This window comes from Tardiphaga sp. GW822-FHT04G09, assembly GCF_058800725.1.
On the sequence record NZ_JBXAMO010000013.1, the window covers coordinates 57,672 to 113,126 of the forward strand.

Sequence of the window (55,455 nt, forward strand, 5' to 3'; positions counted from 1 at the left end):
TTTCCTGATTTCTCGCATGGCGAGGTCACCGACTCCGATCCGTTCTTCGAGACCTTCCATCCATGGCTGAAGGTCAGGGCGACTTCTTCCGATACGGAGGCGTTCGCCGATCATTTGAATGGGTTTCTGACGGCCGCACGCGAAAAATTCATTGCGAGCGACGTTAATAAGGCGCGGGAAGCTCTCGACAAGCCTGCACTGAATGTTCTGACCACCAAGTGGTCCGGGACGAGGCGGCGTATACCGACATTCGAACAGCGTTGCGGAGTGGCTGGAGCGGCCGTAACGGATTCAAGGATGTATCGCGGGCTGGCACGTATCCTTGATATGCAAGCAGAACACCAAGCCCCGATGAAGGATCACGCTCAGGATATGCTCAAGCGTGTTGAGATTGCGAGACGCTTGATCGCGAGGGGCGCGCGTTTCGTCCACGTTCATACCAAGGCGACGGATGAGGCGGGCCATGCCCGTCGGCCTCACGAGAAGAGGAAGGTCATCGAGGCGCTCGATGATGGTCTGAAAGGGCTTGATGCGCTCGCCGACCGCGCGATCGTTGCCGTCACGGGAGACCATGCAACGCCGTCATCGGGCGGCGTGCTGCACACAGCCGACGCAACGCCATTTTTGCTGGTGGGGCCGACCGTTCGAGCCGATGAGGTCGCGCATCTCGGGGAGCGTGAATGTCGTTCCGGCTGGTATGGCAGGATCAGCGCTTCAGAAGTGTTGCCTTTGATGTTCAGTCACGCCAATCGACCGGTGTTTCTCGGACACCGGTCGTCACCTCTTGTTACCCACGCGCTCCCAGACAAACCGCTTCCAATGCCCATCTGATGATCAACGCGAAGCTCATAGCTTCGCGTTGATCACGCCTTCGACCTCGACGATCGCCGTCGGATCCTCGATTGTCGCGGGAACGGCGTATTCTTCGCCGTCGAGTACGCGCTTGATGGTCGAACGCAGGATTTTGCCTGATCGGGTCTTGGGAAGTCGATCCACGATCAGAACCCGCTTCAGAGCTGCAACGGCTCCAATCTGCGACCGAACAAGACCGACGATTTCCCCGCGTATCGCATCGTGATCTGCGCGAACGTCGTTCTTGAGGACGACGAAAACGCAGGGCAGTTCCCCTTTGAGATCGTCCTTGGCACCGACGACGGCGCATTCTGCGACTGCCTGGTGTGACGCGACGACCTCCTCCATTGCTCCGGTCGAGAGGCGGTGCCCCGCAACATTGATGACATCGTCGGTCCGGCCGAGAATCCAGATATAGCCATCCGCGTCGAGATAGCCCGCATCCGCGGTGTCGTAGAAACCGGGAAATGAGGATAGATAGCTGGCTTCAAATCTCTCGTTAGCATTCCAAAGCGTCACTGCAGCGCCAGGCGGAAGGGGCAGACGAAGCGCGATTGAACCCATCTCATCCTGACCGACGGCCTTACCGTCCTCTCCGAGAACCTCAACATCATAACCGGGCATCGGAAGGCTAGATGAACCGTGCTTTGTAGGGAGCAACCCAAGTCCGAGAGGATTTGCGGCAATCGACCATCCAGTCTCGGTCTGCCACCAATGGTCAATGACCGGGACTTCAAGAACTTGTTCAGCCCAACGAACGGTGTCTGTATCGGCACGCTCTCCGGCCAGGAACAGTGCGCGGAAATGCGAGAGATCGTAGTCTTTAAGCAGTTTGGCCTCGGCGTCCTCTTTACGAATTGCGCGTACCGCGGTCGGTGCGGTGAACAAAACCTGCACCTTGTGTTCTGCAATGACGCGCCAGAAGGCACCAGCATCCGGTGTGCCTACTGGTTTTCCTTCGTAAAGGATTGTCGTGCAACCCGTGATCAGCGGCGCATAGGTGATGTAGCTGTGTCCGACGACCCAGCCCACGTCAGACGCCGCCCAAAAGACGTCGCCTGCTTTCATGCCGTAGATAGCCGACATGGTCCATCGCATGGCCACCATGTGTCCGCCGTTGTCGCGCACGACGCCCTTGGGTTTCCCCGTCGTTCCGGAAGTGTAGAGAATGTACAATGGGTCGGTTGCAGCCAATCGAGCACATTCGGCGGGCCGCCCGTTTTTGATGTCGATTCCCGCGCGCAACGCGCTGGTTTCCCAATCGTGGTCACGTTCGGGGAGCATTTCGGCATGTGCCTGCTTCCGTTGAAGAATGACACATGCCGACGGCTTGTGGGAGGCGAGGTTGATTGCTTCGTCGAGGAGCGGCTTGTAGGCGATAACACGGTTGGTTTCGATGCCGCAGGACGCCGATAGGATGACGCTCGGCTTGGCATCATCTATTCGCGTAGCCAGTTCACGCGGAGCAAAACCTCCGAATACGACCGAATGGATTGCGCCAATACGGGCGCAGGCGAGCATCCCGAAGAGTGCCTCCGGCACCATCGGCATGTAGATCAGCACACGGTCGCCACGCCTGACTCTCAGCTTTTCCAACATTACGGCGCATGCCTGGACCTCTCGCAGGAGTTCCGAATAGGAAATGGTCCGCTTGGTTCCTGAAACCGGGCTGTCGTAGATAATTGCGGCCTGATTGCCGCGCCCTGCGGCGACGTGACGGTCTACCGCGTTGAAACAGGTGTTGCAGACGCCATCGCTGAACCAGCGACCGTAGGGCTTAATGGACGAAAAAAACGGAGACGTAGGCGGGGAGAACCATTCGACGTCCCGCGCGGCGGCCATCCAAAATCCCATAGGATCGGCCTTCCAGGCGCTGTAAGTATCAGCGTAGTCGCTCATCGTCCTCACCACTGGCTTTTTTGCTGCCTCAGAGGGCATGTTCGTTTCGGAGAAAAATCCGATCGTGGGGCTGAAAATCGCCAAGCGATCGAAACCCTTCGCTATGTTCAAATGATCGAACTATGTTAGATTAGCCACGAGTGGCAAAGTTATGTCAAGGTTGGACTGGGCCGAATGGCAGAGCAGCGAGAAAATCGAAAGAAGTCGGTAAGCGTTCACAAGCGACTGCTGATCCTCGACGCGGCGAGGGCGGTCTTTGCGGAAGAGGGACTTGAGGGCGCGAGCGTTCGCGCCATCGCCAACAGGGCCGGTTACACGCCTGCGGCGTTGTATTTTCATTTTGATTCCAAGGAATCGATCTACGCAGAGGTACTCCAAGCATCTCTTGAGTCACTTGGCCAAGCGGTCGATGTGGCGGTGGCGGCGACACGAGCTCCTAAGCAACGGCTTTTTGCCGCCGCTATGGCGTTCTTCACGTTCTACGCAGAGAACCCGAGAGATCTTGATCTCGGATTTTACCTCTTCCGGGGCGGTATGAAGCCTGCTGGCCTTGGGCCGGACCGTGACGCAGCGCTGAACTCTTCCTTGGAGACTGCTCTTCTCCCCATCGCACAGTCGGCGGAGCAACTCGGGTCGTCGAAGCACAAGGCGAACCTGCTGATGGTGGACTGTTTCGCCCATGCCACGGGCTTGTTGCTGCTTCTGCATACCGGGCGAATTCGGATGTTCAATGCGTCCGCGTCGGAGTTGATGGAACGCTTCGTCAAGGACAAGATCGCGCTTCTGACCGAAGGATGAATGCACATGCTTACGCTCGACGTGGCGAATTCAACCCTCATCATTGTTGATTTCCAAAGCCGCCTGATGCCCGCTATCCATCAGGGCGAAACCGCCGTTAAGAATGCTGGGCGCCTCCTGGACGCGGCGCAGCTTCTGGGCGTTCCGGCGATCTTTACCGAGCAGAATGCAAAAGGGCTGGGTGCTACGGTGCCGGAACTCGATACAGGACGAGGACGCCTGTTCCACAAGCAGTATTTTGATGCTGCCCGCGAGGCGGGTTTTCTCGACCTCGTTCCTCAAGACCGCACAGTGGTGGTTGCTGGCTGTGAGGCTCATGTCTGCGTCCAACAGACCGTCCTCGGCATGATTGACCACGGACGAAGCGTCTCGGTCGTCCGCGACGCTCTCGGCGCTAGGCAATCCGAAAGCAAAGAGACGGCCATCCTGCGTATGGCTTCCAAAGGCGCGGATATAGTGACGACCGAGATGGTTGTCTTTGAATGGCTCCAGACGGCGGAGCACCCTCGTTTTCGCGAGGCGGTTGCACTGATCAAGTGACCGCAGATGACGTGACTACACCGGGACACTGGAGGTTTGTGACATGGCCGAATTTTCACTTTCCGCAGCATTTGACGAACTTATCGCGAGTCCTCAGTTCTGCGCGGATTGCGCCGGGATAAAGCCTGTTAGCCTCTCGGAAAAATCGGCCGCATTACTGGTTTCGTCGCGGGTTGATCTCAGTGACAGGCGTAAGAGCAGGCCGATATTGATGTCGCTTGTGGACCTTGCGATGCGCGCCGCGCTTCTTGCACAAGATCGCTTTCACGAGAGAGCGTTGGCGAGCAGTATCAGGATGGACTTCTTCGACGAGTTGCCGGACGCTCCCGCACTCGTCACATGCTCGGTTGTCGAATGCCATGATCGATATGTTGGACGAATTTCGATCTCTCCGGAAGCGATGCAACAACACGTTTCGTGCGTGGCCACCTGTACATTCATGCGATGAGGCCTGCCGTGATGGAACGGTTTCAGTCTGGCACGTCAAGGATAGAGTTCTGGTTCGATTTTGCGAGCAACTATAGTTATCTTAGCGCCGCTCGTATCGGCGATCTTGCAAGAGCCCAGAGCGTCGTGATCGACTGGAAGCCGTTTCTCCTCGGCCCAATATTCCGATCTCTGGGAATGGAGACGTCACCGTTCGTCTTGCAAAAGGAAAAGGGAGCCTATGTCTGGAAAGGTATGGCTCGCCGCTGCAGTAAATACGGTCTCGCGCCGTGGTCGCAACCGAGCGCATTTCCCAGATCGAGTGTCTTGGCCGCGCGTATAGCGGTTCTGGCGCTCGGGGCTGATTGGATGGAACGGTTTTGCAGGCGGGTGTTTGAGCTCAACTTCGTCGATGATCGTGACATCAGCGATCTCGACGAGATGACCAGGTTACTTGGGTCACTCGGATTGCCCGCAGGCCTCATCGAAGACGCTCAATCCGAACCGGTGAAGCAAAAGCTTCGTTCTCAAACCGACGAGGCGCAGCGGTGCGGCATCTTCGGCGCGCCAATGTTCTTTGTCGGCGGCGAGATGTTTTGGGGGGACGATCGGCTTGAGGATGCCCTTTGCCATGCCGCCAATGGCGGAGCAGGGCGAGTAGAGTGATGCTTCCTGGCAAAACTTACCCGTGGCATCGGGCAATACTAGGTTTCGACGAAAGACACGGACGACGATGAAGAAATACTCCAACGCAGTCGATGCGATCGGCAATACTCACCTCATTCGGCTCAAGCGAGCATCAGAACTGACCGGTTGCTCCATTTTCGGTAAAGCCGAGTTCATGAATCCGGGGCAATCGGTCAAGGACCGTGCTGGCAAGTGGATCATACTTGAGGCGGAGAAGCGCGGAGACTTGAAGCCAGGCCGGCTCGTCGTTGAAGCAACCGCCGGAAATACGGGAATTGGGCTGGCCGTTGTCGCAAGCGCGAGGAGGTATAGAACCATCATCGTGATTCCGGAGACGCAAAGCCGGGAGAAGAAAGACATGCTCCGTCTGTTCGGGGCGCGTCTGGTCGAAGTCCCTGCTGTGCCGTTCTCAGATCCTAACAATTACCAGCACGTCGCGAGACGACTTGTCGAAAACCTTCGGAAAACTGAGCCAAACGGTGTCGTCTACGCTGATCAATGGAATAACTTGGACAATCCGAAAGCCCATTACGAATCGACCGGTCCGGAAATCTGGCAGCAGACTGAGGGAAACTTGGACGGCTTTATCTGCGCTGTTGGCAGCGGAGGTACGTTGACCGGGATCAGTTCATATCTCAAGACATGCAACCCGCGGATCGTCGTCGGATGCGCCGATCCTATTGGCGCGGGCATGTTTGAGTTTTTCACGAATGGCGAGGCCAAGCGTACGCATCCGACGGGGGCCGTCTTGCGTGTTCGTCGTCAGATAATTTGAGACCGCTCAGGCATTTCGAGAAGTGAGGATCTGGCTCATCTAGGGTTAAAGTTTAAGCGGCTTGTAATCGATGCTGCAAGCGGCGGTTTGCAATGGTTTCACGTTTGATGCGCGCACGCTCAGTCAGGATGGTTTCGGCTCGGCCGAAGTAAACATCCGCAGGCGTGAGGTTGTCGATGCTCTCATGATAGCGGTGATGGTTGTAGTGTTCGACGAAGCCGCTGACCTGACGTTCGAGGTCCCTCGGTAAATAGTAATTCTCGAGCAGGATGCGGTTCTTCAAGGTCTGATGCCAGCGCTCGATCTTGCCTTGGGTCTGGGGATGATACGGCGCACCGCGCACATGCTGCATGTCCTTGCCCTGAGCCAGGTGGCCAGATCTTCCGCGACGTAACTTGATCCGTTGTCGCTCAGAAGCCGTGGCCGCTGCTTTATATTGACGTGGTCCAAGCCTGAGGCGGCAAGCGCCTGATCGAGCGTGGCCGTGACGTCGGAGACGCACATGGTTGGGCCCAGCCTCCAGGCCACAATGTAACGAGAGAAGTCGTCGAGCACCGTCGATAGATAATACCAGCCCCAGCCAGTGATCTTGAGGTAGGTGAAGTCGGTCTGCCAGAGCTGGTTGATCGCCGTGGTCTTGTCCTTGAACTCATTAGCCGCCTTGATCACCACATAGGCGGGACTGGTGATCAGGTCGTGCGCCTTCAGCAGCCGATAGACCGAAGCCTCGGAGACAAAGTATTTTCTCTCGTCGGTGAAGCGCACCGCCAGCTCTCGCGGCGACAACTCGGGGTGTTCCAGTGCCAGATCGACGATCTGACCGCGGACATCGTCCGGGATGCGATTCCAGACCCGGTCCGGCTTGGAGCGGTGATCGGCCAACGCCTCGATGCCACCCTCGCGATAGCGATCGTACCATCTATAAAAGGTGGCTCGCGAGACGCCGAGCTTTTCCAACGTGCGCCTGGCAGGCAAGTGCGATTGCTCGACCAGCGCGATTATTTCGGATTTCTCGGATGCTGGATACCTCATGCCTCGTCCTCCCCAGCCCCGTTCATGCTTTTTTTGAGCAGGCGGTTCTCCAGGGTCAGGTCGGCCACCACCTCCTTCAATTCGGAGGCTTCGCGGCGAAGGTCTTTCACCTCACCGGACGTGGCGGAGCGGGCCGTGTCACCCGCCAGGCGGCGTTTGCCGGCCTCCAGAAACTTCTTCGACCAACCGTAATACATCGAGGCGGCAATGCCTTCACGGCGGCACAGCTCGGAGATGTTCTCCTCGCCGCGCAGTCCTTCCAGCACGATACGGATCTTCTCTTCCGCCGAATACTGCCGACGCGTCTGCCGCCGGATATCTTTTAGCACTTGTTCTGCGGGCGCTTTGCCCAGTCCGGATTTCTGCTTCATCTTCGCTCCTGACGGCTACGATGAACCAGAAATCCTCCTTTCGTGAAGTCCCTCATTTGGTCTCAGGGGCGATGACGCCGAACACAATCCGCGATTTCCGTTTCGTGATGTCCGGCACAGCAAGCGCGGCGCTGGAAAGCGGAACGTCGATGATTGCGAGCACATTGTCGACGTCGATCCACCGATTTGCAACGGCCGATGCGACGTCCGACTTCGCCTGGTGGTCCGCGCTGATGATCTCGATCGGGCGGCCAAGCACCGAACCACCGAAATCGGAGGCCGCCACCGGGCAGCCGTCACGGACCCCGAGCCCGAAAAAGATGCGTACGGGCCGCTCATGTCGGTCAGAACACCGATCTTTATGGGCGCCTGCGCTAGGGCACTCGATGTCATGAAAAAGAAAGCTGCGATCAGCCGTTTCACTGCGTCCTCCCTAGAGTTGTTTTTTGAGGCGAGGTGCACTTGTCCCCCGTCCTACGCACAGCCGAAACGACGGACGATGTGATGACCGACCGTTCACGTTGACGACGTTGCGCAGGCGGAGATTTGCGTTCTGAAAACGATCGTCTTGAACGATCTTGCAGCGCGGCCAATGCTAACGTTCTTTGGCGTGGCAATCGCGCTTAGCAGTCGATCGAGGAGACATGCGAAGGCGAAGACCGTTTATTCTGTCAGGATCTTCCCGGGATTCATGAGGCCGAGCGGGTCGAGCGCAGACTTTATCGCAGCCATGACGGCGACCGCCTCACTGCTGTGCTCCTTCACAAGATACTTCGCCTTTCCGATTCCGCTGTAGTGTTCTCCGCTGCAGGTGCCTTCCATGTCGAGCGCACGACCTATCAGCCGATGGCTCAGGTCTTCCGCCAACTGCCGCTCCCGCGCGTCATCAGGATCGAGCATCATCACAAAGTGGAAATTGCCGTCGCCCACGTGACCGAAAAGCGCGATCGGAATATTCAATTCCGCCGCATCGAGAGCGGTGACTTGCACACATTCGGCGAGCGGGATATCGGGACACACACGTCCGTCACGAACGGCCTGCCTAGTACACCGCTCGGCACTTGCCACATCGTCAACAGATGCGACTGCGGCAACGAGCGGACTTGCCGCTCGCTCAATTTGAGGTACCGGACCATGACGGGCTTGTGCTTCGATTCCGCAAATATGACGGCGCTCCAGATCCAGCAGACGATGGTAAGCTGCACTCGCGCCATCGGACCTACGCCGCGCTGATGCTGGCAGCGCCCCCCCTCCAACTGATCGACCGGCGATTCGCACATCACCCCACTTAAACAACGGCAACGATGCCGGCCTTGCCGGATGGCCAATCGCCGCGGGACCGATGGCGACCGACGACCGTTAGTCGCGGTTTTTGCGGCACCTTTACATATGAACGATGGCTCTCTGTTCACACGGACGGATTTTGCGGCTTTTGTCGTTCACGTCCGTCAGCAAACAGGATAAACTGTTCATTATTGCAGTCGCATGGCGAGGTGCTTTGGCATAGCGCATGATTAAACAATGAGGACAGATCTTGGCAGTTGCGCAGGCGAAGCCCAAAAGACTCACAAGAACGGAAAAGAGCGAGGAAATCCGCCGCGCTCTAGTGGAAGCAGCTGCCAAAGTCGTAGGAAAGTATGGTTATGAAGGCGCTTCGATTACCCGGATCGCCGCGCGAGCTAAGGTCGCCAACGGGACCTTCTACAATTACTTCAAGACTAGGCAGGATCTGTTCGATCGGCTTCTCCCCGAGATGGGTGAGCAGATGCTCGAGTATCTTCGCACTCACATGGACCCCAATTCGAGCGGTTGGGCCCGCGAAGAAGAGCGCCTTCGCGCCTATTTTGAGTTTCTGGTCGCCAATCCTTGGTTTCATCGCCTGGTAAACGAGTCTGAAACTATGGCGCCCAAGGCCCACAAGGTCTATTTCGCAACGATTTCTGCCGGGTACGTGCGCGCCTTGCGCCGTGCGATAAAGGACCGCGAGATCACTTCGTTCAAAGAAGAGGATCTTGAGCCGCTTACCTACATGCTGATGTCGATCAGAACGTATCTTGCACAACGCTACGCTTATTCGAACGGTGTAGTCCGTGCACCCGATGAGCAGATCATTCACACATATGTCAAGTTCGTTCGTAGCGGCTTGTACGGCAAGGCATGATGCAATCGCGCCGCACGCTTAGAGTGCAAGCGACTGCCAGACGGAGTTCACCCCGTCCGGCCGCAGTATCGGGTGCAAATCCGATTTTTCTCGGATTCTCGATCTGATTATCTATGACTTGCAATTTCCTTCGGATTCAGGACGCCACGCGCTGGCGCCCGGAATGGTGCTGAGGATCTTGTAGTCGTCGAATTGATACTTCGACTCCGCCGGCGATTTCACTTGGGCCAGATACATCGTGTGCATGGCTCTGCCGTCGCGACGGAGCAGCACGTCCTTGTTGTAGAAATCGTTTATGGGCAACTCACGCATCTTCAGCGAGACGGCCTTGGCCTCGTCGGTGCCAGCGGCCTGCACCGCCTTCAGATAATGATAGACGCTGGAATAGAGGCCCGCCTGCAGCATGTTGGGAGGCCGTTTGCCGCCTGTACGGCCGAGGAACCGTTTTGTCCACGCACGGGTCGCGTCGTTCAGATCCCAATAAAACGATGTGGTGAGCACGAGCCCTTGCGCCACCTGCAGGCCGAGCGATTCCACATCGTTGATATAGATCAGGAGACCGCCGAGACGCTGTCCACCCTGCTGGATGCCGAACTCCGCGGCCTGTTTCACCGCTGTGATCGTGTCGCCACCCGCCGTGGCCAGCCCGATGATCTTGGCCTTCGATGACTGTGCCTGGAGCAGGAAGGAGGAATAGTCGGTCGTGCCGAGCGGCGCGCGCACGGCACCAAGCACCTTACCCCCCGCCTGCTTGACGAATTCGGAGGTATCGCGCTCCAGCGCATGACCGAAAGCATAGTCCGCCGTGATGAAAAACCAGCTGTCTCCGCCCTGCTTGAGGGTCTCGACCGCGGTGCCCTTGGCGAGCGCGTAGGTGTCGTAGCTGAATTGCACGGTGGTGGGAGAACAGGCTTTGCCGGTCAGATCCGACGTTGCCGCGCTTGCCGCGAGCATCACTCGATTGCGGTCGCGCAGCAGTTCGTTGACTGCCAACGCGATGCCAGAGCCGGTGACGTCCGCAATGGCATCAACCTGCTCGGTGTCGATCCATTTGCGAGCGATCCCCGTTGCCACGTCGCTCTTGTTCTGGTGATTGGCGAAAACGATCTCGATGCGCTTGCCGAGCACCGTACCGCCGAAGTCCTCGGCCGCCATCCGAGCCGCCTCCACCGCCTTCATACCGGTGATGTCCTCGTAGATGCCGGACTGATCGTTCATCACGCCGATCTTCACCACATCGTCCGACACCTGCGCGCTGGCCGCGGTGCAGCCGAGCGCGAGTGCGGATAGAATGACTGTATAACACCTCATTGTCCTCTCCTCCCTTTCACAATCCGTTCTTCAATTCGCGCGCGATCAGGATCTTCTGCACCTCGTTGGTGCCGTCATAGATCTGGAACACCCGCTGATCCCGGTAATACTTCTCGACCGGAAAGTCCGTCAGGTAGCCGTAGCCGCCATGGACCTGGATCGCCGACGACGTGACGAACTCGGCGGCCTCGGCGGCAAACAGCTTGGCCATCGAGGCCTCCTTGATGCATGGACGCCCGGCAACCTTCAGCTCGGCTGCGTGAATGTAGAGCTGGCGGGCCGCTTCTGTCCGCGTCGCCATGTCCGCAAGCAGAAAGCCGATCGCTTGGTGATCGATGATCTTCTTGCCGAATGTCCTGCGCTGGCGCGCATAGAGAATGGCGGCATCCAGTGCGGCCCGCGCGACACCGACCGCCTGGGCGGCAACGCCGATGCGTCCGGTATCAAGTGCCGAGAGCGCGATCTTCAGCCCCTCTCCTGGACGTCCCATCAGGTCTGCCGCTGGCACGCGCAGGCCGTCGAGCGCGACCATGCACGTGTCGTTGCTGCGATGGCCGAGCTTGCGCTCGCGGCGCTCCACCACATAACCGGGCGTCGCGGTGCGAACGAGGAAGCAGGAAACCCCCGCCTTGCCGGCAGCCGGGTCCGTCACCGCGAAGATCATCGCGATGTCGGCGCTGCCACCTGACGTGATGAAGCATTTGGAGCCGCGAATGACATAGTCGTCGCCGTCGCGGAACGCGCGCGCACGGATGGCTGCGGCGTCGGACCCCGCATCGGGTTCGGTCAAAAGGAAGGCCGCGAGCGCATGATGAGCAACGACCGGGCGTAGGAAGCGCTGCTTCTGATCATCGTCGCCGAATTGCAGGATGGCTGCAGCCACGGGCGAGTTGTTCGCCGCCATCACATTGGCGAGGCCTGCGTCGCCATAGGCGATCTCTTCCATGGCGAGGACGTAGGAGACGAAATCGGCGCCAGCACCACCCCATTCGCCGGGGATGCACACGCCCATGAAGCCGAGGTCGAACATCTGCGTCAAAACCGATCGCGGGATCGCATGATTGCGATCCCATTCGGCCGCGCGGGGCACTATCTCGCGCCGCGCGAAATCGCGCGCCATGTCCCGGATACCGGTCTGCTGGGCGGTCAGGGGCATCGCGCCACCATGATCAGATGCCGCCCATGCAGAGGTACTTGATCTCCAGATAGTCTTCGATGCCGTATTTCGATCCCTCGCGCCCGGTACCGCTCTCCTTCACGCCGCCGAATGGCGCGACTTCGGTGGAAATCAGGCCCTCGTTAATGCCGACCATGCCGTATTCGAGCGCTTCGGCGACCCGCCAGACGCGACCGATGTCGCGACCATAGAAATAGGCGGCGAGTCCGAACTCGGTATCGTTGGCAAGCTGGATGGCCTCCTGCTCCGTTGAAAATGTGAAGATCGGCGCCACGGGCCCGAATGTCTCCTCCTTGAAGATCAACATGTCGGTCGTCGCATCCGTGAGGATCGTGGGCTCGAAGAAGGTACGCCCCAGTTCGTGCCGCTTGCCCCCCAGAGCGACGCGGGCACCCTTCTCCACCGCATCGGCGATATGCTCTTCAACCTTGTCGACAGCCGCTGCATTGATTAGCGGCCCGATGGTCGTACCCGCCGCAAAACCGTCGCCGACTTTTAGGTCTGCAACCGCCGCCGACAGCCGCTGCACAAAGGCATCGCGCACCGTATCCTGCACGAGGATACGGTTCACGCAGACACAGGTCTGGCCTGCATTCCGGTATTTCGATGCGATGGCCCCGCGTACTGCAGCATCGAGGTCGGCATCATCGAACACGATGAAGGGCGCGTTGCCGCCGAGCTCCATCGAGGTCTTCTTCACTGTTGCGGCGCTTTGCGCGATCAGTTGCTTGCCGATCTCGGTCGATCCGGTGAAGGTGAGTTTGCGCACCACGGGATTGGCGGTCATCTCGCCGCCGATCTCCGAAGCCGATCCCGTGACACAGGACAACACGCCCGGCGGAACGCCGGCCTGCTCGGCGAGATGCACAAGAGCAAGGGCCGAGAGCGGCGTCTGACTGGCCGGCTTCACCACCATGGTGCATCCGGCCGCGAGCGCCGGAGCCGCCTTGCGAGTGATCATGGCTGCAGGGAAATTCCACGGTGTGATCGCGGCACAGACGCCAATCGGCTGCTTCAAAACGACGATGCGCTTGTCGACCGTGAAGGGCGGGATGGTGTCGCCATAAACCCGTTTGGCTTCCTCGCCAAACCATTCGATGAAGCTGGCCGCATAGGCGATCTCGCCGCGGCTCTCCGCCAGAGGTTTGCCCTGTTCGGCCGTCATGATCGCCGCAAGGTCGTCCTGATGGGCCATCATCAGCTCGAACCAGCGCCGCATGATCGCCGCGCGTTCCTTCGCAGTGCGCGCCCGCCACGCCACGCCGGCCTTTTCTGCAAAGGAAATCGCGCGCCGCGTCTCGCTGGCGCCCATCTTCGGCACCGCGCCGACTGTCTCGCCGTTGGAGGGATTCGTCACCGAGATGGTGTCGCCACCGTCTGCGGCGATCCACGCGCCGGCAACGGGGCAGCGATCGCGCAGTAATTCTTTGTTCTTGAGTACAGGAGGCTTCAGCATGTCGCTATCCGGTGTTTCGAAAATGAAGGCGGCTTACTCATAAGCCGTCGCGCCCTTGCGGAGCGTGCTCCACTGAAAGGGATCATGGCCGCAGATCACGGTGGTCCCGTCGTCGCGCATCTGCCGGATCTCGGCAAAAGACTTCAGGTAGAGATCGGTATTCCAAGTATTCTTGGGGGCGGTGTTCTCATCGAGATTCTGCAACAGGCTCACGGCATCGGAGGCCAGTAGGATGGAGCCGCTCTGCTGCAGCTCGATGCGCAATCCCATCATGCCCGGAGTGTGCCCGGGCAGCGGCACCAGTACGGCGCGGCCGTCGCCGAACAGATCATGCTGGCCTTCGACCGCGGTGGTGGGCAAACCGTGATCCCATTCCTGCGGGAGATACCCGGCCGCAACGGCACCATCGGCCCGCGCCGCCTCGATCTCGCGCGCATGAACGAAGAACTGCGCCTTGCGGAAGAACTGGTTGCAGCCGCAATGATCGGGGTGCAGATGCGAGCACACGACCACGTCGATGTCATCGGGCTCGACCTCTATGGCCTTGAGGCTGGCCAGCACGTTGACGCCGGACGGCATGACCGGCGTCATGACCTTGGCAAGCCCGCCCCATCGCGCTTCCGCATTGTCGGACACGGACGGATGACATCCGGTATCGAACAGGATGTTCCCCTTCTCGTGTCGGATCAACGCGCAAGAGACCGGGAGATCGAGCATCTCTGACTTTTCCGCAGGCAGATAGATGCTTTTCCTCATGCGAATGGTGCCGGCTTCGAGCATGTGCAGTTTCATGGCGGACGGTCCTTGTCTAATGCGTCTCATCGGCCGCGGAACACCGGAGGCCGCTTGTCGCGAAACGCGGCGGTCGCCTCCCTGAAGTCATCGCTGTCTGCGGCACCGTCGATGGCGAGTTTGGCCTGCGTCTCGATCTCCGGAGAGCCGACGGTCAGGCCGTTCAGGATTAGCTTGGCGCCGGCAATGGACAACGGCGCATTGCGCGACAAGCCGGCCGCGAACGCGCCGGCCGCCTGCATTGGATCGTCCGCGACTTCGTCAGCGAAGCCGATCTCCAGCGCACGGCGGCCGTCGAACTGCTCGGCGGTAAATAGTATCCGCTTCGCGTGGGTCAGTCCGACCAAGTTGCGCAGCCGATCGGTACTGCGCACGCCGTAGATGATGGACAGGCGCGCAGCGGGAATGCCAATCCGCGCATCCGGCGCGGCGAAGCGGAAATCACAGGCCATTGCAAGATGGCAGGCACCACCCAGGCAATAGCCTGAAATCGCGGCGATCACCGGCTTGCCGCAACGCGCGATCGATTCCGAAGCCGCATCCACCGCGGTTTCATAGATCACGCTCTGCTCAGCGGTGGACCGCACACGCGCGAATTCGCTGACATCCGCGCCCACGCTAAAGTCCGGCGCCTCGCCCGTCAGGATCACGGCGCGCACGCCATCATCGGCAGCGAGTTCCTCGAAGATGGTCCGCGTCGCTTCCCACATGGCCAGCGTGATCGCGTTGCGAACGCGGGATCGCTGGAGTCGCACAGTGGCGATACCATCGTGCTTCGAGATCGCGATGTTCGCGCCGTCCGTCACCTGCTGTCTCCCTTGCCTCTTCGTTCGTGCCCCGCCGGCAACCACGCCTTCGAGATGCCCGGCAGCGCCGCGCCTAGAGCTCGCGCCCGATCACCAGCTTCTGGACCTCGCTTGTGCCTTCGTAGAGCCGGAACACCCGCGCGTCGCGGTAGAGCTTCTCCACCGGAAAATCATTGAGGAAGCCGTAGCCACCGTGGATCTGGATGGCGTCGGAACAGACGCGCTCGGCGACCTCCGAGGCCTGGAGTTTGGCCATGGAGGCCTCCTTCAGGCAGGGCAGCCCGGCATCCTTCATCCGCGCCGCATGCAGCGTAAGCTGATGCGCGGCCTCAACCTGCGTTGCCATCTCGGCGAGCTTGAAGCCAACCGCCTGATGGTCGATGATTGCCTTGCCAAATGTCTTTCGTTCGCGCGCGTAGCGTATCGCATGGTCCAGCGCGGCACGCGCGACACCGACTGCTTGAGCGGCAACACCGATGCGGCCCGTGTTGAGATTCGACAGTGCGATCTTGTAGCCCGCACCCGGCTGCCCCAGCATGTCGCTGGCGGGTACTTTCATGTCCTCGAGGGCGATCTGGCAGGTGTCGCAATTGCGATGGCCGAGCTTGTCTTCCTCGCGCACCACTACATAACCGGGATTGTCGGTCGGCGTGATAAAGCAGGAGATTCCCTTGCGTCCGGCCTCGGGATCGGTGACCGCAAGGATCATCGCGATGTCTGCAGTCCGCCCCGACGTGATGAACTGCTTCGCGCCTTTGATGACATAATGGTCTCCGACGCGGACGGCCCTGGTCTTGAGCGCACCCGCGTCGGATCCCGCCTCGGGTTCGGTTAGCAGGAAGGCGCCAAAGATTTCACCGCGAGCCAGCGGACGAAGATAAAGCTCCTTCTGCTCGGACGTCCCGTATTCACACAGCGCCGCACAGACAGGCGAGTTATGAACATTGATCATGTTGCAGATGCCGGAGTCGGCGCCCGCCAGCTCCTCGGTTGCGAGCACGTAGGACACATAATCCGCGCCCGCACCGTCCCAATCGGTGGGCACACAAACGCCCATGAGACCCAGCGCTCCGACTTCCGCCAGCAACGCACGGCGATCCAGTCCTTCTTCTTCCCAACGCCCCGCGAAAGGGGCGATCCGCGCAGCGGCGAAATCGCGCGCGGTATCTCTGATCAGTTCTTGTTCGGGCGTGAGAGGCATATGCGACTTTCCGTTGGCGACGTGGCCACCCTGCCGAAGAAGACGCGCCACGTCAACAAAAATGAACGGTGAACCAGAAATCACATCTGTGTTTTTTCGAGCCGAGTAAGCGCCGCGCGTAGGGGCGCAGGGATCTCCACGGGTCGCCGCGTGGCGCGATCGACCATCACGTGGGTAAAATGCCCGTCCGCTGCCGCATGTTGGCTGCCGGTAGAGAATAGGCCGATGCGATAGGTGACGCTGGATATGCCGAGCCGAGCGACGCGCAGGCCAACTTCAACGATTTCGGGAAAAGCGAGCGGCGCATGATACCGGCAACCGCTCTCTACGACGAGGCCGATGACCGGCGCCGCATGAAGGTCGAACGCTCCGTGCGCAATCGCATGAGCATTAACGATCGTATCGAAATAGCTGTAGTAGACTACGTTGTTCACATGGCCATAGATGTCATTGTCGTGCCACCGCGTCGCGATCGGCATCCAGAACGCAAAGTCATCTCGGCTTGTGGGCGGCACTCTTTCGGTCGTCGAGTTCATAGGATCAGCACCTGGCGGATAGCGTCGCCGTCATGCAGACGGTCAAATGCCTCGTTGAGCCCGTCCAACGTCACGCGTTCGCTCAACAGGCGATCGATAGGCAAGCGGCCAGCGCGATACATCGCGATGTAGTTCGGAATGTCGCGCACGGGAACGCAGCTGCCGACGTAACTGCCTTTCAATGTACGTTCTTCCGCAACCAGACTGACCTGCTGCAATTTGATCTCATGGGTCGGATTGGCGAGGCCAGCTGTGACTGTCACGCCACCCCGACCGGTGATTTTGTAGGCGAGTTCGAGCGCGCGGGCACTGCCCGCCGTTTCCACCGCAATGTCGATCCGCGGGTGCGCGACCTTGATACGCTCCATCACATCCGGATCAGCCGCATTGTAGACCGCGGTCGCTCCCAACTGCGTCGCGGTAGCGAGCTTCTTGTCGAGCAGGTCGATCGCGATCGTCTCGCGCGCGCCGCCGGCGATGGCGGCCAGCAGCGCACTGAAACCGACGCCGCCCATGCCAATGATGGCGACGGAATCCCCTGCCTTAAGCTGCGCCGTGTTCACCACCGCACCCATGCCGGTGAGAACCGCGCAGCCGAACAGCGCCGCTTCGTCAAAGGGCAGCGTGGGATCGATCTTGACGACCGAGTTTTCCGATACCACTGCCGCCTCGGCGAAGGCCGAAATGCCCAGATGATGGTTGACGAAGGCAGCGTCGCTGCGCATGCGGCGGGCTCCGCCCAGGAGAGTGCCTGCGCCATTGGCCGCATTGCCGGGCTCGCAGAGGGCCGGACGGCCGGTGGCGCACGGTGCGCAGTGCCCGCAACTCGGCACAAACACCATCGCGACATGATCTCCCGGCGCAACGCGCATGACGCCCGCGCCGACCGCCTCGACTACGCCCGCCGCCTCATGGCCCAGCGCCATCGGCATCGAACGTGGCCGGTCGCCATTGATCACCGAAAGATCGGAATGGCAGAGGCCCGCCGCTTTGATACGCACCAGCACCTCGCCGGCGCCCGGCGGGTCGAGCTCCACTTCCCTGATCTCAAGGGGCCGGCTCTCGCTATACGGCCGCGTGGCCCCCATGGCGCCGAGAATTGCCGCACGTATCCGCATTGCTCGCTCCTCCCCTGTCTGACTGGAAACCCGTATCAAGACCGACAGGTACGCGTCAACGTAAAATGATTTATGAACCACCAATCATTTTTCTTGACCGTCAACGACGCTTATGGAAATTGTGCGGCAAGAACATAGTGAAGGGATGAAGTGATGTTGCCACTATCCGGCGTGAAGGTCCTGGATTTCTCCACGCTCCTTCCCGGCCCGCTGGCGACGCTGCTGTTGGCGGAGGCCGGCGCTGACGTCGTGAAGATAGAACGTCCGGGAACCGGCGACGACATGCGCCGTTATCAGCCCTTCATCGAAAGCGACAATCCGAACTTCGCGCTGCTCAATCGCGGCAAGTCGTCGCTCGCGGTCGATCTGCGCGATCTGAAGCAGCGTGAAGCGGTGCTAGGCATGATCGCCACCACCGACGTCATCGTCGAGCAATTCAGACCCGGCGTGATGAAGCGACTGGGGCTCGATTTCGACAGCGTCAAGGCGATCAACCCGCGCATCATCTATTGCTCGATCACAGGATATGGCCAGACGGGATCGCGCGCCAATGTAGCCGCACACGACCTCAACTATGTCGCGGAAGCTGGTTTGCTGGCGCTGGGCGCCGATCGCGACGGCAGCCCCATCGTTCCCTCGGCCCAGGTCGCCGACATCGGCGGCGGCACTCTTCCCGCGGTCATCAATATCCTTCTTGCGTTGCGCCAAGTAGAGCGAACCGGCGAGGGCGTCTGGATCGACGTGTCCATGACCGACAATGTGATGTGCTGGCAGTCTTGGGCACTCGGTCAGGGCGAAGGCGGCGGCATGTGGCCGCGCTCGGGCAAGGAGCCTGTCTCAGGAGGCTCGCCGCGTTACCAGATCTACCGGACATCGGACGACCGCTTCCTGGCAGCCGCTCCGCTCGAGGATCGGTTCTGGGCCAATTTCTGCGAAGCGATCGATCTGCCGCTGCAGTGGCGGGACGACCTGAAGGATCTCGACGGCGCAATCGAAGCGGTCGCGCGGATCATCGCCGCGCAACCGGCGGCGCATTGGGAGTCGGTTTTTGCGGGCAAGGACGTCTGCTGCTCCATCGTCCTGAGCCTCCGGGAGGCGCGGTATTCGCCCTTCTTTGCAGAGCGTGAGCTGTTTTCGCGCAACGTCACCTTCGCGGACGACACCATTGCCGCCCTTCCGATGCCGCTCGCTCCCCAGTTCGTGCGACCCGAAAAGACCCTTCCCTATCCCCAGCAAGCCACACCCATCGCGGTGCCAGGCGAAGAGGACGCGGCATGAGAGCAGCCCTGATTGATCAACCGACAGGCATTGACACCATAAGAATTGCCGACGTGGCGGTCGCCGCGCCAGCCCCCGGCGAGATACAGATCGAGGTGCGGGCGTCCAGCGTGAATTTTCCGGATATCCTGATGTCCGAGGGCGCATACCAGATCAAGCCGGCCCTGCCCTTCACCCCCGGCATGGAGGGGGCTGGTACCGTCGCTGCCGTCGGCGAGGGCGTGACGAAGTTCAAGCCGGGCGACCGAGTACTGGCCAGCGTCGAATTCGGTACCTTCGCCGAACGACTGAACGTGCCGGAGGCACGCTGCTTCCCGGTACCTCCAGCGATCTCCTTCGAGGATGCGGCCGCCGTGGGCCTCGCCTATCAAACCGCCTATTTTGCGCTGCGCGAGCGGGGCCAGATGACAGCCAATGACGTGGTGCTCGTCAATGGCGCCACCGGCGGCGTGGGGCTCGCCGCGATCCGGCTGGCCAAGGCGTTCGGCGCCCGGACCGTACTCGGCAGCGTTGCCTCTCCGGCCAAGCGATCCATCGTGTTGGATGCTGGCGCGGATGGCATTGTCGATGTGGATACTCCGGAGCACATTACTGCGCTGAAGGACCAGGTCGCCGCTGCGACCGGCGGCCGTCTCGCCGATCTCGTCGTGGAGAGCGTCGGCGGCGACATTTTCGATGCCAGCCTGCGCGCTCTCGCCTTTCGCGGCCGGCTGGTGGTGGTCGGCTTTGCCGGCGGCACGATCCCGGCCGTGAAGGCCAATTACATCCTGCTCAAGAACATCTCGCTGACTGGCCTGCAATGGGCTCTCTATCCGGCGAAAATGACCAGCGAGGTGCTGGCTGCTCAGGCGGAGATCTTTACGCTGCTGGCGGACGGTAAGCTGTCGCCAAATATCGGCGCGACCTACGACCTCGCCGATGTCAAGACCGCGCTCGGCGACATGAAGAACCGCCGGGTGAAGGGCAAAATTCTCGTGCGGATCTAAGCAATGAATGTCAGCCAAATCCTCCATTCCGCCGCCAGCGCCTATGCCGACCGGCCCGTCATGCATTTCAACGGACGGGATATCGGCCACAGCGAATTCGCCGATCTCGTCGGCCGGCTGGCCGGCGCTTTCGTTGCGCGGGGCGTGACACCCGGCGATCGGGTCCTGATCCTCGCCAAAAACTGCCCCGAATGGATTGCCTGTTATTTCGCCGCCCTGTCATGCGGCGGCGTTGCCGTGCCCGTCAATCCCGCCCTTACTTCCAGCGAGGTCGGCTACATCGTCGAACACGCCACGCCTTCACTGGTGGTGACTGATTCCGACTCCATCTCCAGCCTGCGTGACGACATTCCGCATGTCATCACTCTAGGCGCAGGTGGCTCCTGCGCCGACATCGTTGCGTCGACGCAGCCATTGAGCGAAATCGTCGCGCGGGGGCCGGACGATCTCGCGGTGATCTTCTACACGTCCGGCACCACCGGGCGTCCAAAGGGCGTGATGTTGAGCCACGCCGCCGTGATCGCCAACGCCAATATCGTCCATGAGCTTTACACGCTCGGCGCGGGCGACCGCACCCTGGTGACCGGCTCCCTGTCCTTCATCTATTCGATCATGACGAATTGCACCTCGGCTATCCGCTCCGGTGCGACGATCGATCTGCTTGATCGGTTTCACCCCGAACATGTGCTGCGGGCCATCGAAAGCCGCCGCATCACTGTCTTCATGGGAGTTCCGACCATGTATGTGATGATGCTCGGCTGGTCGAAGGACAAGTCCATCGATACGTCGTCCATCCGGCTCACGGTCTGTTCGGGTGCCAGCCTTCCGTGGAATTTGCTGCTCGCAGTGCAGGAGCGGTTCGGCTGGACTCTGTTGGACCTCTGGGGAATGACCGAGGGAACACCGATCACAAGCTATGCGCCGGCCGAACATCCCCGCCAGGATTCCTGCGGCCATGCGCTGGCCGGCTGCGCGGTGCGCGTCGAAACCGAAGCCGGTGAGCAAGCGGCCACCGACGGGGTGGGAGAGGTGCTGCTCAGCGGCCCGCCAGTGATGCTCGGTTACTACAACAATCCGCAGGCCACCGCCGACACGTTGAAGGATGGCTGGGTTCGCACCGGTGATCTCGGCCGGATGGATGCGGACGGCTTTCTTTATATCGTCGGTCGCAAGAAGGACCTGATCATCCGGGGTGGCGCGAATATCTATCCGACCGAGGTCGAGGATGCCATTTACGGTCATCCTGCCGTCGCGGAATGCGCAGTGGTCGGACGTGCCGACGATGTCTATGGCGAAATCGTCGAGGCAGTCGTTGTGCTCAAGGATGGCGGCGCGGCCACCGCAGCGGCGCTTCGAGCTTATTGCTCGACCCGCCTCGCCGACTACAAGGTGCCGGCCATTATCGACTTCGTCGATGTGCTGCCGAAAGGGCCGACTGGGAAGATCCTCAAGCGCGAACTGCGCGAACGCCGCACAGCCGGATAACGGCGAATGCGGCGTAAGGAGCTTGCACGATCGCGGGCTCCGGTTCGCCTTGCCACTGGTATGGAGACAGATTGCGATGCCAGCGGCTTCCGCCCGCGAGACAAAGACGACTATCACCCGCTTTCCGCAATGGACGACGGAAGAGGATCGTTTGCTGCGGTCCATGGCCGAGGCCGGTAAGAGCCTGACACTGATGACAGCCAGACTCAAACGCCCGATCCGCGTCATCAAGTGCCGCGCCCAGGATCTCGGCATTCCGCTCGGCAAATGCCTGCGCGAACGCCCCTGAGCCGTGGCCACGTCCGTGGCTCCTTTGCCTCGCGCGGGGATGATTGCCGCCCCGCCTGAACCTATCGTTAGGCCCGCAACTCGCGTTTCAGGATTTTCCCGGTCGGCCCTTTAGGTAGCACCGGCACGAACGCCACGTGTCCGGGAACCTTGTAACCAGCGAGCCGCTCGCGGCAGTGCGCGATCAAGTCCTGCTCCGATACCATTGCGTTCTCGCCCAGCACCACAACCGCCTTTACCGTCTCGCCGTAGACCGGATCCGCAACGCCTATCACGGCACACTCGGTCACCGCTGGGTGGGCATAGATCGCTTCCTCGACTTCGGCGGGATAGATATTCGCGCCACCGCGGATGATCATGTCTCGCTTGCGGCCGACAATGTACAGGCAGCCGTCGCCATCGAGCTTGCCCAAATCGCCGGTATGTACCCAACCGTCGCGCAGCGTCTCCGCCGTGGCCGTCGGATTGCGATCGTAACCGATAAAAATGTTCGGACCGGTGAGCAGGACCTCGCCGATCACGTCGTGAGCGACGTCATTGCCGCTATCGTCGATGATCCGCACCGCACACCCCGGCAAGGCTCGGCCACAGGATTCCGGGCGCCCCTCTGCTTCCGAGGCAGGGTCGAAGCCGGTGATCGGCGTCCCCTCGGTCTGTCCCCAGAGATCGAATACGGAGACACCGAACCGCTCGCGGAATCGGGTCGCAACACTCCAGGCCAGATTCTGCCCGGCGGAGACACAAAACCGCAAGCTGCTCGCATCGACCTCCTGCGCCTGCGCCCAGTCCAGCATCATTCCAAACATCGTCGGCACGCCCATGAAGATGGTCGCTTTCTCCGACTCGATACCACGCAAGCATACTTCGGGATGGAACCGATCCTGCAGTACAACGGTCGCCCAGGCATAGATTGCGGCGAGCGCGTTGATGACCAGTGGATAGATGAAGGACAGCGAGTTGGGGATCAACGTAACGTCGCTTGCCTTCAGCCGGTAGTGCGTGGCCACCAGTTGTGCGGTGAAAATCTCGGCGCCGTGGCTGAGCACCGCGCCTTTCGGCCGCCCCGTAGTGCCGGAGGTATAAAACATCAATGCGGGATCGTCGTCCGCGCGAGATGCGATCTCCCTGTCAGCCACGCCATCGGCGACAGCTGCGGCCCAACTCCCGCCGGTAGCGCTGAAGGTCAGGACCGCGCGATCGCCGTCCGGCAACAACTGCTGCAGCGCCTCGTCAATTACGACCAGGCGCGGCGCGGCGCTCTCGACCATATAGGCAATCTCCGGCGCGGTGAGTGCCGGATTGACGGGAACGACCATCGCGCCGGCGGCCAGCGCCGCGAAGAGCGTGATCATCCATTCCGGCTTGTTATGTGCGATGATCATCACCCGGTCGTCCGGCTGGATGCCGGTAGCCTTCAAGTAACCCACAAGTTTCGCCGCGCGCTCTGCGACAGACTCATAGGAAACGTCTCGGCCTCCGAACCGAAAGATCGGCTTGGTCCCGTAATTGGTCGAGGTCTCGGCCAAAATGCTCGCAATATTCATCCGACTAACCATGCATGGTAAGGCCGCCCGAAACGCTCACGACTTGCCCCGTCATGAAACTCGCATCGTCGCTGGCAAAAAACAGAACCGCGCCGGGGATATCTTCCGGCTGCCCAAGCCTACGCATCGGGATCGCATCCTTTAACGCGTCGAATACCCGCTTGCCGCGCTCGCCCTCGTCCAGAAACGCACGCAGCATCGGCGTATCGGTGGGTCCGGGGCAGACACAGTTCAGGGTCACGTTATAGCGCATCATCTCGCGCGCCATGGTCTTCGTGAAGGCGATCAGGCCGCCCTTGCAAGCGGAATAGACCGCTTGGCCGGACGACCCAACGCGGCCCGCGTCCGAAGCGACCGTCACTACGCGTCCACGCTTGCGCTCCGCCATCTTTTTAAGAACGACGTGATGCATGTTGATCGGCCCCTCAAGATTCACCGACACGACCTTGCTGCGGAAATGCGCATCGGTATCGAGAAACATCTGAAAGCGATCCCAGCCGGCATTGTTGACCAGCACGTCGATCGGTCCGAGCTTCACTTCCGTGCGCTCCACCGCCGCTACGACGGCGTCGTAGTCGGCGATATCTACGGCCTCGACATGAGTTCGATCCGAACCGAGTTGCTCTGCTAGAGCGTCAGCACCGGTGCGGGACAGATCGAAAATGGCAACCTTGGCGCCTTCGTCGATGAAACGCCGGCAGATCGCCTGGCCCATCCCGCCTGCGCCGCCGGTGACCACCACCACCTTGTCCTTCATTCCTCGCATTGAAATTCTCCCCGTGCCGCGATCACAGCATCAGATATTTGCGTTTGACGTCTTCATTGGCGGACAGTTCGGCCATGGTGCCCTCGAAGCGGATACGTCCTTTCTCGATGACATAGCCGCGATCAGCGATGGCCGTGGCGAAAGGGATATTCTGCTCCGAAAACAAAATGGTCAGTCCCATCTCCTTCAGGGTCTGCAGCCGCTTGCCGAGGTCTTTCACGATGATCGGCGCCACACCTTCTACCGGCTCGTCAAGTAGCAGCACGGACGGATTGCCCATTAGCGTGCGGCCGACCGCGAGCATCTGCTGCTCGCCGCCGCTGAGATAGGCGCCGAGATTGCGATCAAGGCGCGCTAACGGCGGAAACAGCTCGTATACGCGCTCCACCGACCATTCGAAGCCGACAGGAGATGGCCCCTTCTTGATGCCAACCTCGAGGTTTTCCCGAACCGTCAAGTCCGGGAATATGATGCGCGCATCGGCCACATATCCGACGCCGAGCCGGGCGATAGCATCGGTAGGCTTCTGCTGGATATCCTTGCCCTCGAATACTACCCGACCGGACGATACGCCTACCAGTCCCATCACCGATTTGATGGTAGTCGTCTTGCCGGCTCCGTTGCGGCCAAGCAGGCAGACGATCTCACCGCGCCCGACGCGTAGGGAGACGTCGAACAGAACGTGACTGGTGCCGTAATGTGCCGAGATGCCGCTTAGGGCGAGAGCATCGATCATGCGTTCTCTCCAAAATATATCTCTTGCGCGTAGGCGTTACTCTTGATCTCGTCTGGTAGACCTTGCGCCACGATCTTGCCGCGGTGAAGTACGGAGATCCGACGCGCATGATTGAAGACCACCGACATATCGTGTTCGGTGAACAGAACGGCGACGCCGAGTGTCTTATTCAGTTCGTCCACTACATTCATGGTCTCGTTTGTTTCCTCCAGCGACATCCCGGCGGTCGGCTCGTCAAGCAACAGCAGCTTCGGCTTGCTCGCCAGCGCCAGCGCCAGCTCAAGCTTCTTGCGGTCGCCTTGGGAGAGATTTGCGGCAGTTTCATCGATCTTTTCGGTCAGCCTGCACATTTCCACGATCTCTCGCGTGCGCTCGACACCATGTCGCTCTACCCGGCCGAACAGATTGAGCGACAAGCCCATATGAGCGTGGACGGCACACCGAACGTTTTCAAAGACCGTCATCCTTACGAAGATGTTTGCGACCTGGAAGGCGCGTGACATCCCCCGCTTGACGATCTGGTGCGGCGGCGCTTGCCCGATCTCGGTGCCATCGAACACGATGCTTCCGCTCGACGGCCGATGGTAGCCGGTGAGCAAATTAAAGAACGTGCTCTTGCCTGCCCCATTCGGGCCGATGATCGCCTCCTTGGAACCCGCGGCAATTTCCAACGAGACGTCCTGGGTTACGGCCAAGCCGCCAAACGATCGGCAAAGGTTTCGCACAGAGAGAAGAGCGGCCATGTCACTTCCTCCCGACGGACGCGGCCTGCGCCGAGGCTTGCGGCAAGCGCGGCCGCCAGCCCGTTCGCATCAGCGAGCCGATCACGCCGACGACACCAGACGGAGCCATGAAGACGATGAAGATCATCACGAGCCCGATGACCAGCGACCAATAATAGGTGATGCCGGTGACCCAGGCGTGCAGTAGCGTATAGATAAGTGATCCGATCAGCGGCCCGGCAAATGTATACGCTCCGCCGATCAGCGCCATGAAAACGGGGATGCCGGATTCCTGCCAGTTCAGCAGGGTCGGCGCGACGCTGCGGGTGAAAGGTGCCCAAAGCGCACCAGCTAGACCGGCAAAGGCTCCGGCCACAATGAAATTGACCCACATGCACTTCTTCACGTCGACGCCAATGAAGCTCGTACGCCGGCTATCGTCACGAATCGCACGCAGCATGTAGCCGAACGGAGACTGGGTGATCTTCCAAATCGCCGCGCAGGAAAGTGCAACAATTACAAAGACGAAGTAGTGGAATTTGATCGGATCACGCAACGCTGGTGGCGGCAGTAATCCTTGGATGCCGTTGTCTCCACCGGTGAGGTCGTAGGACGAAAACACGAGGAAGAACATCAGCTCGCCAAATGCCATCGTCAGGATGGCGAAATAGATGCCGGTACGGCGAATGACGAAGAAGCCGATAACCGCTGCCACAAGCGCCGCGGCCGGTATGGAAACGAGCAACGCGATGGCAAACGAGCCGTAGCCCGCGCCAAAGTGCTGTTGGAACATGGCCGTGGCGTATGCGCCCGTACCGAAGAACGCGGCATGGCCGAATGAGATCTGCCCCATGTACCCGTAAATTAGATTGAAGCTCATGGCGAAGAGACCCATGATGAGTACCTCGGTCGCGATCATTGTCCAGAACTCTCCGCCAAACAGCGGGACCATGGCCATCAAGGCGAAGAAAATCGCGCTCGCGCTTATACGAGTAGGCGTCATTGTCTTTTTTCCTATGCCTTTTTAGGTGCGAAGTTCGGAGCCGAACAGGCCCCACGGGCGCCAGATCAGGATGCCAACTACGATGAGGAACACCACGGCGAGTGCGCCGTTCGGCCATACCAAGATCGAGAACGCGTAGACGATTCCGACGATCAGGGACGCTACGAACGTGCCGAGAATGCTGCCGAAACCACCAATCACCACGACCGCGAAGGACTGGATGATCAGATCGATGTCCACGCCCAGCGCCATCGGAGCTGTCGGCAACAACGCGCCGGCAGCGAGTGCAGCAAGTGCCAAACCAAGCGCGAAAACACCAGCGTAGATAAACTGGATCCTGACACCGAGCGCACTCACCATCTCGCGGCTATGGACTGCGGCACGGACGATTCGGCCGTATCGGGTGAAGCGCAGGAAGGCCCAAAGCGCCGCGGCAACCAACAGCCCGAGGCCGATCACTACGAATTGGTAGGGGTTGAGGAAGGTGCCGGAAATTTCCAACGGTTCGATATTGAACGACACGCTGCGGTCGGAAACGCCCCAGACAAGACGGATCACGTCGCCGATGATCAGCACCATCGAGAATGTCAGCAGCAGCTGTTCGGGTAACTCCCGGTGATACATCCGGGAAATCAGGACCCGCTCAAGCACGAAACCCAACAATGCCATCGCCAAGCAACCGCCGGCGACGGCGAGCAGGAACATAGGAATGCCTGGCCCGATCAGAGTGTAGATCGAATATATTACATACCCGCCGAGCAGCAGAAGGGTGGCGTGCGCAAAATTCAGAATGTTCATCACGCCGAAGATGAGCGACAGGCCGGCTGATAGCAGGAACAACATCATCGCGCGCGAGATGCCCGCGATGAGTTGGGTGAGAATTAGATCGGGATCGAAGGTCATGATGTTTCCAATCAGCCCCGCTTCTTCTGAAGCGCCTGGACGTCATCGCAACTCGGCAACCATGTCTGCTCCGCAGCGACTTTGATAATCGATTTGGGGTCGAGCACGGGGAAACCGTATTGGGGCACATCGGCGACAGTCCCCACATAGGACGGAATGCCGAGCTGATTGTTGCAACTGCGGAAAGTCGCCCGGCCGCGGCAGGTCTCAATGGTGGAGCCGGTCAAGGCGACGCGCACCGCCTCGTTTTCGATACTTCCAGCTTTCGCGACGGCTTGCTCGAGGCCATAAACCGCGTCAAAATGCATGCAGGCCCAGTCCGAAGGATAGGCGTCGGCACCATAGGCAGCCTGATACATTTTGAGATACTTCTGCATTACTGGCTGATCCAGCAAGGCGTAAAACGGCGCGCGCGCGACGCCGAGCATGCCGCGCGGTAGTGTGCCCTTGAGTTGCTGCAATTCGGTCAACGATAGCAAGCCACCTGGATAGACAGTTCGCTTGAACAGCCCCGCCGGCTTGGCTTGCTCGATGAAGGTTACGTTGTCCTTGCCTGCGATGGCACCGAAGCAGAAGTCAGGCCTCGTCGCCATCATCGCCGAGATGTACGGACCGAAGCTTGTTTCGCCGATTTTGAACCAGAACTCCTTCTGCAACTTCACGTCAGGCGCAAGCTTCGAGAAAGCTTCGAGGAAGCCGGCCTGCTGGGCGCGGGCCCACTCGTAGTCCTGACCGATACTGACGAAAGTCTTCCAATTGTTCTTCTTCGCCATGTCGGCAAGCACGACAGCAATCGCACCGGACTCCATGCGAGTGTCCGGCGAATATTGGAAGAACCAGGGCGAGAAATTCTCGTGAGTCAGGCGCGAGCTGTTACTGTTCGCGGCAAAATGCAGGATTTTGTATTCGTCGATGATCTCTTCAACGGCGAGCGCCTCGGCACTGCTCCAAGTACCGATCACTGCTTTCACGCCATCACGCGTAATCACGTCACGCGCTTCACGCGCGGCGGTAGATGGCTTGCTCTGGGTGTCGCGGAAATGCAGCTCAATGGGATGCTTGCCAAGCAAACCTCCCCGCTGGTTGATCTCCGCGACCGCGGTAGTCACCGCCTTGATACCACCATCTGAATAGTTCGCACCTGCGCCGGTGGCCGACAGCAACAAACCAAGCTTGTACGGCTGAGCCGCATCGGCGCGCGCGACCCGCGGCGCCATCACCAACGCGCCAGCAGCAGCCGAGCGCACCAGGAACTCACGGCGATTAACTGCGCTCAGAATACCTGTCAATTTCCCGTCTTTGGTCATTTTGTCTCCTCCCCCGCATCTTGCTGACGCGTTCAGATGGCCGGATGCTAGATCACGATCCGAAGCTCAGCAAGCGAAAAATGAACGGCGAACCACCGTACATTTTTGTTGACCCCGGCTTTTGATCGCGCGATCTATCCTCGCGACACAGCGGGGAGTGAGCCATGACGGTAACTTTTCTCAACTACCTAGAAGGTATATTTGTCGGACAGTCGGCGAGTTACACGAAGACCTTCTCTGAAGCCGATCTCCTGTTGTTCGCGGAAGCGTCGCACGACGACAATCCGGTCCATTTGGATGAAGAGTTCGCCAAGACGACGCCCTTCGCGGGACGCGTGGTGCACGGAATGCTCACCGCGTCGTTGATCTCCACCGTTTTGGCGAAGGCGTTACCGGGGCCGGGCTGCATCTATATGACGCAGGATATTCGGTTCACTAGTCCGGTTCGGATCGGCGAGCCGGTGACCGCAACGGTCACGATCAAGACGGTCGACTACGAGAAAAACCGCATCGTTGCCGAGACCGTTTGTAAAGTTGCCGATCGAATTGTGATCGAAGGCAAGGCCCTGTTTAAGGCCGAGCGACGTCCCTACGCTGATTGAAGGAGCAGGAGTGAAGATGATCGAAATTATCAACGTCACGACGATCGAAAACGGCGTTCGTCTTCTCACGATCAACAGGTCGGACCGGAGGAACGCGTTGAACGTCGCGACGATCGACGCGCTCGGGCGATGTTTCAACGATGCCGATGCCGATGCCGATGTCCGATGCGTGGTTCTGACGGGAGATCAAAAGGCATTTTCTGCTGGCGCGGACATCTCCGAAATGAGCAAGCACGGCTTTTCTGCGCTAGAACGGCCTGAACGAAAAGCCGGATGGGCTGCCATTGAGCGATTTTCGAAACCTCTGATCGTGGCAGCCGAGGGGATGGCCCTCGGTGGAGGTCTGGAGTTGTTGTTGCTCGCGGATGTCGCTATCGCAGGAAGATCGACCAAGCTTGGTCTGCCGGAAACAAAGATTGGACTGATTCCGGGAGATGGCGGCACTCAACGGCTAACGAGATTGATTGGCCGTGCGCGGGCCACGCGCATGATTTTCACTGGTGAGACTATCAATGCAGAGGAGGCGGAGAGGATCGGTCTGATTTCCGAAGCGGTCGACGACGCAACGGCGTTGCCTCAGTCTCTTGCCCTGGCGGCCCGCATCTCCTCGGGAGCACTTTCCGCGCTTAGGATGGCAAAATCTGCTATCCTTGCATCTGCGGAGACGCCGTTGGCGATGGGTTTGGGCGTGGAGCGACATGCAGCTGCTCGTGCGTTCGCAAGTCCCGAGGGGATTGAGGGCATGAAGGCCTTCTTAGAGAAGAGGCCTCCTCGGTTCTGACCAACGAGGTCTCCGTGCTCGGCTTTGAGATCGTCACGAACTCCGGCCTTGCGGAAGGTGCCCGCGATGAGATCGCCCCTGACGAGCAGTTGCTCGATCACTTCGCGGCGGGGGCCGCTGTGACCCCGGTGATGAACCACGTGTGCCGTGTCATGATCGCACCCTTCAAGCCGACTTCGGAGAGAAGAGCGAGAGCGTGAGAGCGCGGTAATCATCCTCCGAGCTTCCGCGCCGTGATTCGAGCAACAGTCGAATGTCGTTCGTCGGCGCAAAACTGAGCTTATCCGAGGAATCGTTGGCGGCCTCAAAGATCGAAGCCACTACCTTGTCTACCGCGTCCGAATCCGCGTTGCTCCCCATACCGCCGTACAGCTTGCTGATTCGATCGACGAAGGGAAGATAGTCTTCGATCATTTCAAGCGAGGCACCTTCGGCGCCCACACGCGCCATGAAATTGGTCTGCATCGCGCCGCCCGGCTCAACAACTTTGACCTTTATGCCAAGGGCAGCGAGTTCGTAGGATAAGCCTTCCCTTGATCAGGACTATGCTTGGCGTATCGACGCCTTTGTCGAACCACTTGTCGAGATCGCCGGTCCAATGCTGTTGGAAGGCCGCCTTGTCTCGAATGAGTTCGGCCGTTCCCTCTACCGCCACATAGATGCCTTTGGAGAAAAGGCCCGCTTCCGACGAGAAACCGAGCGCCACCTTGGGATCGCGCTGGATATCGGTTATAGCACGCGCCTGCTCATAGCTGAAATAGTACGACGTGCCGTCATAGGCCACGTCGCCGTTGTTGCTCATGGGCCGGTTGGCGATGTCGCCATTCTCGGTGCGCGTCGAAAGGATAGCGATGTCGATACCGGCCATGTCCTGTGCGATATCGGCGAGCGTCTTTGTCATCGTTGGTTCTCCTTAAAAAACAGAAACCGCGCCGACCGGCCAACGTTCCGGATCATCAAGCCCGCCGGAACACTGTCGCGCGGACATACATCGCGTCCGCGCAGATGACGATGCGCCTCGCAGTTAGCTCCCCGCGCAGGAATGCGACCGGATGGCCCCGCAATGTTTAGGGGCGGCGCTACGCTCACCACCTGCGGCTCGGAGCGGTCCAGAGAGCTGCAGCCCCCACTTCTTGAGCCTTCGCTTCCGCTTCTTCAGCAGATGCGATTATGCGTGGACATGCAGCGGATCTTCGCCCACTGCGGAATATGGGAGACGCCCTGGATGGAGAGGGTCTTGCCGGCCATTGTCGCGACCGCCGAATTGAACCCGTCTCGAAACGTGTTCACGCGGTTCATAACGCCCCGATCCGCGGACGAACGTCCCGGCCGTTGGCGGCAGTATTTCAAGCGATGGGAGCGAGCTACTCGAGACCGCCTTGCGCCGGAGCAATTGGATCTCATCGAGCCCTTTGCGCGCATGGTGCCGCCGGGAAATGTCTTGGATAAGCCGGGACATTCAGCGTTTGCCGGCACCGACCTCGCCGCCCGCCTTCAGAAAAAAGCGGTTGATACGGTGATCGTGACCGGCGCTGAGACCGACGTCTGCGTGTTGTCGACGGTGCTGAGCGCCGTCGAACTCGGCTTCCGGACGGTAGTGGTAGAGGACGCGCTTTGTACTACTTCGGACGAAGGGCACGACGCCCTCATGACAATCTATCGCACCCGCTACTCGGAGCAGATCGATCTCGTCCCGTTGTCAGGCCTCCCCGATCTTTGGCGGGATCCGCCCTAAGAGCCTGACTGAAAAATCGGCGAGCGATCTCAGTCAGGTGTGATCCCATCGGATTTGCGAAGATTCGAGGGAGATCACGATGCCTTGGACCGAGATCACTCGTGCCCAATATCGGCGCGAAGGCCTGCGTTACGCAAGCGACATGACCGATGAAGAATGAGCGCTGATCGCGCGCCGGATGCCGCCACGGCAGCGGCTGGGATGGCCGCGCAAGGTCGCGCTGCGCAGCTTCGTCGAAGCGATTTTGTACATTCTTTCCACGGGTTGCCAATGGCGGCTGCTGCCGAAGGAGTTTCCGCCATACGCTACGGTCCAAGGCTATTTCTATGCCTGGCGCGATAATGGTCGATGGCGGCAGATCGTCGAGGCATTGGTCACACGGGCTCGCCTGCAACTGGATCATGCACCGACGCCGACGGCGGCGGTGATCGACAGCCAAAGCGCTCCGACGACGGAGGCCGGCGGGGCGCGCGGTTACGATGCCGGCAAGCGTATCAATGGCCGCAAACGGCACATCGTCACCGACACCAACGGTCTGTTGCTGGCGGTCCATGTCCATCCTGTCAATGTTCAGGACCGTCATTGCGCCGTCCCGCTGCTGAAGCAGTTACGCCGCCGCTTTCCCAAACCGGGCCACGTGTTCGCTGACCGCGTCTATCGCGGCAAACAGCTTCTCAATGCACTCTCGGACAGCGGCGTGTGGCCCATCGAGATCGTCGAACGTCCGGCTGGCGCCAAAGGCTTCCAACTCCTGCCGCGGCGCTGGGTGGTTGAGCGCACTTTTGCATGGTACGGACGCTGCCGCCGTCTCGCTAAAGACTTCGAGGGATCTGCAGCCACCGAAGCCGCATGGCTTCTGGTGGCGCATATGAGGCTCCTCACGAGGCGCCTTGCTCCGCAATCCAAGCCCGTGGAAGCTTTTTGAGTCATACTCTAAGGTAAATCTTGGAACCTGGACGGGAATACCGCGTTTCAGCGGCGTCAAGAGCATGGGAGGCCGCGATGGCTGGTAAAGACCTCAACGATCTATTCCTCGACACCCTCAAGGACATCTACTACGCCGAAAAGCAGATTTTCAAAGCCCTGCCAAAGATGGCCAAAGCCGCCGCTTCCGACGGGCTACGCGCGGCTTTCGAAAAACATCAGGCCGAGACGGAGGTGCAGATCGAACGCCTCGAACAGATTTTCGAAAGCCTCGGAAAGGCTGCCCGCGGGAAGAAGTGCGACGCTATCGAGGGCATCCTCGATGAAGGCAAGGAGATCATGGACGAGTACGCCGACACATCGGCTCTCGACCCGGGCCTTCTCGCAGCCGCACAGGCCGTCGAGCACTATGAGATCTCCCGCTACGGCACCCTTCGGACCTGGGCGCAGACCCTCGGACTGAAGGATGCCGTCAAGCTGCTGGATCAGACCCTCGCGGAAGAAAAGAAGACCGACGATGCGCTTTCGAAGCTGGCATTGTCGGCGGTGAACGCAGAAGCGGCATGACGCATAAACGTTGATGGACGCCGCGGCTCAGCCGCGGCGTCTTTTTCATATCATTGGAGAGCAAAATGAGCATTTTCGGAAAGATCATGGGTGCCATCTTCGGTCACGCGGAAGCGGCGCCGGCCGGCGGAGCGGCACCTGCCGCGCAGGACAAAGCGTCGTCTCAAGCATCGTCGCCCGCAGCCACCGCGCCTTCGACTGCACCAACTGGCAGCGCCTCGAACGTCGATGTCGCCCCGATCCTCGACAAAGCCGTCGCGGCGAAGGGTGAGAGGCTGGAGTGGAAGACGTCGATCGTCGATCTCATGAAGGCCCTTGACATCGATTCGAGCCTGTCGGCACGCAAGGAGCTTGCCAAGGAGCTCGGCTATTCGGGTGACACGAACGACTCGGCTACGATGAACATCTGGCTACACAAGCAGGTGATGGCCAAGCTGGCCGCGAACGGCGGGAAGCTTCCCGACGACATCAAGACCTGAGAACTCGACCTCGCCACCAATCGAGCCTCTCGCCCCATCGAGGGCGAGGGGCGTCGTTTTCGGATCCGACGCGCGGCGTCTGCATCTGTCCGATGGAAGGTCAGATGCCAAAACATCATTTCCAGATTTCATGAGCCGGCATCGCGTTTCAGGACAGCGACCTCGAGGTGCCCGAAACGAGGCAGCATGAGCCAGAGCTACCACGTCATGCGGATGCTTCTCAAAGTCATCAACGGTGACCTGCCCACGGGGACGTTGACCCGAGCCGCTGACCTATCTGGGCGATCGATCGCCGATCGTCTTCCGAAGCACTCTCGAGAGCATTTCTACGGAATAGGGTTTTTGAACGAGCTCGAATCCATGATTCACGTTTTCGGCGAGGACGCTGCTGTAACCCGATGTGAGGACGACGGGTAGACCAGGATATCTTTCACGGATCACGGTCGCCAGCTCGACGCCGTTCATACCCGGCATGATGACATCGGAAAAAACGAGATCGAATGCGAACTCGTCTGACGATAACGCCGCGAGCGCCTGATCGGCCGACCGCACCCATTCGGTGGCATACCCCAGATCTTCCAGCAGTTCGGTGGAGAATTTGCCAACATCTAGATTGTCCTCGACAATGAGAATGCGATGTCCTTGCTCTCCGGCGAGGTCAGTACGGGGAGCCTGCGTCAGATGGGTGGCGACCGACGCTTGGCTGCGAGGCAGATAAATCGTGAAGATCGATCCTTCTCCGACGATGCTTTTCACCAAAATGTCGCCACCCGACTGCTTCGCGAAGCCGAAGGCTTGGCTCAAGCCCAGTCCCGTGCCGCGCCCGATCTCCTTGGTCGTGAAGAACGGTTCGAAGATCGTCTGAATGTGCTCGGGCGGAATGCCTGTGCCGCTATCCGCCACCGAGATAGCGACGTAATCGCCAGGCCGGGCGGAATGGGATCGGACTGCCGGGATTTCCACAGCGGGCTCGGCGGAGATGACGAGCCGCCCCTCTCCGTTCATCGCGTCCCGGGCGTTGACGGCCAAGTTGACCAAAGTCGTCTCGAACTGCCCGATATCCGCGACGGCGAGCATCCCTTTGTCCGGGGCGTTCACTTCGATTTGGACCCGGCCGCCGACGAGCGGACGGATCAGGCTTGCCACGCTGTCTATTTGCACGCCGACGTCGAAGGCGACGGGCGCCAGAGGTTGTCGGCGAGCGAATGCGAGCAGTTGGCCGGTCAGCCTCGATGCCCGGTCTGCCGTGTCCGAGATGGCATCGACGTATCTTCGCCGGCGCTCTTCCGGAAGATCACGACGACGGAGAAAATCCGTCGCCGACCGGATGATCGTAAGGAGATTGTTGAAGTCGTGGGCGACTCCGCCGGTCAACTGTCCGACCGCTTCCATCTTCTGCGCCTGGCGGAGCGCTTCCTCATTGGTCCGCCGCTCGGTCGTATCCACGGCTTCCGCCAGGACGGCCGTTATTTCGCCGGTCTCGTCCGTCACGGGGCGCAAGGCGAGCTCGAAATGTCGGCGGCCTGCAGGAAGGCTCAATTCGATGTCCATTCTCGAAGTCGCACCCTTGGAAGCCTGGCGGAACGCCTCTTCGACCGCTTTCGCTACCGCCGGCGCCTCGTCGAACCAAGCCGCTTCCCAAAAACGTTTACCGAGCACATCCTCCGGGCCGACCGCTGCAGCAGACAGAGCGGTGGCGTTGGCGTAGACGACCTGTCCCTCGAGATCGAGAAGGTCCTGATGCTGGTTCGTGGTCTCGAGAATCGCACGAAGCTGGGATTCTCTGCTGCGGAGTTGGGCGGTCCGCTGCGCGACGAGAATCTCGAGATCGTCGTTCACCGATCGCAGATCGATCTCCGCTTGCTTTGCGACGGTAATGTCATGCGCCACGCCGATGAAGCCGATGTGCCGGCCGGCCGGATCCCACCGAGGCTGCGATTCCGAGCGGATCCAGCGGAGTTCGCCGTCGGCTCGGCGGTAGCGCGCCTCCAGCACGAAGGGTTTCAGGGACGCCTCCCCAGCAATGCTTTCCTTCACCACGCGCTGAGCGTCATCGGGATGGAGGATGCTCCGCCAGTCGAATACCAGCGCCTGTTCGTAGGGGACACCGACGAAGTCCACGTAGGCCTTGTTGGCGAAGCTCCGAGTCCGATCCATCCGGGTGACCCACATCGGGACCGGTGCACTGTCGGCGATGAGCCGGAACCGCTCCTCGCTTTCCCGCAGCATTTCGCGGGCCTGAGCCCGATCCGTGACGTCGATGTGGGCGCCGACCATCCGGACGGGGCGCCCGTTTCGATCGCGCTCGATGCGGCCCTCGGCCGCTATCCAGCGTACCTCGCCGTCGTTGGGGCGGATGATGCGGTACTCGGAGGAATAGCGCTCGGCTTTGCCTTCGAGCATATCGAGGAACTGGCGCTCGGCCCGCTCCCGATCCTCGGGATGAAGTCGTCTCACCCAGTCTTCGTGCGTCTCGTTGACCGCCTCGGGCGGCAGTCCGTGAATCGCGAGATATTCAGGCGAGCGCTTGTTCTCGAACCCGTTGGTGAGGTGGACGACGACGCCACCGACCTTCGCGATGCGCTGCACCTCGGCAAGTTCGCTTTCCCGATCTCTCAGCGAACCACGGGTCTCTTGCTCAGTCACGCGACGCCCTTTTCGCTATCCCGGCGGAGCGGCGACGCCGACCGGCGACCGCCTCCGAATGTAGTGATCTAGCACGAAAAGGCGGATGGCTGACGAAAGGTTGGACTTAGACCCGGCGGTTCGTGCGTTGTCGATCCTCGTCGCCAGGTCGAAGACGGTGACACCCTCGTTCCGCGCGATTTCCTTCAACGCGGACGAGAATTCATCTTCGAGACTGACGCTGGTCTTGTGCCCCGCGATCTCCAAGGACCGTTTGTGGATGGTAGATTTCACGCAGGACCTCCGGCTGCCGCCGCCAGAATTGCATTTGGTCCCACTCGCAATCAATCCTGGAATTTCCGCCCGGGATTACTTCCGCTTTTCTTCCAACGCTCCGGTCGCCCGTAGATCCGCCCGCACTTTTCGGACTTTCGGGAGTGGCTTTTCGAGATCGCGCGCTTTCTTCTGGACGGCCGACGACGGTCTGCGCAGTGCAGCACTGGCCCGCATCAATGTCGTTCCTTCGTCAGCCAACTCTCGAATTTCGCTATGTCCTCGGTGGTCCAGGGCCTGGTGATAGGCATCGTGTATCTGTAAAGCCTCTTCGCTATACTGAGTCTTCCGACGCCTTCGGTCGGATTGGCGACATATGTCAGTTAAAAATTACCTTCCCGGAATTGGCTACATGTGGTCGAATGTCGCACCGGAAAGGATTACAATGCAGCCGAAAGCAGATCAGCAACGCGGCCTCGCCCGACTTTTCGGCGACGTGGCGAACAAGACGTCGCTGTTGGCGGGGCGTGCGTCTACTTTTGCCATCGCGTCTGCCGTCGTCATCATTTGGGCCGTGACCGGGCCGTTGTTCGGCTACTCTGATACGTGGCAACTTGTCATCAACACCGGGACGACCATCGTGACGTTCCTGATGGTCTTCCTCATTCAGAATTCGCAGAACCGGGACGGCGCCGCCATCCAGGTCAAGCTCGATGAGCTCATCCGGACAAGTGCGGCGCACAACTCGTTCGTAGGCATCGAACATCTGACCGACGAGGAGCTCGAGGACATCAGAACCAAATGCGAAGCGCGGGCCGCCGCGGAAAAAGCCGGCGAGAAATCTGTCCGCCGGACCGGCGAGAAGGCCCGCGACGCCGCCGACCAAGCCGTCGGATGAAAGCCCCTCAAGGGTGAGGGTAAAACTGGCCGCTGATGGGCCGAAGCTTCAAGCAACAAACGAGTCCGTCCCGGAGTATGGACTGGAAGGCATTTTGGTGGTTCGTTTCGGTTCGGCCCACGACGATCTCTCGCACGCGATTGCCATTCATGATCTCAATCCCTGCAATCCAATCTCTCATCTCCCCCCATCCCCGAAGGTCAAGCGCCCTGCGTAATGGTTGGAGGTCTGTTTGCGTCATGTGCTGAGGGTCAAGGAATCCGAATGCGGGGGTGGCTGGGCCGTCGAACATCGGCGGGCACCGGGTGTCTGGATCGCGCTCGCGGGTCTCTATCTCAGCGAGGAAGCGGCTTCCGCATGGATCGACGAGAAGGGTGAGCAATACCTGTCCGCGGAGCGGCACCGCAGGACTGCCGTCATACGCCGCAACAACGTGCATCTGTCCGGCCGCGGCGACACGGCAATGGTCTTCGCTCACGGGTTCGGTTGCGATCAGCAGATGTGGCGGTTCGTGGCCCCGCAGTTCGAGAACGACTTCAAGGTTGTCCTCTTCGATCATGTCGGTTCAGGCAAATCTGATCTCTCGGCATACAGCAGCGAGAAATACGCGTCTCTCGACGGATACGCGGCCGACCTCAACGAGATCGGAGACATTCTAGGGCTCAGGGACGCCGTGCTGGTCGCCCATTCGGTCAGCGCGATGATCGCGGTGCTCGCATCGGTCGCGGCTCCGGCGATGTTCGGACGCCTCGTTCTGATCGGACCATCGGCACGCTACGTCGATGACGTTGGATACATCGGAGGCTTCTCGCAGGATCGCATCGATGAGCTTCTGAAATTTCTTGAAAGCGACTACACCGATTGGGCTGCAGCGATGGCACCGGCGATCGTCGGCAATCCAGACCGCCCTTATCTCGCAGAAGAACTCAGCGACAGCATCTGCCGCATGGATCCTGAGATCGCGAAGGAATTTGCACGCATCACGTTCACGTCCGACAGCCGAGCCGATCTACCGAACGTTTCCCGCCCCTCGCTAATCCTGCAGTGCTGGGAGGATGCGATCGCTCCGCTTGAAGCGGGCGCTTACGTCCATCATGCCATTCCAGACAGCACGATGTTCGTTATGAAGGCTACCGGCCATTGTCCGCATCTCAGCGCTCCTCGAGAAGTCGTCGCGGCCATCAAAGCCTTTGCGTGAAACCATTCCAGCTTCGGTAGATTGCCACGCAGCACACGCCCGGTGTCAACCGGCCATAATGGGGATGATGGACGCGGGCGATTTTGCCGGTTTCTCGTCGCGACAGCAACGCATCGGTACGCGTGGCAATCTAACCTGTTCTCGGCGTGTGCACCTTTCGCTGGCGGCGGCATGCCACATCGTCGCGCCACGCAAATCCATAGACTCCACGCGATTTTCATAGATCGCGTACGCGTCCGAAAAATGTAACTCCGGATTGATGATGACAAAGAACTTTGCCGGTCGCTGCTTAAATGGTCCAAAGGCCGGCGAGCACCTCAGCGCACCTAGCAACAGTGTGCCCGTTGTAGCGCCGGGAAGCGATACCGAAGGACAGCTCATCGGTTTTTATGAGTACGACGCCGGTGAGTGGAAGTGGCTTCCCGAAATATCTCCCGGCGCAGGCGATCGGCTCCGGTAATGTACGGTCCGATCGGAAATGCCACGGGTTCATTTGGTGTTCGGGGGTCCGCTTTGCGCCGATTGTGTTGAAGAAGTCGGCGACGGAGCTGCTCGCGACTGCTCTATGATCGAGCGCGTGTCAGTCAGTCTTGTCTTAGGCAGGCATTGGGGCGGGCGACGGAATCAGCTTTGCCAGTCTTCGGAGGTTCTGGGCGGTAGCGGCGAGAAGGAACTCGTCGTGAGCGCCGTAAGGGCCTCTCAGCCGGAGCCGGTCCAGGCGCAGAATGCGCTTCAGGTGCGCGAACAGCATCTCGATCTTCTTGCGCTCACGTCGCGACGTCACATAGGCCTCGGTCCTGGCGACCCCGCGTGCTACATCTCGGGCTCTCTCGTAGATAGACCGCGGAACCTTGCGGGAAGGCATCTTTGGACAGCACTGTGGCTTAAGCTTGCAGATATCGCAGTCATACTTGCTGGCGCGGTAGTGAAGCGTCGACCCGTCATTCACCAAGGTACCCGTTGAAGCGAGCACCTTGCCTGCTGGGCAGCGATAGATGTCGGTCTCCGGATCGTAGGTGAAGTCGTCGCGCGAGAATGTCCCATCACTGCGGATCGACTTGTCAAACACCGGAATGTGCGGCTCGATCGCACGCTCGTCGACCAGCCAACCCAGCATCTCGGCTGATCCATAAGCACTGTCGGCGGCCAGACGCTCAGGGCGCAGGCCGAGGCGTTCTTCAGTGCGGTCGATCATCGTGCGTGCTGCGCCAACTTCGGCTTGTCGGATCGCGCGGGTCGCTTCGACATCTACGATGATCGCCACCTTGAGGTCGATCAGGTAATTGTCGGCATAGGCGAAGAAGGCGTGCCCTTTGTGAGCACCCGTCCATTGCGCGGCCGGATCTGATCGCGAGATGAACTTCGGTACCGTCTCGCTCGCCGCGCCCCAGGCGGCATCATCGAGTGTGTCGAGATATTCTCGGACGGACCGGCGCGTCCGGGCCATCGCCTCCCAGTCATGCTGGCTGGCTCCTGCGGCCGAGCGTTGTTTGTTGGCGTCAGCAGCGATGAGGCTCGCATCGACCGCAAAGGCGGCACCATCGACAAGTCCCTCCGACACACAGCGACGCACGACCGTCTCGAACAGCTTGCGCAACAGATCGCAATCGCGGAAGCGACCATGCCTATTCTTTGAGAACGTCGAATGATCCGGCACTTCGCCGTCGAGTCCGAGCCGGCAAAACCAGCGGTAAGCGAGGTTCAGGTGAACCTCTTCGCACAACCGGCGTTCGGAGCGAATGCCATAGCAGTAGCCGACCAGCAGCATCCGCACGAGCAGTTCAGGATCAATCGATGGCCGCCCGGTCGAGCTGTAGAATGGTGCCAACTCGCTCCGAATACCCGACAGATCGACGAAGCGGTCGATAGACCTCAGAAGGTGAGAGGCCGGCACGTGCCGCTCGAGTGAGAACTCGTAGAACAAAGCCGCCTGATCAGTCTGCTGGGGACCCATCATCGATTCAGCCTCCGCCGATAAGACAATGAATCAGCGATCGTGCTCGACTTCAACCAGGGTTTTTCAACAGAATCCGCCATGAGCGGACATTGCCTGTGCGTAGTTGGCCCGTGCAGCGACAATCTTTCAAAATACTAGGCCTAGTAGGTCGCACGCCCTCCGGACAAATCGAATACCGCTCCGGTGCTGAACGAGCATTCCTCGCTGGCCAGCCAGCAGATCATTGATGCCGCTTCCTCCAGAGTGCCGAACCGGCCCTGAGGAATCTTCGACAGCATGAAATCGATATGCTGCTGCGTCATCTGATTGAACAACGGTGTCTTGATCGCCGCAGGCGTCACGCAATTCACGAGAATGCCCGTGGTCGCGGTTTCTTTACCGAGTGACTTGGTCAGCCCGATCACCGCCGCCTTCGACGCACTGTAGGCCGAAGCATTCGGATTGCCCTCTTTGCCAGCAATCGATGCGATATTGACGATGCGACCGTAGGCGTCCTTCTCCATCACGCGGATGGCAGCACGGTTGACGAAGAAGGTGCCGTTGACGTTGATGTCGAAGACCCGGCGCCAGTCGTCTGCGGGATAGTCGCGCAACGCGATATTCGGCCCGGTGATCCCCGCGCTGGACACGAGGATGTCCAGCTTGCCGCCCAGCGCGGCGACCGAGCGTGCCATGCCCGCCTCGACGTCTGCCTCCGAGGAGATGTCCAGCTTTTCGACATGCACATCTTCGAGGCCCGCCAATTGACGGACGGCGTCGCTGACGTCCCAGATCGCGACCTTTGCGCCCTCTGCGGCCAAACGCCGGGCCGTCTCCAGGCCGATCCCGGAAGCGGCACCCGTCACGATGGCGGTGCGGCCGATAAACCTGTCCTGGGTTACGGCCATCAGATGCCTGCTCCGTCGGCGGACCAAGCCACCACCTTCTGGCGCTGAACGCCGAGCTTCTCGATGCCGACGGTCATCGTATCGCCGGGCTGGAGATAGATCGGATCGGGCTTGAATCCCATTCCGACGCCGGGCGGCGTTCCCGTCGCGATCACGTCGCCCGGAAGCAGGGTCATGAAACGGCTGACATAGCTGACGATCTCGGCACAGTTGAAAATCATCTTGCTTGTATTACCCGTCTGCATCCGACGGCCGTTGACATCGAGCCAGAGATCGAGCGACTGGACATCGCCGACTTCATCTGCCGTTACGAGCCATGGGCCGACGGGACCGAACGTATCGCATCCCTTGCCCTTGTCCCATGTACCGCCGCGCTCCATCTGGTATTCGCGCTCGCTGACATCATTGATAACACAATAGCCCGCGACGAAAGACAGAGCCTCCTCGACGGAGACATAGCTCGCCTTGGAGCCAATGACGATCCCGAGTTCGACCTCCCAGTCCCCCTTCTTCGAACCCTGCGGAAGCATCACAGGATCGTTCGGGCCGGTGAGGGACGTAATCGCCTTCTGGAAAATGATCGGTTCCGACGGGATCGGCAGATTGGCCTCCGCTGCATGATCGGAATAGTTCAGGCCAATGGCCACGAACTTGCCGATCCCGGAAACGGGCACGCCGAAACGCGGCTGGCCCTGCACAGCGGGCAAGGATGACGGCGCGACCTCAGAAATCTCCTTCAAGGCTTCAGCAGAAAGCGTCGCGGGGCCGATATCCGCGATCACCGACGAGAGGTCGCGCAAGACGCCGTCAGCACCGACCAGGCCGGGCTTCTCAGAGCCCGGCTGCCCAAATCTTACAAGTTTCATGAGTTTCTCTTTTGTTGTGCGATCAGCCGAAACGTGCGCTGACCGAGCCGAGACCACTGATGGCCGCTTCGAAAACATCACCCGAATTCGCTGAGACCATGGGCCCAAGCGCACCGGACAAGACAATGTCGCCGGCGCGGAGCGGGCGGCCACGTTTGCCGAGTTCAGCCGCGAGCCACGCCACCGCGTTGAGCGGGTTGTCGAGGCAGGCGGCGCCCTTTCCTTCCGATGCCGCATCGCCATTGCGCGTCATCTTCATCGTGACCTCGCGCAGATCGAGGTCGCCGAGCGGCCGCTTGTTGCGGCCGAGCACGAACAAGGCAGACGATGCATTATCCGCGATCGTATCGAAGATCGAGATTTCCCAGTTGCGGATGCGGCTGCCGACGATCTCGAGTGCAGGCATTACGAATGCCGTTGCATCCGCAATTTCCTTCGCCGTCGGATTGGCACTGACGATGTCCCGTGCCATTTCGAACGCGACCTCGGCCTCGATCTTGGGCTGGAGCACCCGCCCCTTTGCGACCGGTTCGTTTTCCTGAACCTGCATATCCGCAAAGAGGATGCCGAAGTCAGGCTGATCCACGCCCAACTGCTTTTGAACGGCCGGCGAGGTTAGGCCGATCTTGCACCCGACAATACGGCGTCCTTCTGCCAGCCAATGCGACGTGTTGGCCTCCTGGATGGCGTATGCCGTATCGATCTCCTGGAAGATCAGTTGCGTCCTGATCGGCGGGATCGGTTCTCCGGAATAGGCCTCGCGGATCGCTTTCGCGATGCCGTCGATGTTCTCTGCAACATTTGCCATATCAGCCTTACCCCTTCAGGAATTCGATGTGGATGCGATTGAACAGCGCGGCGTCTTCAAACTGTGGCCAGTGGCCACACTCGTTCATGACGACATACTTGGCGCCAGGGATCATGTCCGCGATCTGCTTGCCTTCTTCCGGCGTCGCCGTCGGATCATGCGAGGTCCAGACCACCAAGGTGGGAGCCTTGATCGACTTGTACTGATCGGCGGTGATCATGTTGGGTCGGCGGATTTCCATCTCCTGAAGGCACATGATGCGCTTCATGGTCTCGGAGAAGCCGGGCTGGGAATAGATCGCCCGGCGCGTCTCGATGAGATCGTCCGACACCATGCTCTTGTCACACATCAGGAACTCAAGGCGGGTCTTGATGCGCTCCCAGGTCGGGTCCGAGGCGGCCTCGTTCGACAAGGTCTTCAAGCGCTCCATGACGTGCGGATGCGCGGTCCAGCCGCCTGCCGTGTTGAGCACGAGCTTCTCGACGACCTGTGGATGGTGAACGGCAAGATAGGTCGAGACCCAGCCGCCAAGGGATTCGCCGGTGAGCATCGCGCGATCCCGGCCGAGGGTCTTCAGGACCGCCAGGATGTGCTCGGCATAATCTTTGACCTGATAATTGATCGGCGGCTGATCGGTCCAACCATGACCGAGCATGTCGATGGCCACGAACCAGAAGTCCGCATTGGCGTGCGGGCCGAAATTGCGCGAATAGGCCTCGGCGTGACCGCCGACGCCGTGGAGCGCAAGGACGAGCGGCTTGGACGGATCGCCGGACTCGATGCATCGAGTCCGGATGCCGCCCGCGTCAATGAAGTGCTGCTTGAAGGAAACGCCCTTCAGATCGGCCCAGACGCTCGAAAAATTGTGTGGTCGTGTATTGCTCATGGGATTATCCGGTTGTCTTTGATTGGCTATGCGAACAGCGGTGCGTCCGTCTGCTCGCGGTACGGAGGCGCCGCATCGGCATCGAGATTGTTGAAGTCGTTGCGGGCCAGAATTTTCTGAAGTGCTTCCTCGAGCTTGTCGTGCGCATCGCTGTCATCGCTCGCGGCCGCCGATTGGCGCCAAGCAACTACCCCGTCCGGCCGCACAAGCACGGCGCCCGCTTCGTCGATCTCGCGGATCCGCTGCCATTCGCAGTAAAGATCCTGCTGGTCGGGCGTCCCGATAACCGCCACTCGGAGGAAGGGCAGATTCATCCTATCGACGGCCTTCTTCCAACTCTCGCCCGCAAGACCGGTCACGACCGTGAACGAACCTTTTCCAGTGACATCCAAGGTCGATTTGCGTTTGCCGTCAGCACCGACGATCCAGGCATGGGGAATTTTGGCGCCCGGTCGTGTCGTCGCCTGGTTGTACAGACCTTTGTCTCTCCGCCAGACTTCGGGCTCGGCATTGGCATCAGGAAGGATAGCGCCGCTTTCATAGCGCTGGTTCATCTCGGTGCCCTGCGCGTTGAATTCCGTCTGCTTGAGATCGAGCGCGTCCTGGACCGCACGGCGCGCCGCAACGCCCTCCGGGCCGGGATCCTGGAAGCGCGCAATGCCTGCGGCCACAGGGTTCGAAGCTTCCGGAACGCGGAAACACGCATTCAGCGGCGCATAGTCCATGCGAGACTGGTTGGCGCGCTTGACGATCTGCTCTCCAACCGGAACGCGTTCCGCCGAATAGCTTTGCAGCAATTCAGGTCCCGCATATCCCTTGATGACATAGGCGAGCTTCCAAGCGAGGTTATGCCCGTCCTGAACGCAAGTGTTCATCCCAAGGCCGCTCGACGGCGGATGGCGATGCACCGCATCGCCGCCGCACAACACCCTGCCCTTCGTGTATTCGGTCGCGTAAGCTTGATTGACGTACCAGAGCGAGGTCCGAACGATATCGATGCCGATCTTCGGGTCACCGATCAGGATGCGGATCTTGGAGATGATCGTATCCGGTGAGAGATCCGGTTCGCCCCTGTTGATGTCGAAGCCCCAGCCCGCGATCCATCGCGTCCAGGGATGGACGGCACGCAAAAGGCCCATGCCGATTTCGCCGAAACTGGCGTCCGGCGTCACGATCCAGTTCAGGATGCTCGGCCGATGGGCGCTGTACTTCGAAAGGTCGGCATCGAAGATCGTGTAGACGGTGCCGGCGCGAGCCATCTGTCCCGTGATCGGCAGATTGAGGTGTTCGACAACCGAAGATCGCGCACCATCGGCACCGACCATGTATTTGGCCCGGATCGTGTATTCGCGGCCATCGAGCCGGTCCCGCATCCGCGCGGTGACGCCGTGCTCGTCCTGTTCGTGCCCGAGATATTCGGTGTTAAACGTGAACGTCGTGCCGCGTTCGGCCGCCTTCTGCAGCAGAATCGGCTCAAGCAAAGGCTGGATGATATCTACCATGCCACAAGGGCTGGCCTTCAGATAATCGCCCTTGCGGTCGTCGCCGGTGCCCCAGGTGCGCATGCGGATCAGTTCCGGACCCGCTAAGCTCGTCGCGAAGGTCGTATCTCCCATAACGTCCCAATGGCTCGCAAAGCGTGCGATCTCATCGTCGATGCCGAGATCGCGAAACACTTCGTTTGCGCGCTGGTTGGTGATGTGGGCCCGCGGACTATCTGCGAGCCATGCAGAACGCGACACCATATGCGCGCGCACGCCGTAAGTGGCGAGCCCGAGCGCCGTGGTAGCACCCATAGGACCTGAACCTATGATCAACACGTCGGTGTTGAAATCCGCACTCATTGGAGACCTCCTTCGATTTTATTGATTTGCGGAGACGCCCGTCAGCGGGCGGCCGTCTCCGATCCACGTGCGGCGATCATCGCCATGCCAGCAATCCAGCCGGGGATCGCCTCGTAGAACTCACGCTCGACCTTGTATTCTCCGGCAGCGGACAAAGCGCCGAATGCCGCTATCCAGGAAAGGACCTCGTTAGCCCCACGTCCCGCCGCCTTGCGAACCTCGTCGGTGTCCAGTTTGTCGGCAGACGAGAAATCGCCCGACCGAAGGATGCGCATGAATTCCGCATCCCATTCCGGATTGAGCGGTGCGCACGGACCTTTGCCCGCCTCGGCAAGGACGCCCGCTTCGAGCACTTTCTCTTCACGCGCCTTCTGTGCTTCAGGCGTCTGGTGGCGGTTGTTGATCAGGCGTTCACGGACCTCGGGGGTGGCGGTCCGGATGTCCGGAAGCGGCGGATCGTGCGAAAGGCCGCCGGAAGCCGCGAACAAGACGCGCTTGCCGGATTTGGCGGCGAACCGACCGACCGCTTCACCGAGCATGCGGGTACGACGATAGGTCGGGAGCGGAGGAGCAGCACCGTTCACAAAAATCGGCAGAAGCGGGATCGAGCGGAAATTACCAAACATCGCTTCCCACATCTGGACGAAGCCGTGATCGACAGGCATGCGATACGAGAGCGCAACATCGAAATCGGCGGCACGCAGATAGTCGGTGAGTTCGAGGGCGGTCTCTTCCGGAACGGGAAGCGGCCCAAGGCCGCCTCCCCAATCTCCGAGCGACTCCGCTCCCGCGCCGACACAGAATGCGGGCATCAGGTCGTAGAAGAACCCGTTGAAGTGATCCGGCGCGAACTGAATGATGTAATCCGGATTGTAATCGCGGAGCCACGCGCCAAGATCGGCGAATGCGTCCTTGACGCGCTGCTCGGTCTCGGTGGTCGCCGGACCGCGATACATCAACGGTGTGTGCGATGCGCAAACAACAGCCAAAGACATCAGTTATCTCCTTGCATTGAAGTTCTCATCAGCCGCTCGCTCACTTTTGGACGAGCGAGCACTCGCTCTCGGCGAGCGGCCGCGCCAGGGATTCACCCGGCAAGGTCTGAAGCACGTTGTAGAGATCCCATTCGCCCTTCGGTTCGCCGGGCTTCTTGACCTGCAGCAGGTACATGTCGTGGATCATCTTGCGATCGGCGCGGATGTATCCGTCCTTGGCGAAGAAGTCGTTCACCTTCTGGGATTCCATCTGCTTCATGACGGTGTTGGCATCGTCCGTCCCCGTTGCCTTCACGGCCTTCAGGTAGTGAACGACCGAGGAATAGACGCCCGCATGAAATCCGCTCGGCATGATCTTCGCCTTTTCGAAGAACCGCTTCGCCCAGGCGCGCGTCTCCTCGTTGCGATCCCAGTAGAACGGCGCAACTTCGTACGCGCCCTGAGCTGTCTTCACGCCAATGCCCTTCATGTCCTGAACGGTGGACTGCAGAGGCACGATTTTGGCGCTCGCGTTGAGGCCGAATTCCTCGGCCTGCTTCATCGCCGTTTCGGTATCGCCGCTCGCGGATGCGATCGTGATAACGTCCGCCTTGGTGCTTTGCGCGCGCAGCAGAACGGAAGAGAAATCGGAATTGCGCGACGGGAAGACCGAATTGCCGAGGACTTCGCCGCCGTTCTTCTTCACCTGCTCGATCGTGTCACGCGTCAGTGCGTGACCATAGGCCTGATCCACAGTGAGGAAGTACCACTTCTTACCGCCTGCGGCGGAGATCGCCTTGGCGGCACCCTGCGCGAGACCGTAGGTATCAACCGTCCACTGTACCGAGAGCGGCGAGCACTGCTTTCCGGAGAAGTCCGATGACGTCGAACCCGACAGGAGCATGATCTTGCTCTTCTGCTTCGACAGGTTTTGCACGGCAAAACCGATCGGCGATCCCTGCATGTCCGCGACGGCGTCAACGCCATCTACGTCAAACCAGCGGCCAGCAATCGCCATTCCGGCATCCGGCTTGCCCTGATGGTCAGCCGACACCACTTCGACCTTGAGACCGTTCGCTGCATCCTCGGCCGCCATCTGTGCGGCAACGACGGATCCCATGCCGTTGGAGCTCGAAGCCGGTCCGCTGAGGTCGGTGAGGACGCCGATTTTTACTGTCCCGTTGCTGATACCACCCGCCTTCTCCGTTGACTGCGCCCAAGCCGTGGTCGTCAGAGCGGTGGAAACAAGAAGGGTGGATGCGATTGCAAAATTGCGAATGAACATGGTTTCCTCCATTGATTTTTATGTTTGTTCGCATTGACGGATGGCGACCAGAACTGCCATCCCTATTGTCAAAATGTTCATCTGGTGAACAGGAAGCCACCTATGCATCCCAATGTCCGGGCCCTTTCGAGGGGGCTGGCAATTCTGTCCGAACTGAATGTCGGAGGCCCAAGCTCGGCCCAAACCCTCGCACGGAAGACCGGGATCAACAGGACAACGGCCTATCGCCTCCTCCACACCATGATCGAAGACGGCTTCGTGACGTTTGACGAACCCAGCGGTGAGTTCAGCTCGACGCCGCAAGTGCGACAACTGAGCGACGGCCTCTCGGCGCGCGACGCCATGAGCCAGGCAGCGCTTCCGGCCATGTTTGCCTTGATGAAAGAGGTTTCGTGGCCCAGCGACTTTGCGGTTTTCGACTCCGGGTCCGTGATCATTCGGGAAACCACGCACCCTTACAGTCCGTTCTCCGTTCACCGCGCCATGATCGGCCGACGCCGCCCGTTCCTGAGGAGCTCTCTGGGCCGCGCCATCCTTGCGGCCGCGCGTCCAAAGGTGCGCAGGACCATGCTGGAAATCACTGCGGCTTCCGGAAATGCAGACGCCGCACTTGCCGAGGATCAAGCGGCCATCGATGGACTCCTTGAGCAGTTCAATCGCGACGGCTTTGCGTGGTCCGTTGGCGAAACCGAAAAGAACATCAGCGCCATCGCACTGCCAATCGTCGGATCGAGCGGCGTCATCGGCAGCATGAACATCATTTTCTTCAGCACCACGATGACGCCTCAGAAGGCCGCGGGACGCTATCTGCGAAATTTGCAAAAGGCGGTCGCCTCTGTTGAGGCCGAACTGAAACGCCCGGCCAAACGTTGAAAATCTTGCCGCAATCTACAGTTCCAAACCCGGAGCCATGCACACCAACTGACGACTGTCCGCGCTACGGACGCGACCGATCCTTGTTGCATCGCGGCGCCAACCCTGCGACCGAGCTTTCCTTGTCGCTCATGGGAGCCACTGCTAGGTTCGCGCCGAGACAGAGAAAATGGTGATGACGATCGACGCCCCGACCGATACGGAGAAAGCCACGAGGAAACCCGAGACTCACGCGTCAAGCGTCCGGTCGCTTCAGCGAGGCCTTAAGATCCTCCGGCTGATCAGCAGGAATGCTGGGATAAAGGCTGGCGAAATCGCCGAGCAGGTCGGCCTCGCACGCCCCACGGTGTACCGCCTGATCGAGACCCTCGAGGAAGAGGGTTACATCGTGCGAAGCTCGTCGGACAATCGGTTCCGGGTCACCCACGAGGCTCGATCGCTCGGAATTGGATACGATGCCGTCAATTCCATCAGCCAGGCCGCAGGTCCTGTTCTCATCGAGCTGAGCCATCGTTTCATCTGGCCATTCGACCTTTCGGTCTGCGTTGGCACCGAAATGCAGATCCAGGAATCGACTCATCCCCGAAGCCCGTTGTCTATCGATCGTGGCGTGATCCGGCGGCATCTGCCGATGCTCCACACGGCGGCTGGCCGCTGCTACCTCTCATATTGTTCGGAATCCGAACGGGCACGATTGATTGCGGATATTTCCAGGAATGGCAGCGAGGAAGAGCGCTATCTTCTGTCGAGCAACTGGCTCGACAAACTCATTGCCGAAACCCGTGCGCAAGGCTTCGCCATGCGTTTCAACGAGCAATATAACAGCCACACTTCCAGTATCGCCGTCCCCATTTTCTCGGACAGCGAGTTGGTCGGGGCCATTGCGGTCATCTGGATCACGAAGGCGATGACCTTGGCCGAAGGCATAGAGCAGTTCTATGAGACGATGAGCGATGCGGCCCGGAAAATCACCGCGCGCGACCAGAGCCTGCGTTCCGGCGGTTGATCGGTCTCACTCGCGTCGAATGACAGAATCCAGCCACGGACAGTCGATCGCTGGCAAAACCGGATTTGGCACGCGCACACCGCGAGCCGCTGCATCGAGGCGCATATCCCTGAGCCGCGCGCGCTGCTCTTCAGGCATATAGAGGCGCTCGTGTCCCCAGAGGCTGGGCCCGTCGAAGGTTTCGTGCGGCTCCCAGGTTTCGGGGTCGATCGTGCGTCCACCCCAGCCGTATTCAATGAAGAACCCGTTCGGAGTGTGTGAGTAGAACGAGGTCATATGGTCGTTGGTATGGCGCCCGAGCGTGTAGGCGACACGCCCCTCCTCCTGCTGCGCCAAATCGTATCCTTGTCCAATGTCGTCCAGAGATCCGAGTTCGACCATGAAATGATGCAGACTCTGCTTTCCTGACTCAACCATCGCAAAACTGTGGTGACGGCCATTGAGGTGGAAGAAATAGAGCTTGTAAGGCGCGTGGCCGAAATCACTGACGTGGAAACCCAGAATGTCGCGATAGAAGGTCAGCATCGGAGCAATGTCGGCGACATTGATCACCGCGTGCCCCATCCCCAACGGCCCCGTCCGGAATCCGGAGATGGGACGCCCCGGAACGAACGGCTCGCTTGCGATATGCGGTTTCCAGAAGACCTCGACGGTGTTGCCACCCGGATCCTTGAAGGAGATGAGATCGGTCACATGGCGCTCGTCGGCCAGCGAGGCAGGATGCGCGACGACGCGCGTTCCGAACGCTTCCAAGCGGGCAGCCAATGTCAGAAGATCGGCTTTGGAATCGACCTCCCAGCCGAGAAAGGCCAAGCCGTCCCCCTCCTCGCCGCTGACCACAAGCCGCTGCTTCCGGTCGTCCATTCGAAAGGCACGCACCTTCGCCCCCCGATCGACCTGCTGCATACCCAGCAGTCCGCTCGCGAGGCTTGACCAATCGTCCAGACGGGAGGAGCGGATACCGATATATCCCAGCGACTTCAATTCCATCCCGAACTCCTTCTGATTGTCCGGCACCAAAGCCGGTTCACACAAACCTATGCGTCCCCTGCCGCTCTTGGGAGATGGCCCGCTCAAGTTGTCCGTTGCGTGGACAGCCGGAAGTCGAGGCCGGACTGTCCGTAGTGCGGACAGATTTCAGTTCGGGCGTTGATCGGCGCTCCCGCCTACGAGACAGATTAGCCCGACCGATGTGATCGAAACCAATCGGTCAGGCAGGCGCGGCGGCTCATCCGCCTTGCGATGCAACAAACATAAGGAGGAGCCGAAGGCCGCTTGGTTGCTGTCGCTTCAGCGCGACGACCGCGTCTTCGCCCGCCAAGGAGGATATTATGAAGTTCATATCGTTCACGCGCGCTGGCAACGCTTCATTTGGCGTGGTGACCGACAAGGGGGTTATCGACCTTGGTCGCAGGCTCGATCGTTCGAAGTCGCTGCGTCAATTCATTGAGCGGGATGATTTCGCTGCCGCCAAGGCTTTGGTCGCAACCGGTGACGTGGATTACCAGCTCGCCGACCTGACGCTCCTTCCCGTCATTCCCGACCCCGACAAGATCATCTGCGTTGGCATGAACTATCATGATCACGTGGCAGAGGTTGGTCGTACGGTGACCGAGAAGCCGTCTTTGTTCGCTCGCTTCGCCGGAAGCCAGGTTGGCCATTTGCAGCCGATGATCAAGCCCAAGGTGTCGGACCATTTCGACTACGAGGGCGAAGTCGCCATCGTGATCGGCAAGACCGGCCGCCACATCCCGGAAAGCGAGGCCCTCGGCTATATCGCTGGCTATTCCTGCTACAATGAGGGAAGCGTGCGCGACTGGCAGCGGCACACCACGCAGTTCATTTCCGGAAAGACCTTTGCTGGCACGGGCGCGTTCGGCCCCTGGCTGGTCTCGGCGGACGAAATCCCGGATCCGTCAAAGCTGACGCTGGAAACCCGCCTCAACGGCCAGGTGGTCCAGCACACGAAGACCGACAAACTCATCACCAGCATTCCGGAAATCATCGCTTACTGCTCGGCGATTTTGCCGCTGCTTCCCGGCGACGTGATCGTGACCGGAACGCCCGGAGGCGTGGGTGCCAAACGCACACCGCCGCTCTTCATGAAGGCCGGAGACACGGTCGAAGTCGAAGTGAGCAATATCGGCATTCTGCGGAATCCGGTCATCGCGGAATAACGCGCTGAAAACACAAGCCGAGCGAACCGGCGACGAAACTGAAGCGCTGCACGCGCACGATAAGGGTGGGAAAAGGTGAGCAGTACAAAGCCGAAGGTGATCATCGCCGGTGCCGGGATCGGCGGTCTGACGGCGGCGCTGTCGCTCCTCAAGCGGGGCTTCAGCGTCGAGGTCTATGAGCAAGCACCCGAACTCCGAGAAGTCGGCGCAGGCGTGCAGGTCAGCGCCAACGGCATGCTGATCTTCGACAAACTGGGTCTCACCGACCGGATCATGGCGGAAGCAGCGCATCCGGAACGGCGCGAAATCCGGATGTGGAATACCGGGCAAGCCTGGACCGCCTTCGATCTCGGCACGATCTCGGTTCAGACCTACGGGCATCCGTACGTCACCATGTACAGGCCGGACCTTCTGGACATCCTGGCACAGGCTGTGTCCTCGCTCGCGCCCGATGCGATCAAACTGAACCGAAAGGCGATCGCGTGCGAGGACACGGGAGATCGGGTCACCTTGCATTTCGCTGATGGGACGTCGGCGACCGGTGATGTCCTGATCGGCGCCGATGGTATCCATTCGGTTGTCAGGGCCACACTGCATGGTGCAGACAATCCGGAATTTACTGGCCTGGTCGCATGGCGGGGTGTTATCCCCATGGACACCCTGCCCGCGCGCCTTGCCCGCAACGTGTCCTCGAACTGGGTCGGCCCGGGTCGCCACATCGTGCAATATCCGCTCCGCCGGGGCGCATTGATGAACTTTGTCGGCATCGTGGAACGAACGGACTGGACCGAAGAGTCCTGGACGACGCCAGGGTCACACGACGACATGCGCGCGGACTTCGTCGGCTGGAATGACGATGTCCAGCAACTGATCAACGCAATCCCGCAACCCTATCTCTGGGCACTGAAGCTCCGAAAGCCGCTTCCGCGCTGGTCCGAAGGCCGCATCACCCTGCTGGGAGATGCATGCCACCCGATGGTGCCATTCCTGGCTCAGGGAGCCGTGATGGCGATCGAGGACGGATACGTGCTGGCGCGTGCGCTGGACGCTCACACGCATATCGCTGAAGCACTCAAAGCTTATGAATCCGCTCGGCTTGAACGGACGTCACGAGCCGTGAATGGGTCGGCGGACAACACTAAGCGCTTCCACAATCCCGCGCTCGGCGACCCGGCTTCAGCGGGAGCGTACGTCGAACGTGAATGGGCGGAAGACCGCCTGCTGGAGCGCTACGCCTGGCTCTACCACTACAACGCGGACACCGTTCCGGTCTGAGTAAAACCTGAATTGAAAAGGCACCAGTGCGCCCTCGCGCGCTGAGAACGCCATCGCATCTGGAGGAAAACATGATCGACCGACGCTCGCTTCTGCTCGCCGGGCTTTTCGCATCCGTTGCAGGACCATCATTCTCACAGGGCAAGTATCCAACGCGGCCCGTCACGCTCGTGAACCCGTTTGCGGCAGGCGGACACCTGGACGCGCTGGGCCGCCTGATCTGCAACCATATGCAGACCGTCCTCGGACAACCGTTCATTATCGAAAACAAGGTCGGCGCAGGAAGCACCATTGGCGCGCAATACGTGTCGAGGGCGACGCCGGACGGCAACACGCTTTTGCTCGGCACCACAAGCTCATTCGTGATCGCCCCCTACATCTACAAGCCGCAGCCCTACGATCCGTTGACGAATTTTGCCCCGATCATCGGGCTGACAGAAGCCGCCACGGTGCTGGTCGCGAGCGAGAAGAGCGGGTTCAAGACGCTGAAGAACCTTCTGGACGCGGCGAAGAGCAAGCCGGGTTCCGTGACTGTTGCTTCCGCCGGCAACGGAAGCTTCCCGCACGTTTTCTCGGAGCTGTTCAGTTCGTTGACCGGTGTGCAAGTGACACACGTGCCGTACCGGGGCGGCGGTCCAGCGATGAACGATCTGATTGGCGGACAGGTTGATGTGTTCTTCGAGGTGGTTCCTAGTGCCACCCCTCAGATCCAATCGAAGCGTGCCATCCCGTTGTTGGTCAGCGGCAGCAGTCGTTCTCCACTGCTTCCGGACGTTCCGTGCGCATCGGAATTGGGGTTACCCGACCTTAATTTGATGTCGTGGTCCGGGATCGCAGCACCTGCCGGAACCCCGGCGTCTATCATCGATGTGCTGAATAAGGAGGCCAACGTGGTCCTCAAATCCGAAGATATGAAGTCCTTCGTCGATCGCTTCGGGTACACGTTGATCGGCGGAACGCCCAAGGACATGGCCGACCGCCTCGGCAAAGAAGGGGCGATCTACAAGCAGCTCATCGCAAGCCGAGGTCTCACTATTCAATAGGCGGACGCCCGTCGATTGGCTGGATCAATCGGCGGGCACACCATCGGGGACGGCCACGCTGAACCTTTTGGCAGTGGCTCCCTTGAGGCGGACGTCCACCTGCTGCGGGCCGATCCAGGCCAGCTCCGATGGCTTGGAGCCACGAAGCAGCGGGACCATCTGCGCCAACGCTCCGCGTCGATAGTACGGAACGATATCGACGCCGACCATCGCGAGGCCGCCCATCTTAGTACACTCTCGCCAACTCGGAGTATCGACGCTGCCAACGCCATCGGCGTCGATCTCCCACACTGGCTGTGTCCAGTTTTCAATCAGGAGGCGTTGCCTTGTCTCGCTCTCCCTTACTGCCCCATGGAAATTTGCTTTGCCGCCGAGCACAGCCTCGGCCGTCATCAGCTTTCGTCGAAGGTCGTCATTCTCGTGTTGGAGGCCATGTTTTTGCAACTCGCCAACGGATGAAAGCAGGGTGCTTTCTTAAGAGCGTCCCTCGATCATACAGAAAGCGATCAGAAGTGCCATGACAGGAAGTGATTCAG

Annotated in this window: 54 protein-coding genes and 3 pseudogenes (1 of these 57 cut by a window edge); 24 read left to right on the top strand and 33 right to left on the bottom strand. The window is 60.1% G+C overall.

The window, feature by feature from the left end; translation table 11 throughout:
- Nucleotides 1-831 carry the 3' portion of an alkaline phosphatase family protein gene (locus tag AC1RLZ_RS20655; protein ID WP_493190157.1) on the top strand. It extends 507 nt beyond the left edge of the window, so the window shows 831 of its 1,338 coding nt (coding positions 508-1,338); the start codon falls outside the window, past its left edge; the stop codon is at nt 829-831.
- Nucleotides 832-846: 15 nt separating this feature from the next.
- Here the strand turns inward: AC1RLZ_RS20655 and AC1RLZ_RS20660 are convergent, their stop codons facing one another.
- Nucleotides 847-2,751, bottom strand: coding sequence for an AMP-binding protein (locus AC1RLZ_RS20660; RefSeq protein WP_493190158.1), 1,905 nt, complete (start codon nt 2,749-2,751; stop codon nt 847-849).
- Nucleotides 2,752-2,925: 174 nt separating this feature from the next.
- On the opposite strand from AC1RLZ_RS20660, the gene AC1RLZ_RS20665 reads away from it, so the two are divergent.
- The 5 genes and pseudogenes from AC1RLZ_RS20665 to AC1RLZ_RS20685 form a co-directional block, all read left to right on the top strand.
- Nucleotides 2,926-3,549, top strand: a complete 624-nt coding sequence (locus AC1RLZ_RS20665) for a TetR family transcriptional regulator (RefSeq protein ID WP_493190159.1) — start codon at nt 2,926-2,928, stop codon at nt 3,547-3,549.
- A gap of 6 nt (nt 3,550-3,555) precedes the next feature.
- Nucleotides 3,556-4,089, top strand: a complete 534-nt coding sequence (locus AC1RLZ_RS20670; protein WP_493190160.1) for an isochorismatase family protein — start codon at nt 3,556-3,558, stop codon at nt 4,087-4,089.
- Between the two features lie 43 nt (nt 4,090-4,132).
- Complete coding sequence (locus AC1RLZ_RS20675; RefSeq protein ID WP_493190161.1) at nt 4,133-4,537, top strand: hypothetical protein; 405 nt, start codon at nt 4,133-4,135, stop codon at nt 4,535-4,537.
- A gap of 11 nt (nt 4,538-4,548) precedes the next feature.
- On the top strand, nt 4,549-5,181 hold the full coding sequence (locus AC1RLZ_RS20680) for a 2-hydroxychromene-2-carboxylate isomerase (RefSeq protein ID WP_493190162.1): 633 nt from the start codon (nt 4,549-4,551) through the stop codon (nt 5,179-5,181).
- A gap of 67 nt (nt 5,182-5,248) precedes the next feature.
- Nucleotides 5,249-5,932 (top strand): annotated as a pseudogene (locus AC1RLZ_RS20685) (pyridoxal-phosphate dependent enzyme); the annotation flags it as partial.
- Between the two features lie 97 nt (nt 5,933-6,029).
- Here AC1RLZ_RS20685 and AC1RLZ_RS20690 read toward each other — a convergent pair.
- The 3 genes and pseudogenes from AC1RLZ_RS20690 to AC1RLZ_RS20700 all read right to left on the bottom strand — a co-directional run bounded on the left by AC1RLZ_RS20690 (nt 6,030) and on the right by AC1RLZ_RS20700 (nt 8,400).
- Nucleotides 6,030-7,380 (bottom strand): annotated as a pseudogene (locus AC1RLZ_RS20690) (IS3 family transposase).
- A gap of 52 nt (nt 7,381-7,432) precedes the next feature.
- On the bottom strand, nt 7,433-7,768 hold the full coding sequence (locus AC1RLZ_RS20695; RefSeq protein ID WP_493190251.1) for an ABC transporter substrate-binding protein: 336 nt from the start codon (nt 7,766-7,768) through the stop codon (nt 7,433-7,435).
- Nucleotides 7,769-8,043: 275 nt separating this feature from the next.
- Nucleotides 8,044-8,400, bottom strand: a complete 357-nt coding sequence (locus AC1RLZ_RS20700) for an FAD-binding oxidoreductase (RefSeq protein ID WP_493190163.1) — start codon at nt 8,398-8,400, stop codon at nt 8,044-8,046.
- A 514-nt stretch (nt 8,401-8,914) separates the two neighbouring features.
- Between AC1RLZ_RS20700 and AC1RLZ_RS20705 the strand changes: the two genes are divergently transcribed.
- A complete protein-coding gene (locus tag AC1RLZ_RS20705) occupies nt 8,915-9,541 on the top strand; it encodes a TetR/AcrR family transcriptional regulator (RefSeq protein WP_493190164.1) in 627 nt (208 codons plus the stop codon).
- A 111-nt stretch (nt 9,542-9,652) separates the two neighbouring features.
- Here AC1RLZ_RS20705 and AC1RLZ_RS20710 read toward each other — a convergent pair whose 3' ends face one another.
- The 8 genes from AC1RLZ_RS20710 to AC1RLZ_RS20745 form a co-directional block, all read right to left on the bottom strand.
- On the bottom strand, nt 9,653-10,852 hold the full coding sequence (locus tag AC1RLZ_RS20710; RefSeq protein WP_493190165.1) for an ABC transporter substrate-binding protein: 1,200 nt from the start codon (nt 10,850-10,852) through the stop codon (nt 9,653-9,655).
- 16 nt (nt 10,853-10,868) lie between these two features.
- Nucleotides 10,869-12,008 carry an acyl-CoA dehydrogenase family protein gene (locus tag AC1RLZ_RS20715; RefSeq protein ID WP_493190166.1) on the bottom strand — a complete coding sequence of 380 codons (1,140 nt, stop codon included), beginning with the start codon at nt 12,006-12,008 and terminating at the stop codon, nt 10,869-10,871.
- Nucleotides 12,009-12,021: 13 nt separating this feature from the next.
- Nucleotides 12,022-13,485, bottom strand: coding sequence for an NADP-dependent succinate-semialdehyde dehydrogenase (gabD, locus tag AC1RLZ_RS20720; protein ID WP_493190167.1), 1,464 nt, complete (start codon nt 13,483-13,485; stop codon nt 12,022-12,024).
- Nucleotides 13,486-13,518: 33 nt separating this feature from the next.
- Nucleotides 13,519-14,277 carry an N-acyl homoserine lactonase family protein gene (locus AC1RLZ_RS20725; RefSeq protein ID WP_493190168.1) on the bottom strand — a complete coding sequence of 253 codons (759 nt, stop codon included), beginning with the start codon at nt 14,275-14,277 and terminating at the stop codon, nt 13,519-13,521.
- A 26-nt stretch (nt 14,278-14,303) separates the two neighbouring features.
- Nucleotides 14,304-15,083, bottom strand: a complete 780-nt coding sequence (locus AC1RLZ_RS20730; protein WP_493190169.1) for an enoyl-CoA hydratase/isomerase family protein — start codon at nt 15,081-15,083, stop codon at nt 14,304-14,306.
- A 73-nt stretch (nt 15,084-15,156) separates the two neighbouring features.
- Nucleotides 15,157-16,284: an acyl-CoA dehydrogenase family protein gene (locus tag AC1RLZ_RS20735; protein WP_493190170.1), complete on the bottom strand. Its 1,128-nt coding sequence runs from the start codon at nt 16,282-16,284 to the stop codon at nt 15,157-15,159.
- 80 nt (nt 16,285-16,364) lie between these two features.
- Entirely contained in the window at nt 16,365-16,820 is a 456-nt protein-coding gene (locus tag AC1RLZ_RS20740; RefSeq protein ID WP_493190171.1) for an acyl-CoA thioesterase, read from the bottom strand.
- A complete protein-coding gene (locus AC1RLZ_RS20745; protein WP_493190172.1) occupies nt 16,817-17,938 on the bottom strand; it encodes a zinc-dependent alcohol dehydrogenase family protein in 1,122 nt (373 codons plus the stop codon). The genes AC1RLZ_RS20740 and AC1RLZ_RS20745 overlap by 4 nt, the downstream gene beginning before the upstream one ends.
- Nucleotides 17,939-18,091: 153 nt before the next feature.
- Here AC1RLZ_RS20745 and AC1RLZ_RS20750 point away from each other — a divergent pair, with 153 nt between their 5' ends.
- The 4 genes from AC1RLZ_RS20750 (at nt 18,092) to AC1RLZ_RS20765 (ending at nt 21,976) form a co-directional block, all read left to right on the top strand.
- Complete coding sequence (locus AC1RLZ_RS20750) at nt 18,092-19,216, top strand: CaiB/BaiF CoA transferase family protein (RefSeq protein WP_493190173.1); 1,125 nt, start codon at nt 18,092-18,094, stop codon at nt 19,214-19,216.
- Nucleotides 19,213-20,202: an NADPH:quinone oxidoreductase family protein gene (locus AC1RLZ_RS20755; protein WP_493190174.1), complete on the top strand. Its 990-nt coding sequence runs from the start codon at nt 19,213-19,215 to the stop codon at nt 20,200-20,202. The genes AC1RLZ_RS20750 and AC1RLZ_RS20755 overlap by 4 nt, the downstream gene beginning before the upstream one ends.
- Nucleotides 20,203-20,205: 3 nt before the next feature.
- On the top strand, nt 20,206-21,687 hold the full coding sequence (locus AC1RLZ_RS20760; protein ID WP_493190175.1) for a class I adenylate-forming enzyme family protein: 1,482 nt from the start codon (nt 20,206-20,208) through the stop codon (nt 21,685-21,687).
- 76 nt (nt 21,688-21,763) lie between these two features.
- Nucleotides 21,764-21,976, top strand: coding sequence for a hypothetical protein (locus tag AC1RLZ_RS20765; protein ID WP_493190176.1), 213 nt, complete (start codon nt 21,764-21,766; stop codon nt 21,974-21,976).
- Between the two features lie 67 nt (nt 21,977-22,043).
- Here AC1RLZ_RS20765 and AC1RLZ_RS20770 read toward each other — a convergent pair whose 3' ends face one another.
- From AC1RLZ_RS20770 to AC1RLZ_RS20800, 7 genes are read right to left on the bottom strand one after another with little or no spacing between them, the layout of a single operon-like run.
- Nucleotides 22,044-23,519: a class I adenylate-forming enzyme family protein gene (locus tag AC1RLZ_RS20770; protein WP_493190177.1), complete on the bottom strand. Its 1,476-nt coding sequence runs from the start codon at nt 23,517-23,519 to the stop codon at nt 22,044-22,046.
- A 4-nt stretch (nt 23,520-23,523) separates the two neighbouring features.
- Nucleotides 23,524-24,285, bottom strand: a complete 762-nt coding sequence (locus tag AC1RLZ_RS20775) for a glucose 1-dehydrogenase (RefSeq protein ID WP_493190178.1) — start codon at nt 24,283-24,285, stop codon at nt 23,524-23,526.
- A gap of 22 nt (nt 24,286-24,307) precedes the next feature.
- Complete coding sequence (locus AC1RLZ_RS20780; RefSeq protein WP_493190179.1) at nt 24,308-25,021, bottom strand: ABC transporter ATP-binding protein; 714 nt, start codon at nt 25,019-25,021, stop codon at nt 24,308-24,310.
- Nucleotides 25,018-25,764 carry an ABC transporter ATP-binding protein gene (locus tag AC1RLZ_RS20785; protein ID WP_493190180.1) on the bottom strand — a complete coding sequence of 249 codons (747 nt, stop codon included), beginning with the start codon at nt 25,762-25,764 and terminating at the stop codon, nt 25,018-25,020. Before AC1RLZ_RS20785 ends, AC1RLZ_RS20780 begins: the two co-directional genes overlap by 4 nt.
- Before the next feature lies 1 nt (nt 25,765).
- Nucleotides 25,766-26,746 carry a branched-chain amino acid ABC transporter permease gene (locus tag AC1RLZ_RS20790; protein WP_493190181.1) on the bottom strand — a complete coding sequence of 327 codons (981 nt, stop codon included), beginning with the start codon at nt 26,744-26,746 and terminating at the stop codon, nt 25,766-25,768.
- Between the two features lie 21 nt (nt 26,747-26,767).
- The gene (locus tag AC1RLZ_RS20795) at nt 26,768-27,649 is read right to left on the bottom strand and encodes a branched-chain amino acid ABC transporter permease (protein ID WP_493190182.1); all 882 of its coding nucleotides are present in this window, start codon (nt 27,647-27,649) and stop codon (nt 26,768-26,770) included.
- 11 nt (nt 27,650-27,660) lie between these two features.
- The gene (locus tag AC1RLZ_RS20800; protein WP_493190183.1) at nt 27,661-28,956 is read right to left on the bottom strand and encodes an ABC transporter substrate-binding protein; all 1,296 of its coding nucleotides are present in this window, start codon (nt 28,954-28,956) and stop codon (nt 27,661-27,663) included.
- Nucleotides 28,957-29,120: 164 nt separating this feature from the next.
- On the opposite strand from AC1RLZ_RS20800, the gene AC1RLZ_RS20805 reads away from it, so the two are divergent.
- A complete protein-coding gene (locus AC1RLZ_RS20805) occupies nt 29,121-29,558 on the top strand; it encodes a MaoC family dehydratase (protein WP_493190184.1) in 438 nt (145 codons plus the stop codon).
- Nucleotides 29,559-29,574: 16 nt separating this feature from the next.
- Nucleotides 29,575-30,339, top strand: a complete 765-nt coding sequence (locus tag AC1RLZ_RS20810) for an enoyl-CoA hydratase/isomerase family protein (RefSeq protein ID WP_493190185.1) — start codon at nt 29,575-29,577, stop codon at nt 30,337-30,339.
- A 165-nt stretch (nt 30,340-30,504) separates the two neighbouring features.
- On the opposite strand, the gene AC1RLZ_RS20815 is transcribed toward AC1RLZ_RS20810, so the two are convergent.
- On the bottom strand, nt 30,505-30,804 hold the full coding sequence (locus AC1RLZ_RS20815; protein WP_493190186.1) for a hypothetical protein: 300 nt from the start codon (nt 30,802-30,804) through the stop codon (nt 30,505-30,507).
- Nucleotides 30,805-30,817: 13 nt separating this feature from the next.
- Nucleotides 30,818-31,240: a pyridoxamine 5'-phosphate oxidase family protein gene (locus AC1RLZ_RS20820; protein WP_493190187.1), complete on the bottom strand. Its 423-nt coding sequence runs from the start codon at nt 31,238-31,240 to the stop codon at nt 30,818-30,820.
- Between the two features lie 279 nt (nt 31,241-31,519).
- Here AC1RLZ_RS20820 and AC1RLZ_RS20825 point away from each other — a divergent pair, with 279 nt between their 5' ends.
- From AC1RLZ_RS20825 to AC1RLZ_RS20840, 4 genes and pseudogenes are all read left to right on the top strand, one after another.
- Entirely contained in the window at nt 31,520-32,074 is a 555-nt protein-coding gene (locus AC1RLZ_RS20825; protein WP_493190188.1) for a cysteine hydrolase family protein, read from the top strand.
- 79 nt (nt 32,075-32,153) lie between these two features.
- Nucleotides 32,154-32,999 (top strand): annotated as a pseudogene (locus AC1RLZ_RS20830) (IS5 family transposase).
- A gap of 77 nt (nt 33,000-33,076) precedes the next feature.
- On the top strand, nt 33,077-33,565 hold the full coding sequence (locus AC1RLZ_RS20835; RefSeq protein ID WP_493190189.1) for a YciE/YciF ferroxidase family protein: 489 nt from the start codon (nt 33,077-33,079) through the stop codon (nt 33,563-33,565).
- A 65-nt stretch (nt 33,566-33,630) separates the two neighbouring features.
- Nucleotides 33,631-34,044 (top strand): DUF3597 domain-containing protein, encoded by a 414-nt coding sequence (locus AC1RLZ_RS20840; protein WP_493190190.1) that lies wholly within the window; start codon nt 33,631-33,633, stop codon nt 34,042-34,044.
- A 273-nt stretch (nt 34,045-34,317) separates the two neighbouring features.
- On the opposite strand, the gene AC1RLZ_RS20845 is transcribed toward AC1RLZ_RS20840, so the two are convergent.
- Both AC1RLZ_RS20845 and AC1RLZ_RS20850 read right to left on the bottom strand, forming a co-directional pair.
- Nucleotides 34,318-36,690, bottom strand: a complete 2,373-nt coding sequence (locus AC1RLZ_RS20845; protein ID WP_493190191.1) for a hybrid sensor histidine kinase/response regulator — start codon at nt 36,688-36,690, stop codon at nt 34,318-34,320.
- Between the two features lie 15 nt (nt 36,691-36,705).
- The gene (locus tag AC1RLZ_RS20850) at nt 36,706-36,963 is read right to left on the bottom strand and encodes a ribbon-helix-helix domain-containing protein (protein ID WP_493190192.1); all 258 of its coding nucleotides are present in this window, start codon (nt 36,961-36,963) and stop codon (nt 36,706-36,708) included.
- A gap of 424 nt (nt 36,964-37,387) precedes the next feature.
- Here AC1RLZ_RS20850 and AC1RLZ_RS20855 point away from each other — a divergent pair, with 424 nt between their 5' ends.
- Both AC1RLZ_RS20855 and AC1RLZ_RS20860 read left to right on the top strand, forming a co-directional pair.
- The gene (locus AC1RLZ_RS20855; protein ID WP_493190193.1) at nt 37,388-37,840 is read left to right on the top strand and encodes a low affinity iron permease family protein; all 453 of its coding nucleotides are present in this window, start codon (nt 37,388-37,390) and stop codon (nt 37,838-37,840) included.
- A gap of 463 nt (nt 37,841-38,303) precedes the next feature.
- A complete protein-coding gene (locus AC1RLZ_RS20860; RefSeq protein ID WP_493190252.1) occupies nt 38,304-39,038 on the top strand; it encodes an alpha/beta fold hydrolase in 735 nt (244 codons plus the stop codon).
- A gap of 595 nt (nt 39,039-39,633) precedes the next feature.
- On the opposite strand, the gene AC1RLZ_RS20865 is transcribed toward AC1RLZ_RS20860, so the two are convergent.
- From AC1RLZ_RS20865 to AC1RLZ_RS20900, 8 genes are all read right to left on the bottom strand, one after another.
- Complete coding sequence (locus AC1RLZ_RS20865; RefSeq protein WP_493190194.1) at nt 39,634-40,995, bottom strand: IS1182 family transposase; 1,362 nt, start codon at nt 40,993-40,995, stop codon at nt 39,634-39,636.
- 140 nt (nt 40,996-41,135) lie between these two features.
- Nucleotides 41,136-41,882: an SDR family NAD(P)-dependent oxidoreductase gene (locus AC1RLZ_RS20870; RefSeq protein WP_493190195.1), complete on the bottom strand. Its 747-nt coding sequence runs from the start codon at nt 41,880-41,882 to the stop codon at nt 41,136-41,138.
- Nucleotides 41,882-42,748, bottom strand: a complete 867-nt coding sequence (locus AC1RLZ_RS20875; protein ID WP_493190196.1) for a fumarylacetoacetate hydrolase family protein — start codon at nt 42,746-42,748, stop codon at nt 41,882-41,884. The genes AC1RLZ_RS20870 and AC1RLZ_RS20875 overlap by 1 nt, the downstream gene beginning before the upstream one ends.
- Before the next feature lie 22 nt (nt 42,749-42,770).
- The gene (locus AC1RLZ_RS20880) at nt 42,771-43,556 is read right to left on the bottom strand and encodes a 2-keto-4-pentenoate hydratase (RefSeq protein ID WP_493190197.1); all 786 of its coding nucleotides are present in this window, start codon (nt 43,554-43,556) and stop codon (nt 42,771-42,773) included.
- 7 nt (nt 43,557-43,563) lie between these two features.
- Nucleotides 43,564-44,442 (bottom strand): alpha/beta fold hydrolase, encoded by an 879-nt coding sequence (locus AC1RLZ_RS20885; protein ID WP_493190198.1) that lies wholly within the window; start codon nt 44,440-44,442, stop codon nt 43,564-43,566.
- Nucleotides 44,443-44,468: 26 nt separating this feature from the next.
- Nucleotides 44,469-46,286, bottom strand: coding sequence for an FAD-dependent monooxygenase (locus AC1RLZ_RS20890; protein WP_493190199.1), 1,818 nt, complete (start codon nt 46,284-46,286; stop codon nt 44,469-44,471).
- Between the two features lie 41 nt (nt 46,287-46,327).
- Nucleotides 46,328-47,281, bottom strand: coding sequence for a 3-carboxyethylcatechol 2,3-dioxygenase (locus AC1RLZ_RS20895; protein WP_493190200.1), 954 nt, complete (start codon nt 47,279-47,281; stop codon nt 46,328-46,330).
- Nucleotides 47,282-47,321: 40 nt separating this feature from the next.
- Nucleotides 47,322-48,545: an ABC transporter substrate-binding protein gene (locus tag AC1RLZ_RS20900; protein WP_493190201.1), complete on the bottom strand. Its 1,224-nt coding sequence runs from the start codon at nt 48,543-48,545 to the stop codon at nt 47,322-47,324.
- A 102-nt stretch (nt 48,546-48,647) separates the two neighbouring features.
- Here AC1RLZ_RS20900 and AC1RLZ_RS20905 point away from each other — a divergent pair, with 102 nt between their 5' ends.
- Both AC1RLZ_RS20905 and AC1RLZ_RS20910 read left to right on the top strand, forming a co-directional pair.
- The gene (locus AC1RLZ_RS20905; RefSeq protein ID WP_493190202.1) at nt 48,648-49,418 is read left to right on the top strand and encodes an IclR family transcriptional regulator domain-containing protein; all 771 of its coding nucleotides are present in this window, start codon (nt 48,648-48,650) and stop codon (nt 49,416-49,418) included.
- 175 nt (nt 49,419-49,593) lie between these two features.
- Nucleotides 49,594-50,424 (top strand): helix-turn-helix domain-containing protein, encoded by an 831-nt coding sequence (locus AC1RLZ_RS20910; RefSeq protein WP_493190203.1) that lies wholly within the window; start codon nt 49,594-49,596, stop codon nt 50,422-50,424.
- Between the two features lie 6 nt (nt 50,425-50,430).
- Here the strand turns inward: AC1RLZ_RS20910 and AC1RLZ_RS20915 are convergent, their stop codons facing one another.
- Nucleotides 50,431-51,414, bottom strand: coding sequence for a VOC family protein (locus AC1RLZ_RS20915; RefSeq protein WP_493190204.1), 984 nt, complete (start codon nt 51,412-51,414; stop codon nt 50,431-50,433).
- Between the two features lie 341 nt (nt 51,415-51,755).
- On the opposite strand from AC1RLZ_RS20915, the gene AC1RLZ_RS20920 reads away from it, so the two are divergent.
- The 3 genes from AC1RLZ_RS20920 to AC1RLZ_RS20930 all read left to right on the top strand — a co-directional run bounded on the left by AC1RLZ_RS20920 (nt 51,756) and on the right by AC1RLZ_RS20930 (nt 54,919).
- Nucleotides 51,756-52,601, top strand: a complete 846-nt coding sequence (locus AC1RLZ_RS20920; protein WP_493190205.1) for a fumarylacetoacetate hydrolase family protein — start codon at nt 51,756-51,758, stop codon at nt 52,599-52,601.
- Between the two features lie 96 nt (nt 52,602-52,697).
- Entirely contained in the window at nt 52,698-53,876 is a 1,179-nt protein-coding gene (locus AC1RLZ_RS20925) for an FAD-dependent monooxygenase (protein WP_493190206.1), read from the top strand.
- A gap of 71 nt (nt 53,877-53,947) precedes the next feature.
- The gene (locus tag AC1RLZ_RS20930) at nt 53,948-54,919 is read left to right on the top strand and encodes a Bug family tripartite tricarboxylate transporter substrate binding protein (protein ID WP_493190207.1); all 972 of its coding nucleotides are present in this window, start codon (nt 53,948-53,950) and stop codon (nt 54,917-54,919) included.
- Between the two features lie 24 nt (nt 54,920-54,943).
- Here AC1RLZ_RS20930 and AC1RLZ_RS20935 read toward each other — a convergent pair whose 3' ends face one another.
- Complete coding sequence (locus AC1RLZ_RS20935) at nt 54,944-55,312, bottom strand: hypothetical protein (RefSeq protein ID WP_493190208.1); 369 nt, start codon at nt 55,310-55,312, stop codon at nt 54,944-54,946.
- Nucleotides 55,313-55,455 lie beyond the last annotated feature (143 nt).

What these genes read in the sequence shown, in the direction of transcription:
- AC1RLZ_RS20780 (WP_493190179.1), bottom strand. Translation starts at nt 25,021, where the DNA reads ATGATCGATGCTCTCGCCCTAAGCGGCATCTCGGCACATTACGGCACC.
- AC1RLZ_RS20665 (WP_493190159.1), top strand. Translation starts at nt 2,926, where the DNA reads ATGGCAGAGCAGCGAGAAAATCGAAAGAAGTCGGTAAGCGTTCACAAG.
- AC1RLZ_RS20735 (WP_493190170.1), bottom strand. Translation starts at nt 16,284, where the DNA reads ATGCCTCTCACGCCCGAACAAGAACTGATCAGAGATACCGCGCGCGAT.
- AC1RLZ_RS20900 (WP_493190201.1), bottom strand. Translation starts at nt 48,545, where the DNA reads ATGTTCATTCGCAATTTTGCAATCGCATCCACCCTTCTTGTTTCCACC.
- AC1RLZ_RS20825 (WP_493190188.1), top strand. Translation starts at nt 31,520, where the DNA reads ATGCAGCGGATCTTCGCCCACTGCGGAATATGGGAGACGCCCTGGATG.
- AC1RLZ_RS20920 (WP_493190205.1), top strand. Translation starts at nt 51,756, where the DNA reads ATGAAGTTCATATCGTTCACGCGCGCTGGCAACGCTTCATTTGGCGTG.
- AC1RLZ_RS20680 (WP_493190162.1), top strand. Translation starts at nt 4,549, where the DNA reads ATGGAACGGTTTCAGTCTGGCACGTCAAGGATAGAGTTCTGGTTCGAT.
- AC1RLZ_RS20890 (WP_493190199.1), bottom strand. Translation starts at nt 46,286, where the DNA reads ATGAGTGCGGATTTCAACACCGACGTGTTGATCATAGGTTCAGGTCCT.
- AC1RLZ_RS20725 (WP_493190168.1), bottom strand. Translation starts at nt 14,277, where the DNA reads ATGAAACTGCACATGCTCGAAGCCGGCACCATTCGCATGAGGAAAAGC.
- AC1RLZ_RS20785 (WP_493190180.1), bottom strand. Translation starts at nt 25,764, where the DNA reads ATGGCCGCTCTTCTCTCTGTGCGAAACCTTTGCCGATCGTTTGGCGGC.
- AC1RLZ_RS20875 (WP_493190196.1), bottom strand. Translation starts at nt 42,748, where the DNA reads ATGAAACTTGTAAGATTTGGGCAGCCGGGCTCTGAGAAGCCCGGCCTG.
- AC1RLZ_RS20915 (WP_493190204.1), bottom strand. Translation starts at nt 51,414, where the DNA reads ATGGAATTGAAGTCGCTGGGATATATCGGTATCCGCTCCTCCCGTCTG.
- AC1RLZ_RS20675 (WP_493190161.1), top strand. Translation starts at nt 4,133, where the DNA reads ATGGCCGAATTTTCACTTTCCGCAGCATTTGACGAACTTATCGCGAGT.
- AC1RLZ_RS20895 (WP_493190200.1), bottom strand. Translation starts at nt 47,281, where the DNA reads ATGTCTTTGGCTGTTGTTTGCGCATCGCACACACCGTTGATGTATCGC.
- AC1RLZ_RS20820 (WP_493190187.1), bottom strand. Translation starts at nt 31,240, where the DNA reads ATGACAAAGACGCTCGCCGATATCGCACAGGACATGGCCGGTATCGAC.
- AC1RLZ_RS20805 (WP_493190184.1), top strand. Translation starts at nt 29,121, where the DNA reads ATGACGGTAACTTTTCTCAACTACCTAGAAGGTATATTTGTCGGACAG.
- AC1RLZ_RS20800 (WP_493190183.1), bottom strand. Translation starts at nt 28,956, where the DNA reads ATGACCAAAGACGGGAAATTGACAGGTATTCTGAGCGCAGTTAATCGC.
- AC1RLZ_RS20810 (WP_493190185.1), top strand. Translation starts at nt 29,575, where the DNA reads ATGATCGAAATTATCAACGTCACGACGATCGAAAACGGCGTTCGTCTT.
- AC1RLZ_RS20815 (WP_493190186.1), bottom strand. Translation starts at nt 30,804, where the DNA reads ATGCAGACCAATTTCATGGCGCGTGTGGGCGCCGAAGGTGCCTCGCTT.
- AC1RLZ_RS20755 (WP_493190174.1), top strand. Translation starts at nt 19,213, where the DNA reads ATGAGAGCAGCCCTGATTGATCAACCGACAGGCATTGACACCATAAGA.
- AC1RLZ_RS20865 (WP_493190194.1), bottom strand. Translation starts at nt 40,995, where the DNA reads ATGATGGGTCCCCAGCAGACTGATCAGGCGGCTTTGTTCTACGAGTTC.
- AC1RLZ_RS20905 (WP_493190202.1), top strand. Translation starts at nt 48,648, where the DNA reads ATGCATCCCAATGTCCGGGCCCTTTCGAGGGGGCTGGCAATTCTGTCC.
- AC1RLZ_RS20760 (WP_493190175.1), top strand. Translation starts at nt 20,206, where the DNA reads ATGAATGTCAGCCAAATCCTCCATTCCGCCGCCAGCGCCTATGCCGAC.
- AC1RLZ_RS20910 (WP_493190203.1), top strand. Translation starts at nt 49,594, where the DNA reads ATGACGATCGACGCCCCGACCGATACGGAGAAAGCCACGAGGAAACCC.
- AC1RLZ_RS20880 (WP_493190197.1), bottom strand. Translation starts at nt 43,556, where the DNA reads ATGGCAAATGTTGCAGAGAACATCGACGGCATCGCGAAAGCGATCCGC.
- AC1RLZ_RS20660 (WP_493190158.1), bottom strand. Translation starts at nt 2,751, where the DNA reads ATGAGCGACTACGCTGATACTTACAGCGCCTGGAAGGCCGATCCTATG.
- AC1RLZ_RS20935 (WP_493190208.1), bottom strand. Translation starts at nt 55,312, where the DNA reads ATGACGGCCGAGGCTGTGCTCGGCGGCAAAGCAAATTTCCATGGGGCA.
- AC1RLZ_RS20715 (WP_493190166.1), bottom strand. Translation starts at nt 12,008, where the DNA reads ATGCCCCTGACCGCCCAGCAGACCGGTATCCGGGACATGGCGCGCGAT.
- AC1RLZ_RS20670 (WP_493190160.1), top strand. Translation starts at nt 3,556, where the DNA reads ATGCTTACGCTCGACGTGGCGAATTCAACCCTCATCATTGTTGATTTC.
- AC1RLZ_RS20775 (WP_493190178.1), bottom strand. Translation starts at nt 24,285, where the DNA reads ATGCGAGGAATGAAGGACAAGGTGGTGGTGGTCACCGGCGGCGCAGGC.
- gabD (WP_493190167.1), bottom strand. Translation starts at nt 13,485, where the DNA reads ATGCTGAAGCCTCCTGTACTCAAGAACAAAGAATTACTGCGCGATCGC.
- AC1RLZ_RS20710 (WP_493190165.1), bottom strand. Translation starts at nt 10,852, where the DNA reads ATGAGGTGTTATACAGTCATTCTATCCGCACTCGCGCTCGGCTGCACC.
- AC1RLZ_RS20740 (WP_493190171.1), bottom strand. Translation starts at nt 16,820, where the DNA reads ATGAACTCGACGACCGAAAGAGTGCCGCCCACAAGCCGAGATGACTTT.
- AC1RLZ_RS20840 (WP_493190190.1), top strand. Translation starts at nt 33,631, where the DNA reads ATGAGCATTTTCGGAAAGATCATGGGTGCCATCTTCGGTCACGCGGAA.
- AC1RLZ_RS20855 (WP_493190193.1), top strand. Translation starts at nt 37,388, where the DNA reads ATGCAGCCGAAAGCAGATCAGCAACGCGGCCTCGCCCGACTTTTCGGC.
- AC1RLZ_RS20870 (WP_493190195.1), bottom strand. Translation starts at nt 41,882, where the DNA reads ATGGCCGTAACCCAGGACAGGTTTATCGGCCGCACCGCCATCGTGACG.
- AC1RLZ_RS20835 (WP_493190189.1), top strand. Translation starts at nt 33,077, where the DNA reads ATGGCTGGTAAAGACCTCAACGATCTATTCCTCGACACCCTCAAGGAC.
- AC1RLZ_RS20770 (WP_493190177.1), bottom strand. Translation starts at nt 23,519, where the DNA reads ATGAATATTGCGAGCATTTTGGCCGAGACCTCGACCAATTACGGGACC.
- AC1RLZ_RS20930 (WP_493190207.1), top strand. Translation starts at nt 53,948, where the DNA reads ATGATCGACCGACGCTCGCTTCTGCTCGCCGGGCTTTTCGCATCCGTT.
- AC1RLZ_RS20765 (WP_493190176.1), top strand. Translation starts at nt 21,764, where the DNA reads ATGCCAGCGGCTTCCGCCCGCGAGACAAAGACGACTATCACCCGCTTT.
- AC1RLZ_RS20750 (WP_493190173.1), top strand. Translation starts at nt 18,092, where the DNA reads ATGTTGCCACTATCCGGCGTGAAGGTCCTGGATTTCTCCACGCTCCTT.
- AC1RLZ_RS20795 (WP_493190182.1), bottom strand. Translation starts at nt 27,649, where the DNA reads ATGACCTTCGATCCCGATCTAATTCTCACCCAACTCATCGCGGGCATC.
- AC1RLZ_RS20885 (WP_493190198.1), bottom strand. Translation starts at nt 44,442, where the DNA reads ATGAGCAATACACGACCACACAATTTTTCGAGCGTCTGGGCCGATCTG.
- AC1RLZ_RS20860 (WP_493190252.1), top strand. Translation starts at nt 38,304, where the DNA reads ATGGTCTTCGCTCACGGGTTCGGTTGCGATCAGCAGATGTGGCGGTTC.
- AC1RLZ_RS20745 (WP_493190172.1), bottom strand. Translation starts at nt 17,938, where the DNA reads ATGCGGATACGTGCGGCAATTCTCGGCGCCATGGGGGCCACGCGGCCG.
- AC1RLZ_RS20790 (WP_493190181.1), bottom strand. Translation starts at nt 26,746, where the DNA reads ATGACGCCTACTCGTATAAGCGCGAGCGCGATTTTCTTCGCCTTGATG.